Origin of the sequence: Amycolatopsis sp. NPDC049691 (assembly GCF_040675005.1) — a bacterium.
Classification (GTDB): domain Bacteria; phylum Actinomycetota; class Actinomycetes; order Mycobacteriales; family Pseudonocardiaceae; genus Amycolatopsis.
The window spans coordinates 278,446-336,116 of record NZ_JBFANX010000006.1 but is presented as its reverse complement, the minus strand read 5'-3'; the positions used below and the strand labels follow the sequence as shown (position 1 = coordinate 336,116).

Here is a 57,671-nt window from a genome sequence, read left to right as displayed (position 1 = left end):
GCCGCGGACGGCCCCACCGGGCTGCAGCTGGCGAGCACGGGCTCGTTCGACGTCATCCTGCTCGACATCATGCTGCCGGGCCTGTCCGGCTACCGCGTGCTGGAACGCCTGCGCAAGGACGGCGTCATGACGCCGGTGCTGCTCGTCTCGGCCAAGGACGGCGAGATCGACCAGGCCGACGGCCTCGACCTCGGTGCCGACGGTTACCTCGTGAAGCCGTTCTCCTTCGTCGTGCTGGTCGCGCAGGTCCGCGCGACCCTGCGCCGCGCCGGGCCGGAAGCGGGCCGCGGCACGCTGCGGCTGGGCGCGCTGGAGGTCGACCGCGGGCTGCGGCAGGTGCACTGGAACGGCGAAGAGGTCGGGCTCAGCCCGCGCGAGTTCGCGTTGCTGGAAGTGCTCGTCGGCCGCGCCGGCACGGTCGTCACGAAGGACGAACTGCTGCGCGCGGTCTGGGGCGAGGAGCAGGCGGTGACGCGCAACCTCGTCGAGGTCTACGTCGGGTACGTGCGACGCAAGCTGGACGCCGTCGGCGCCGGTGCGCTGCTGCGGACCGTGCGCGGGCACGGCTACCTGGCCTCCGACGCGCAGCTCGACGAGGTCATCACCCCGTGAACTCCTGGTGGCGGGGCCGGTCCCTGCAGGTCCGGATCACGCTGCTGGCCGGGACGATCACCCTGGCCTGCCTGCTCGGGCTGGCCGCGCTGGCCGCGTCGAACCTCTCCCCGCTGCTCATCGGCTCGGTCGACCGCGAGCTCTCGGCCGCGCTCGGCCCGGCCGGTGCCGACGTGAGCGCCGGGCGCCCGCTGTCCGGCGCGGCGCCGGTGACCCTGCGGGTGCTCGACATCGCGGGCACGCCGGTCGACGGCGGCACGCCCACCGGCCTCGCGTCGCCGGACGTCTCGACGCTGAAGGCCGGGCAACCGGTCCAGCGCGACGGCGCGCGCTATCTGGGCACGGTCGTCAGCGCGCCCGACGGGTCGCAGCGGCTGGTCGTGGCCGGGGCCGGGCTGGTCGGGTTCTCCGCGGCGGTGCACTACGGCGGGGTGTGGCTGGTGGTCGTCGCGTCGGTCGGGGCGCTGGTCGCCGGGTTCGCGACGTGGCTGGTCGTGCGGCTGGCACTGCGCCCGGTCGCGCGCATGCGGGGTTCGGTGCGCGCGCTGCCGCCGGGGGCGAGGCTGGCGCTGCCGGACTCGCACGACGAGCTGCGCGCGCTGGCCGAGGAGTTCAACGCCCTGCTGGAGCGCCAAGAGCAGGCGAGCGACCGGCTCCGGCGCTTCACCGGCGACGCGGCGCACGAGCTGCGGTCGCCGGTCGCGTCGATCCGGGTGCAGGCCGAGGTCGCGGTGACCAACCCGGATCCCGAGCTGGCCCAGGAGACGCTGTCGGACATCCTGACCGAGGCCGAACGGCTGTCTTCGCTGCTGGACGGGCTGTTGTCGCTGGCCCGGTCGGACGCGGGGGAGGTGCCTGCCGCTTCGCCGGTGGAGCTGGTGAGCGAAGTGCGAGCGGCGGTGGCGCGGCTGCCGGCGGGGGCGCCGCAGACGCGGGTGAGCAACGCGGTCGCGCAGGCGTGGGCGTCGGCCGCGCACGGCGAAGTCGAGCTGGTGCTGGACAACCTGCTGCGCAACGCGTGCCGCTACGCGCGCGGGGAGATCGTGGTGTCGGTGCTGGCGTCGCGCTCGTCGGTGCGGGTGGTGGTGGACGACGACGGGCCGGGCATCGCGCCGGAGCACCGCGAGAAGGTGTTCGACCGGTTCTACCGGATCGCCGACGACCGGGCGCGCTCGTCGGGCGGGACGGGATTGGGGCTGGCGATGGTGGCGGAGACGGTCCGCCGCCGAGGCGGCCGCGTCCAGGTGGGCGAGTCCCCGGACGGCGGCGCGCGGTTCGTGGTCGTCTGGCGAGTGGCTGCGGGGGAGCCCGGCTGAGGGCCCTGCGGTCTGTCCACAGCCCGGCCGTGATGTGGACAGCCGGATGCGGGTGGCGAACTTCGGGCGGGTTTCGTCGGACCGCCTCGATACGCTGGAGCGGGGCGGGCCCCCAGGGCGGGCGGGCTGTGCTCGGTGGGTGGGGCTGTGCCCGGTGGGTGGGGCTGTGCCCGGTGGGTGGGGCTGTGCCCGGTGGGTGGGGCTGTGCCCGGTGGGTGGGGCTGTGCCCGGTGGCCGCGGCGCCGGGAGCCATCGCCGAAACGGCCGGCGGCGGGGCTTCCGGGTAGATTCCGGGGCTGTGAACGGTGTGATCGTGGGTGCCGCCCTGGTGCGGGACGGCAAGCTGCTCGCCCAGCAGCGGGCCTGGCCGCCGAAGCACACCGGGCAGTGGGAACTGCCCGGTGGCCGGGTCGAAGAGGGCGAGTCCGAAGCTTTCGCACTGGCCCGCGAGTGCAGCGAGGAGCTCGACGTCGTCATCGAGGTCGGCGAGCGTGTCGGGGAAGACGTCCCGCTGCCCGGCGAAAAGGTCCTCCGCATCTACGCCGCGAAGCTCGTTTCGCCCGGCGAGGAGCCGCGGGCCGTCGAGCACACCGCCGTGCGGTGGCTCGGGCCCGACGACCTCGACGACGTCGACTGGCTGCCCGCCGACCGGATCCTGCTCCCGGCCCTGCGCGCGCTCCTCAGTTAGCCCCGATCATCCGCAGCGCCGCGTCGAGCCGGTGGGCGCCGCGCTCCCGGGCCCGCTCCGCGCCCGCCTTGCGGACCCGGTCCAGCTCCGCGACGTCGTCGAGCAGCTCCGACGCCCGTGAGCGCAGCGGCCGCAGTTCCTCGATCACGGCGTCGGCGACGGCGTCCTTCACCGCCCCATAGGACGAGAACTCCGCAGCCAGGTCGGCCGGCGCACCACCGCGGCACGCGGCCAGGATCTCCAGCAGGTTCGCCATTCCCGGCCGGGTCTCCGGCTCGTGGACCGGCACCGAACCGCCGTCGGTGACCGCGCGGCGGATCTTGCGGCGGATCTGGTCGGGCTCGTCGAGCGCGAACACCACGCCCACCGCGTCCCGCGCCGACTTCGACATCTTGCGCGTCGGGTCGGCGAGGTCCTTCACTCGCGCGCCCGCCGGCGGGAGCACCGCGCGGGGGATCGTGAACACGTCGCCGTACGTGCCGTTGAAGCGCTTGGCCAGCGTGCGCGTCAGCTCGACGTGCTGCCGCTGGTCCTCGCCGACCGGCACCTCGGCCGCGCCCTGCAGCAGGATGTCGGCGGCCATCAGCGCCGGGTACGTCAGCAGCGACAGCCGGACGCCGGCCTGTCCCTTGGACTTCTCCTTGAACTGGATCATCCGCGCGGCCTCGCCGTAGTTGCAGGTGCACTCCAGGACCCAGGTCAGCGCGCCGAGCTCGCGGGCCAGGTCGGACTGGACGAACACCCGCTCGGGATCGATGCCGGCGGCGATCAGCACCGCCAGCTGCTCGCGGGCCAGTGATCGGAGTTTCGCCGGGTTGTGCGGTGTCGTCATGCCGTGCAGGTCGGCGACGAAGTACAGGTCGTCCGCGCCGCCCTCGAGGGCCCAGCGGCGGACCGCGCCGAGGTAGTTGCCGAGGTGGACGTGGCCGGAGGGCGTGATGCCGGACAGCTTGCTCATCGGGGAACCTTTCCGAGGTGGGGCCGCCCCGGAGAAGGCACGAAAAAGGCCGCCCGTCCGGGGCGGCCGCTGGTGATCAGCGCAGGACTGGATCGGCCGCCGAGGGCGGCCACCAGCTGGACGTCTGCGCGTGCATGTCGCCGACTATAGCCGGGTGCGTCACCACTTCGCATCGTCCGGACGCGCGAGCGCGCGAGCGGAGTTACGGTCATAGGCATGTATGTCGTCCTGCTGAACTACACGGCACCGATCGAGGAAATCGACTACGCGCTCCCGGACCACGCCGAGTGGCTGAACAAGCAGTACGAGCACGGCCACTTCCTGGCGTCCGGGCGGCGGAACCCGCGCACCGGCGGCGTGATCATCACGCGGCCGATGTCCCGCGGGAAGCTGGACGCGATCCTGGCGTCCGACCCGTTCTGCGTGAAGCACCTCGCGCAGTACGAGGTCATCGAGTTCTCACCGACGAAGACCGCACCCGAACTGCGGCAGATCAACGAGGCCGTGCCGCACTGAGCTAAGCGGCGGCCAGGTCCTCTTTCGCCTTCTTCAGAGCCAATACCGGGCACTTCTTGCAGCGCGGCTTGGACCGGCAGCACTTCTTCTTGACCTTGCCGGCCTTCATGAGCTTGCGCACGACCTTCCGCGGGTCCTTCGGCTTCTTGCCCACGCGCACGCACCTTCCGGATCGGCGTCGTTCACCGGGTATCCACGTTAGGTCAGCCTAACCGCCAGGGGGGCGTGGGGCCGCTCACAGAGGGGTGGCAGGTATCCTGGGTGAGGTCCGCGTGTGACCAGAGCCGGTCACGTGGTGCTTTTCGGGTGAAACACAGCCTGAACGGCTTGCGCGGCCATCCAACCTTTGAAGTTCAGGAGTTCTCGCGTGCCCGCAGCCAGCGCTACCGTCGAAACCGGCCGGCCGACCGGTAAGACCCGGCCCGACCTGCGCAACGTCGCGATCGTCGCCCACGTCGACCACGGCAAGACCACCCTCGTGGACGCGATGCTGCGCCAGTCCGGCGCCTTCGCCGAGCGCGCCGAGGTCGTCGACCGCGTGATGGACTCGGGGGAGCTGGAGCGCGAAAAGGGCATCACGATCCTCGCGAAGAACACCTCGATCCACCGCCAGACGCCCGAGGGCCAGGTGACGATCAACGTCATCGACACCCCCGGCCACGCCGACTTCGGCGGCGAGGTCGAGCGCGGCCTGGCCATGGTCGACGGCGTCGTCCTGCTGGTCGACGCGTCCGAGGGCCCGCTCCCGCAGACCCGCTTCGTGCTGCGCAAGACTCTCGAAGCCGGCTTGCCGGTGATCCTGCTGGTCAACAAGACCGACCGCCCGGACGCCCGGATCGCCGAGGTCGTCGAGGAGACCCACGACCTGCTGCTCGAGCTGGCCAGCGACATCGAGGACGCCGACCACGACGCGATCCTCGACCTCCCGGTCGTCTACGCCTCCGCGCGCGCCGGCAAGGCGAGCCTGGAGCAGCCCGCCGACGGCGAGATCCCCGAGAGCGAGAACCTCGACCCGCTGTTCGACACGCTGCTGCGGCACGTGCCGCCGCCGGCCGCCGACCTCGACGCGCCGCTGCAGGCGCTGGTCACCAACCTCGACGCGTCCAACTTCCTCGGCCGCATCGCGCTGATCCGCATCCACGCCGGCAAGCTGCGCAAGGGCCAGACCGTGGCCTGGATGCGCGAAGACGGCACGACGCAGAACGTCCGCATCTCCGAGCTGCTGGTCACCGAGGCGCTCACCCGCGTCCCGGCGACCGAGGCCAGCGCGGGCGAGCTCGTCGCCATCGCCGGCATCCCGGACATCACGATCGGCGACACCCTCGCCGACGTCGACAACCCGGTCGCGCTGCCCCGGATCACCGTCGACGAGCCCGCGATCTCGATGACCATCGGCGTCAACACCTCGCCGCTGGCGGGGCGCAACGGCGGCGACAAGGTCACCGCGCGGCTGGTCAAGGCCCGGCTCGACCAGGAGCTGATCGGTAACGTCAGCATCCGCGTCCTGCCGACCGAGCGCCCCGACACCTGGGAGGTCCAGGGCCGCGGCGAGCTGGCGCTGGCCATCCTCGTCGAGCAGATGCGCCGCGAGGGCTTCGAGCTGACCGTCGGCAAGCCGCAGGTCGTCCTGCGCACGATCGACGGCAAGCTGCACGAGCCGTTCGAGCGCCTCTACATCGACTCGCCGGAGGAGCACCTCGGCGCGATCACCCAGCTCCTGGCCGCCCGCAAGGGCCGCATGGAGGACATGAGCGGCAACGGCACCGGCCGGATCAAGCTGGAGTACGTGCTCCCGTCGCGCGGCCTGATCAGCTTCCGCACCGACTTCCTCACCGAGACCCGCGGCACCGGCATCGCGAACCACGTGTTCGAGGGCTACTTCCCGTGGGCGGGCGAGATCCGCACCCGCCACAGCGGCTCCCTGGTCGCCGACCGGACCGGCCCGGTCACCGCGTACGCGATGATCCAGCTGGCCGACCGCGGCACGTTCTTCGTCGAGCCGGGCGCCGAGGTGTACGAGGGCATGGTCGTCGGCGAGAACCCGCGCTTCGAGGACCTCGACATCAACATCACCAAGGAGAAGAAGCTGACCAACATGCGTCAGTCCTCCGCCGACGTGATGGAGACCCTGGCCCGCCCGCGCAAGATGGGGCTCGAAGAGGCGCTGGAGTTCTGCTCGGTCGACGAGTGCGTCGAGGTCGCGCCCGACGTGGTCCGCGTCCGGAAGGTGACTTTGGACGTCAATACCCGCGCGAAGGAGCGTTCGCGCGCGAAGAGCCGCGACAACGCCTGACCGTCGAATAGCGCAAAAACCTCCCGGTGTTCCCCACCGGGAGGTTTTTTCGTTGCCCATCCGTCACCCTGGGTGGAGAATAGACCGACGGGACGTCACGAATTCCGCCGTTCTTCTCCTTATATCTTTATAGGGGTCGATCGCTGGTGTGCACCACCGCGTGAATCCCGCACCGTGTCCGGCGCGTGTTCGTTCCGCCGTTCCGGAACGGTCCGGGAACCCGGACGGTGCTCCGCGCGTCCTTTCCCATAGCGGCACCCAGGGGTGCCGGACCCGGCCGATCCGGGTGTGGGAATCTCGGTTCCGGCCGCGGACGCGGTCGTGGGAGCATGGCTGACCCGATCGGCGGAATCTGGGGAGGAACGGGGCGTGCGGGTGAATCGCAAGGCGGTGCCGGTGCTGGCGCTCGCGACCGTGCTGGTCACCGCCTGCTCGAATACCCCGCCGCCACCGGTGGTGTCGTCGTCGGTGCCGCCCGCCTCGACCACCGGGAAGACGCCGTCGCAGATCGTCGTCGGGGTCGACGACGTGCTGGGCGGGTACAACCCGCACAACCTCGCCGACTCCTCGCAGGTCACCTCGGCGCTGTCGCAGCTGCTCCTGCCGTCGGTGTTCCGCCAGAAGGACGACGGCAGCACCCAGCTCGACAAGAACCTGATGAAGTCCGCCGAGGTCGTCTCGCAGCAGCCGTTCGTGGTCGCCTACGAGATCCGGCCGGACGCGTCCTGGTCCGACGGCGCGCCCATCGCCGCCGAGGACTTCGACTACCTGCGCACCCAGATGCGCGACCAGCCCGGCGTGATCGAGCCCGCCGGCTACCGGCAGATCACCGACCTGCAGTCACGCGAAGGCGGCAAGCGCGTCGAGGTCACCTTCACCAAGCCGTACCCCGGCTGGCAGACGCTCTTCTCCGACCTGCTGCCCGCCCACCTGCTGAAGGACGCGCCCGACGGCTGGCGCGGGGCGCTGGCCTCGAACTTCCCGGCCGTCGCCGGCCCGTTCTCGATCAAGAGCCTCGACACCGCCCGCGGCGAAGTCATCCTCGAGCGCAACGAGCGCTACTGGGAAAAGCCCGCCGCGATCGACCGGATCGTGCTGCGCCGCTCGGACCAGAACACGCTGCTCGCCGCGCTGCGCAGCGGCAACGACCAGTTCGCGCTGGCCAGGACGACCGGCGACGAGCTCAAGCTGCTCGGCGAGCTCGGCCCGGCCGTGCAGCTGCACACCGTGGCCCGGCCGCTGGTGGCCGACGTGCTGCTGCGCCCGGTCAGCGCCACCCTGCAGGACGCCCAGTTACGGGCCGGGATCGCCGCGCTGATCGACCGGGCCAAGCTGATCACCGAAGGCGTCAACGGCGGCCCGTCGTCGCAGCTGCACGCCGACGCGCAGGTGACCGCGCCGTCGGTGAAGGGCTACGCGGCGACCATCCCGCCCGGCCCGCCCACCGCGCCCGACGTCGCGAAGGCCGAGCAGTCGCTGAAGGCGGCCGGCTACACCAAGACCGCGGGCACCTGGCGCAAGAACGGCAAGGCGCTCTCGCTGGTCATCGCCTCGCCGGGCACCCAGGAGCCGTACGCGACGATCGCCAAGGAGCTGACCAGCCAGCTGGCCGCGCAGGGTGTCGAGGTCAACGCGATCACGCCCCAGCCGCGCGACCTGTTCAGCGGCCTGCTCGCGATGCCGGTCGTCTCCGGGGTCCAGCAGCCGACCGGCGACTCGGCGGGCAACGTCGGGGTCGACATCGCGGTCGTGCCGCAGGCGGTCGGCGGCGACACGGCGTCGGTGCTCGCGTCGACCTTCGGCTGCCGTCCCGAGCAGACCGCCGCCGGCGCCGACCGGACGAAACCCGTCGTTCCGGGCAACTCGGCGGGGTTCTGCGATCCGGCGCTGCAGCCCTCGATCGACGCGGCGCTGTCCGGATCGACGCCGATCGCCGAAGCGCTCACCACCCTTGAGCCTGAACTTTGGCGGCAGAACGTGGTGATTCCGCTGTTCCAATCGGCTGACACCCTGGCGATCGGTTCGGGCATCTCCGGCGTAACGCCGGGTCCACCGATGGTGGGCCCGTTCGGGTCCGCCGTGAACTGGACTCGCGGCCCGAAGTAATCGCTCGGCTACGCATTCAGTACTACCGGGTGATCTTGACGCACGCCTTCGAGTGGGACCCCGTGAATCCGTGAGGTAACCGTCGTATTTCTGGATGTCGGCTGGAAGTCACCCTTTGGTCACGATCGACCCTGAACTGGTGACTGTCGGTGCTTTTCCTTTCTAGCGTGCTCCCGCAGTGCGCCAGTTGAGTGTCGCTTGGCGTGTCGTAGGCTCCGGCACCAAACCGGAGCGGTGTGGGTCCTTGTCACAATTCAAGGACTCAGTGCTAGGAGGGCACACTTCATGAGGAGAACCAAAGCAGTCTCCGCCTTGTCGCTCGTCGCAGGCGCCTCGCTGCTGCTGAGCGCCTGCAGCGGCGGCGACTCGGGCTCGGGCAGCACCGACCAGAACGGGTCGTCGACCGACGTCAAGGCGATGGCGGTCGGCAAGGCCGAGCAGGGTGACACGTTCAAGCTCGCGGACGTCAAGGGCTGGGACGGCACGGTCACGGTCGGGATCGACGACGGGTACTCCGGGTACAACAACAACACCCCGGACACCAACAGCTCGTACAACACCTACATCTTGACCGCCGTCCTCGAAGACTCCTTCGTCCTCGACGGCAACAACAAGATCCTGCTCAACAAGGACATGTTCGACTCGGTCGACGTGACCTCCAAGGACCCGCAGGTCGTCACCTACAAGATCCGGCCGAACCTCAAGTGGTCGGACAACGAGGCCTTCGACTGCAAGGACCTGTACCTGAACTGGCTGTCGCAGAGCGGCCAGGCGAAGGGCACGGACGGCAAGAACCCGTTCAACGCCGCTTCGACCACGGGTTACGACAAGATCAAGACCGCCACCTGCAAGGACAACCTGACCTTCGAGACGGACTACAGCGAGCCGTACCTCGACTACAAGGGCCTGTTCTCCGGCGTCTCGATCCTCCCGGCGCACATCCTCGAGAAGCAGACCGGCATCCCGGACATCACCAAGCTGGCGCCGACCGGCGACCCGGCCCTGCTGTCCAAGGCCGGCGACTTCTGGACGAACAAGTGGAAGGGCTTCGACAAGGCCCTCATGCCGGCTTCCGGGCCGTACATGATCGACGCGTTCGACGCCAACCAGAAGTCCGTCACGCTCGTGAAGAACCCGAACTGGGCGGGCGGCAAGGGCGGCCCGGCCAAGATCGTGGTCCGCGCCATGGAAGACACCAAGGCCATGGCGACCGCGCTGCAGAACGGTGAGATCGACGTCGCGGCGTCGACCCAGCCGGACGCCACCGCGGCCAACACGATGAAGGGCCTCGCGGCCCAGGGCGTCATCTACGGTTCGGCCCCGCAGCTGACCTACGAGCACCTTGACCTGCAGTTCAACCGCATGTTCAAGGACGACGCGCTCCGCAAGGCGTTCTTCGAGGTCGTCGACCGCAAGGCGATCACCGACAAGCTGCTGAAGGAAGTCCAGGCCGACGCGGCCCCGCTGAACTCGATCGTGTTCTTCCAGGGTGAAGAGGGCTACACCGACCTGTACGGCAGCAAAGCCGGCCTGGGTGCCGAGGCGGCGGCGAAGACGCTGACCGACGCGGGCTGGACGAAGGGTGCCGACGGCATCTTCGCCAAGGGCGGCCAGCGGGCTTCGTTCAAGATCACGCACAACCAGAACGCCCGCCGCAGCCAGACCGTCGAGATCATCATCTCGCAGGCCAAGGCGGCCGGTATCGAGGTCAAGGACGAGACCGACGCCAACTTCCTCAAGGGTGGCCGCGTCTCGACCGGTGACTACGACATCGCGCTGTTCGGCTGGTCGTCGGCTCCGTTCAAGTCGCAGTCGCGGTCGATCTACGTCTGCCCGGACAAGGGTGGCGACCAGAACTACCAGAACCTGTGCGACCCGAAGATCGACGACGCGTTCAACGCCGCGGTGAAGGCGACGGACGAGCAGGTCAAGCTGCAGAGCTACCAGGCGGCCGACAAGGCCATCGCGGACAAGTACGCGACGCTCCCGCTGTTCCAGACGCCGAGCATGTGGGCGTTCAAGGGCATCGACCGCGTGTACATGCAGTCCTACAACGGTGTCCTGTGGAACGCCGGCGAGTGGGAGCAGAAGAAGTAGGGCTCGTCCCGCCTCTTCTTTCCCCTCGCTCCAGATGACCTGGGAGGTACCGGGGTCCGGCCACGAGCCGGGCCCCGGTACCCACCGGAAGTAGCTGTTGACCGTAGGGTTACCCCCACTACGGTAGACAACCGGGTAGCGGTCCAGCGCACTTCTGACGACCAGGCCCGGATGAGGAGCAGTTCGTTGAACCTGGTGATCTACATCCTTCGCCGTCTGGCGATATCGATTCCCGTCCTGCTGGTCGGGACCTTTTTGTCGTTCGTGATGGTCGCCGCCACCGGTGACCCGCTGGGCGAGCTCCGCAACAACCCGCAGCTGAGCAAGGACGCGATCGACGCGCTCTCCCACCGGCTGGGCCTGGACCAGGGTGTCGTGCCGCGCTACTTCAGCTGGCTCGGTGACTTCCTGTCGGGTGACTGGGGCACGTCCATCGCGCAGGGCAACGCGCTGCAGCCGGTCGCGCCGAAGGTGATGGCGGCGTTCGGCGTCACGTTCAAGCTGGTCGTCGGAGCCGAGATCCTCGCGCTGATCATCGGCATCATCGTCGGCGTGCTCGCCGCGGTGAAGCAGTACTCGATCATCGACTACCTGGCCACCACGCTGGCCTTCCTGCTGTTCTCCATGCCGATCTTCTGCGTGGCGATCGTCCTGAAGAACTACGCCATCGAGATCAACGGCTGGGTCCGCGACCTCGGCCTGCAGGACGTCCTCGGCAACCCGTGGCTACGCACGACCAGCCCGGAACAGCTGAAAACGGACGGCGTCGGGGACTTCATAACCAGCACCATCGGCGCCTACCTGCTCCCGACGCTGTCGATCATGGCGATCAGCTTCGCCGCGTACAGCCGGTTCCAGCGGGCCTCGATGCTCGAGGTGATGGGCTCGGACTACGTCCGCACCGCGCGCGCCAAGGGCCTCGGCAACGGCCGGGTCATCTTCCGGCACGCGTTCCGCAACGCCCTGATCCCCGTCACGACGCTGTTCTCGGTGAACTTCGGGTCGGTGCTCGCCGGCGCGATCATCACCGAAACGGTGTTCAACTGGCACGGTATGGGCACATTGCTGGTGGAAGCCGTCTCGAAGAACGACACTCAGGTGATGATGGGCTGGCTCGTGGTCATCGCCACCAGCGTGATCGTCGCCAACCTGATCGCCGACCTGGTGTACGGCATCCTGGACCCGAGGATTCGCGTTGGCTGACTTGAACTCCCTCCTCGCGAGCGAAACCGCCACCAAGGACGGCACGCTCCCGCCGGAAGCCCTGCCCGAACCCCGGAGCCAGGGCAAACTGGTGCTCCGGAAGTTCCTGCACCACAAGCTGGCCATGGCGTCGACCGGGGTGCTGGTGCTGATCGTGCTGCTCAGCATCATCATGCCGATCTTCTGGAAGCACAGCTACGAGGACAGCTCCTTCCCGTCCTTCGCCAAGCCGAGCGGCGACTTCCCGCTGGGCACCACGCAGGTCGGCAAGGACATGGTGTCGCAGATCCTGCGCGGCACCCAGTTCTCGCTGCTCATCGCGCTCACGGTGTCGATCCTGTCGACCGTGGTCGGCGTCGTGCTCGGCGCGCTGGCCGGGTACCTGCGCCGGTTCACCGACTCGGCGGTCTCGCGGGTGACGGACCTGTTCCTGATCATCCCGCAGATCGCCGCGGCGGCCATCCTGGCGAAGGTGTTCGGGAGCGGCTCCTGGTACATCGTCGCGCTGGTGCTGGCGGCGTTCGGCTGGATGCAGATCGCCCGGATCACCCGCGCCGAAGCGATGTCGCTGTCCCAGCGCGAGTTCGTCGACGCGGCTCGCGCTTCGGGTGCCGGCACGTTCCGGATCATCTTCAAGCACCTGGTGCCGAACATGGTCGGCAGCATCACGGTCAACGCGACCCTCGCGGTCGCGCAGGCCGTGCTGGCGGAAGCCGCGCTGTCGTTCATCGGCCTCGGTGTCCAGCTGCCGGACACCTCGCTCGGCCGCGTCATCCTGGAGAACTACGCCCAGCTGCAGACGCGGCCGGCGCTGTTCTTCGGGCCGTTCATCGTGCTCGTGCTGATTTCACTGACGATCAACTTCATCGGTGACGGTCTTCGCGACGCCTTCGACCCGCGGCAGCGGAGAATGAAGGCCTGAACGCCGACGCGGGGGTGACCGGTTCCGGTCGCCCCCGCGTCCGTTTTCGCGCGACGATCGCCGGAACTTGGGGGTTTCGGATGAATCTCGTGCTCTACGTGCTCCGCCGGCTGGCCATCTCGATCCCGGTCCTGCTGGTCGGCACGTTCCTCTGCTTCGTCATGGTGGCCAACACCGGGGACCCGCTCGGGGAGCTGCGCAACAAGCCCGGCATCAACCCCGCGGCCATCGCCGCCACCGAACACCAGCTCGGGCTCGACCAGAGCATCGTCGCGCGGTACTTCACCTGGCTGGGCCACTTCCTCAGCGGCGACTGGGGCATCTCGATCGCGCAGGGCAACGCCTTCCAGCCGGTGGCGCCGAAGGTCATGGCGGCGTTCAAGGTGACGCTCGAACTGGTGCTGGCCGCGTCGATCCTGGCCTTGGTCTTCGGCGTGCTGGTCGGGGTGCTCGCGGCCGTCAAGCAGTACTCGATCTGGGACTACCTGGCGACGACGCTGGCGTTCCTGATGTTCTCGATGCCGATCTTCTGCATCGCCATCGTCCTCAAGGGCTACGCGATCCGCCTGAACGGCTGGGTGCGGCAGCTGGGCCTGTCCGACGTCCTCGGCGACCCGTGGCTGCGCACGACGAGCCCGGAGAGCCTCTCGGCGACCGGAGTGGGCGACGCGCTCGCGAAGTACGTCGGCGCGTTCCTGCTGCCGACGCTGTCGATCATGGCCATCACGTTCGCCGCGTACAGCCGCTTCCAGCGGGCGTCGATGCTGGAGGTCCTGGGCGCCGACTACGTCCGCACCGCGCGGGCGAAGGGCGTCTCGAACAGCCGCGTGATCTGGCGCCACGCGTTCCGCAACGCGCTGATCCCGGTGATGACGCTGTTCTCGGTCAACTTCGGCGCCACGGTGACGGGCGCGATCATCACGGAGACGGTGTTCAACTGGCACGGCATGGGCACGCTGCTGGTGGAGGCGGTCAACAAGAACGACCCGCAGGTGCTGATGGGCTGGCTGGTGGTGATCGCGGCGAGCGTGGTGATCGCGAACCTGGTCGCGGACCTGATGTACGGCATCCTCGACCCCCGCATCCGCGTCGGCTGACAGGGAACGGCGAAGGGCCCGCACCCAGGCGAGTGCGGGCCCTTCAGCGGGTCTACGTCAGTCGGCCACGGGGGCCAGCTTGCCGGCCTCCCAGGCCGCGCGGCGCTCGGCCTGCAGCACCGGGTCGGCCACCGGCGCCGCCGACAGGAGCCGGCGCGTGTAGTCCTGCTGGGGCGAGTGCAGCACCTGGTCGCGGGTGCCGACCTCGACGAGCTTGCCGTACTGCATCACCGCGACGCGGTCGGCGAGCAGGTCGACCACCGCCAGGTCGTGGCTGATGAACAGGCAGGCGAACTGCAGCGACTGCTGCAGGTCGAGGAACAGGTCCAGCACGCGGGCCTGCACCGACACGTCCAGCGCCGACGTCGGCTCGTCCGCGATGAGCAGCGCCGGGTCGAGCGACAGCGCGCGGGCGATCGCCACGCGCTGTCGCTGGCCGCCCGACAGCTCGTGCGGGTAGCGGTTCATGTAGTGCCCGCCCAGCTCGACCTTGTCGAGCAGCGAGCGCACGCGCGCCGACAGCTCCTTGCCGGACAGCACCTTGTGCAGCACCATCGGCTCGGCGATCGACTCGCCGATCGTCATCTTCGGGTCCAGCGTCGACGCCGGGTCCTGGAACACGATCGAGAAGTACCGGCGAAGCGGGCGAAGCTCCTTCGCCGACATCTGCGTGATGTCCTTGCCGGCGATCGAGATCGTGCCCTGCGTCGCCCGGAGCAGGCCGACCGCGCAGCGTCCGACGGTCGTCTTGCCCGAGCCCGACTCGCCCACCAGGCCGACGATCTCGCCCTTGGCGATGGTCAGCGAGACGTCGTCGACCGCGCGGTTCTTGCCCTGGCCGCGGCGGCCCGGGTACTCGAGCACCAGGTTCTTGATCTCGAGGGCGGGCGCGGTCTCCTCGATGACGGCCTCGAGCTCCTCGTCGGCCAGCCGGATCTCCTCGGCGATCTTGGCCGCCTCGGTGCTGTCGGTGGCGATCCCGGTGTCGTCGAGCAGCCGGCGCCCCTCCGGACGCTGGCCGAGCACCGGCACCGCGGCGAGCAGCCGCCGGGTGTAGTCCTCCTTCGGCGACGCGAACAGCTCGCGCACCGGCGCCTCTTCGACGATCTCGCCCTGGTACATCACGATGACGCGGTCGGCCATGTCGGCGACGACGCCCATGTCGTGCGTGATCAGCACGATCGCGGTGTCGAGGGTGTCGCGCAGCTTGCGCAGCAGACCCAGGATCTCCGCCTGGACGGTGACGTCGAGCGCCGTGGTCGGCTCGTCGGCGATGATGACCTTCGGGTCGCAGGCGATCGCCATCGCGATGACGACGCGCTGGCGCAGACCGCCCGACAGCTGGTGCGGGTACTGCTTGAACCGCAGCGGCGGGTTCGGGATGCCGACCATGTCCAGCAGCTCGACCGCCCTCTTGTCGGCGGCGGCCTTCGAGATGTCGAGGTGCGAGCGCAGGGCCTCGCGCAGCTGCCAGCCGACCGTGTAGACCGGGTTCAGCGCGGTCATCGGCTCCTGGAAGATCATCGCGACCTGGTTGCCGCGGATCTTCTGCATGTCCTTCTCTTTGAGATCCGCCAGGTTGCGCTCGCCGAGGCGCAGCTCGCCGGCGATCTTGCTGGTCTTGGGCAGCAGGCCCAGCACCGACATCGACGTGACGGACTTGCCCGATCCCGACTCCCCGACCACGGCGACGATCTCGCCGGGCTTGACGTCGAAGCCGATGCCCTTGACGGCGTTCACGACGCCGTCCTCGGTCCGGAACGACACGTTGAGGTCGGAGATCGACAGAACGGATCCGGACACGCCGGCGACGTCCGCCGAAGTTGCTTCAGTGCTCACCAAGATGCCCTTCGTGGGGGTACAGACGATCGCGACGCGGCGGTCGCGACTCGCGCGAGGATAACCGAGGGTGTCCCCGACTAAGGTCGGAGCACGGGAATTACGCTCAACCCGTGATCTCCCCGGTACCGCGCAGGCTGCTGCTCGTTCACGCCCATCCCGACGACGAGAGCATCACCACCGGCGCCACGATCGCACGATACGCCGCCGAAGGCGCCGAGGTGACCGTGGTGACCTGCACGCTCGGTGAGGAAGGCGAGGTCATGGCCGGCCTCGGCGAGCTGGCCGGGCTGGGCGCGTGGGCCGCCGACCAGCTGGGCGGCTACCGCGTCGCGGAGCTGCAGCGCGCGTGCGCCGCGCTGGGGGTGTCACGACATCGTTATCTGGGCGGCATCGGCCGGTGGCGCGATTCGGGCATGGCGGGCACGCCGTCGGCGTCGCACCCGCGGGCCTTCACCGGCGGCAGCGCCGAGGAGCAGGCCGCGCAGCTGGCGGAGATCCTCGACGAGGTCCGGCCGCAGGTCGTCGTCACCTACGACGCCTTCGGCGGCTACGGCCACCCCGACCACATCCGCGCCCACGAGATCACGATGGCCGCGGCGCCGCGCGCGGAGTCGGTGGCGCGCGTGTTCCACACCGTCACCTCGCGTGACGCCGTCCGCGCCGGTCTCGCCGCGCTGCGGTCCCGCGGCGACACGGTGTTCACGGTGCCGCCGGACGACGAGCTGCCCGCGACGCCGGACGAGGAGATCACGACGACGCTCGACGTCGCCGCGTACCTCCCGGCCAAGCTGGCGGCGCTGCGGGCGCATGCGACACAGCTGGCGGTGGTCGACGGCGACGTCCCGTACTTCGCGCTGACGAACGAGGTCGCCCAGCCGATCCCGGCGCGCGACTCGTTCGTGCTGGCGCACGGGCCGGCCGAGGGCGCGGCGGACGACCTGTTCGGCGGGCTGTGACCGTGCCGGAGCCCCTGACGTGGGACCGGCGGCTGCTCCTGGTGCTGCTGGTCTTCGACACCGTGCTGCTGGCCGTGCTGGAGCTGTTCTTCCTGCCGCTGCGGATCGGCGTCGTGCCGCTGCCGGTGACCGTCGTGGTCGGCGCCGTCACCACCCCGTGGCTGGTCTCGACGACGGCGAAGCTGGTGCGGCCCGGGCTTTCGTGGGTACCCCTGGCGGTGTGGGTGGTCGTCGTGTTCGGGCTCGGCCTGCTGGGCCCGGGCGGCGACCTGGTGCTGATCCAGGACTGGCGGGCCCTGGTGCTGCTCGGCGCGAGCGCGCTGCCGGGAGCGCTGGTGCTCGGCGGCGGGCTGGGAAGGGGAACCGGACGTGGCTGAGGCGATCTCCGACAAACAGGTCGTGGCCGTGCTGCGGCCGTTCGTGCGGGCGTGCGGGCCGATGCTCGACGCGCTGCGCGAGTCCGACCCGTTCGGGCTGCAGGCCCGGGCGAAGGACGACCTGGCCGAAGTCGAGTCCGGCCTGAAGGCGAAGCTGATCCACGGCGTGACGTCGGTGAAGGTGCCGGGCACGGCGGCGTGGGCCCGGATGACGGGCTACGACCGGTCCAGCTGGTGGATGAACCGCGTCGGCCGCTTCACGGCGCTGCTGACGTCGATCCCGGGCCTGGGCGGCGCACTGGCCGACCGGCTCCCGGTGCAGGACGCGCTGGGGGCGGCGTCCCAGGGGCTGCTGCTGTGCGCGATCGCGGGCGAGTACGGCGTGACGGACGTCGGCACCCGGGTGCGGCTGATCGCGTGGGTCCTGTTCGAGCGCGACATCGACGCGGACCTCGCGGCGGGCAGGCACCCGGAGCACGACGAGGCGGCGGAGGCCGACGAAGCGGCTCGCCTGACGGAGGATTTGACGGCGTCGGAGAAGAAGCACGGCAAGGCGACGATCAAGGCGGCCGGCCGGACGCTGTGGCGGCTCGGCCGGGGGCTGCTCGGGATCACCGGGGAGCTGGAGAAGCGGCCGCGCGGCAACTTCCTGCACCGCGCGCTCGGCATGTTGCCGGTCGTCGGCGCGGCGGGGGACTACCTCGGGGAGCGGTCGGGGTTGCGGGAGGTCTGGAAACGGGCGCACGTCTGGCTGACCGAGCACCGCACGTGAGCTTCCCGCGCGGTGCCCGGCCCAAACCTCAATCCCAGAACCGGAAGAGGCTCGCTCCGGCGCTGGCGCCGAACCTGTTGCCGCCGAGAGCGTCGAAGATCGAGTAGGCGCCGTCCCACAGCGCGGCGTTGGCCGGCTTGAAGAACCACAAGATCGCGAACAAGATGATCGGGGCCCAGGGGCGGATCTGCGCGCCGAAGGCTCGCGCCTGCGGAGGCAGGTACGGCTCGATCGCGCCCCAACCGTCGAGGCCGGGGATCGGCAGGATGTTGAGGATGAACGTCACCACCTGCAGCAGCGCGAGGTAGGACATCGCGGCGACCAGGCCACCCGACATCGGGACCAGCGCGACGACCAGAGCCAGCGCCGCCCCGACCGCGAGGTTGCTCAGCGGTCCGGCCAGCGACACCCACGAGGACGTCCCGCGCGAACGCAGGGCACCGCGGTTGATCCACACCGCCCCGCCCGGCAGCGGGATGCCGCCGATGATGAGGAAGACGAGCGGGAGCACGATCGACAGCACCGGGTCGGTGTACTTCCGCACGTCGAGCGTGAGGTAACCCTTGTGGGCGACGCTGTAATCACCGCCGCGGTAGGCGACCATCGCGTGGCCGAACTCGTGGAGCGACAACGACGCCACCCAGCCGGCGGCGACGAAGATCACCACGCCGGCGATCAAGAGCGGGTCGCGATCGCGGAGCAGGATGCTGCTCACATCACCGAACGCGGCCATCACGCCGCCGGCGACGGTGAGCGCGAGGATGCCGAGGAAGACCGGGCTGGGGCGCACTGCTGACTTCTGCACGCTTCCAGTCTTCCGTATGCCCGGTGTGAAGTTACCGGCGTGTCCCCTTGCGCGATCGGGCCCGAACGTCCCCCGAACTCGCTACTCCGCTTGACCTGACCGCACTACACGGGTGTAATCACAGTGATGTCATTCGCCGCCTAGAGGGGACGGCGGGTGTCGTTTCACCACCGCCAGCCTGGGGAGTGCTAGGGAGCGAGGAGGCGGACGTGCGGTTGGAAGCCGATGGGAAGGAATGGGGGCACGTCATGAGTTGGGGCGAGATCCCGGAGCAGGCTCTGGGAGATCTCACCGAGCTCATCGATGCCACCGAGGAAGAGCAGGATTGGCAGGAACGCGCCCTGTGCGCGCAGACGGACCCGGAGGCGTTCTTCCCCGAGAAGGGCGGCTCCACCCGCGAAGCCAAGCGGATCTGCCTGGGCTGCGAGGTCAAGGACGAGTGCCTTGAGTACGCGCTGGCCCACGACGAGCGCTTCGGCATCTGGGGCGGTCTGTCCGAGCGGGAGCGCCGCAAGCTGAAGAAACGCGCGATCTAGAGGGGGAATCACCGGTGATGCGTGGTGTCACCGGTGATTCCACGAGGTGAACACGGCGTGGGTTCACCACCGGGTGACGAACCGGGGCCGTAGGGTGGCCGCACCGATCCGCCGCCTGATCCGGAGTGTTCGTTGCCCCGCACCGCCGCGCCGCCCGTCCTGCGCACCGCGCCCGTTCTGGCCATTGTGGTCTGTCACAACGGCGAAAACTGGCTACCGCTGGCGCTTTCTTCGTTGCGCCGCAGCACCGTCCGGCCTCGGCACGTGCTCGCCGTCGACACCGGATCCACCGACGCCACCGCGCGGCTGCTCGCCGAAGCGGCCGTCGATCCCGGCCCGGATTCCGCGCCCGTGCTCTCCGGCGTCGTCACACTTTCGAGCGATACGGGCTTCGCCGCCGCGGTCGCCGAAGCTGTCGCGCACGCCACCGAGCGCTGGGGCGACCCCGGATCGTGGCTGTGGCTCCTCCACGACGACTGCGCCCCCGAGCCCGACTGCCTCGACGAACTCCTGCGCGTCGCCACCAAAACCCCGTCGGCGACCGTGCTCGGCGCGCTCGGTCTCGACTGGACCGACCCGCGGCTGATCGTCGAAGCGGGCCTGTCCACCGACGCCTCCGGCCACCGCCAGCAGATCGCCGCCCTCGGCGAGGAACCCGCCGAGGTGCTCGCCGTGCCCAGCGCCGGCTCGCTCGTGCGTCGCGACGCCTGGGACGACCTCGGTGGCTTCGACCCCGATTTCCCGTTGCTGCGCGAGGATCTCGACTTCGGCTGGCGCGCGAACGCGGCCGGCGGGCTCGTCCTCTCGGTGCCGACCGCGCGGGTGCGGCACGCGCGAGCCGTCACGACCGGGCAGCGTGCGGCCGACGCCGTCACCACCCCGCTCGCGACCGCGAACCGCGCCCACGGGCTGCGCGTGTTCCTCGTGAACTGCTCGCCGTTTTCCTTCTGGCTGGGCATGATCCGGCTCCCGCTGCTCTCCCTGCTGCGCGCGCTCGCCTTCGTCCTGCTGCGCCGCACCGGCGAAGCCCGCGCCGAATTCTCCGCGGCGACGTACCTCCTCAGTGGACGCGGCGGATTGCGCGCCGCCCGGGCGCGCCGACGGCGGAATCCGCGGCCGGGCACGGTTCGCGGGCTCTTCACCGGACGCGGGACGCGACTGCGCAACGCCGTCCGCGCCGGCGTCGTCGGGCTGGTCCGCCGGGGCGTCGAGGAAGACGTCGCGCTCGGGCGCGTGCCGGAGACCGTCGAGACCGAGTCCGCGTGGGTGACGCCGGAGGCGCTCGACGCCCGCGAAACCCGCCCGGTCGGGCCGGACGCGCTGCCGGCAGGCGCGCTGCGCGGGCTCAGCTCGCGCGGGTCCGGGCTGCGCAAGCCCGGCACGCTCGTCGCCGTCGCGTTGCCGGAAGCCCCGGCGCCCGAAGCGGCGGCCGAAACCGAGGAACCCGCCGAAGAGACCGAGCCCGAGCTCGTCTTCGTCGAGGTGAACCGCCGGCGCGTGCTCGCGGCGACGATCTTCGCGCCACCGGTCGTGCTGCTCGTCGTGATGACCGCGCTGGGCCTGGTCGTCAACCGCGCCCGGCTCGGCCTCGACCTCTTCGGCGGCAAGCTGCTCCCGGTCGGCGGGCTGGGCGAGCTCTGGTCGTCGTACCTGGCGTCGTGGCACGCCGTCGCGGGCGGCACCGGCGCGCCCGCGTCGGCGACGCTGCCGGTGCTCGGCACGCTCGGCGCGGTGTTCGCCCCGATCGGCGGTCCGGCCGCGCTCGTGGCGATCCTGCTACTCGGCGACATCCCGCTGGCGGCGCTCAGCGCGTACGCGGCGACTCGGCGCCTGCGCGTGCGCCGCTGGGTCCGAGCGGTCGTCGCCGCGACGTACGCGCTGCTGCCCGCCGCGACCGCCGGCGTGGCGCAGGGCCGGCTCGACGTCGTCGTGGTGCACCTCGCGCTGCCGCTGGTGGCCGCGGGCATCGCCGGGCTGCTGGTCCGCGCGGACACGCGCTGGCTGCACGTCTCCGCGCTGTCGGCGATCGGCGTCGCGGTGCTCGGCGCGTTCTCCCCGCTCGCGCACGGGCTCGCGCTCGCCGGGCTGCTGATCGGGTTCGTCGTGCTGCCGGCGCCGACCGGGCTGGCGCGGCGCATCGCGTCGGTCGGCATCGTCGTGCTGCTGCCGCTGGCGCTGCTGCTGCCGTGGCCGACGGTGTTGCTGCGTCACCCGGAGCTGCTGGTGCAGGGACTCGGCGGCGCGGCGGCGACGGTGTCCGGCACCGACCTGGCCGGCCTCGACCCCGGCGGCCCCGGCGCGTGGCCGATCGGGGTCGCGGTGATCGCGGCGGCGCTGATCGCGATCGTCGTCCGCCCGACGAAGCTCGCCGCGGGCGGGCTGGCGCTGGCCGCGCTGGGCGCGGGCGGGCTGGTCCTGGTGCGGCTGGTGACGGCGACGCCGATGCAGGGTGGCACACCGGCGCACGGTTACGCGGGCGTGCCGCTGCTGATCGTCGGCGCCGGGCTGCTGTGGGTGGTGCTCGGCTCGTGGCAGCGCGGCGGCTCGGCCGGGGTGCCGTCGCCGTGGCTGCCGAAGGTGTTCGCGGTCGCCGGGGTCGTGGTGTTCCTCGCGCTGGCGGCGGGCGCGGTCGTCGTCGGCGGCCAGGGCCCGCTTCGCGCCGGCGAACGGCCCGCGCTCGCGCCGGAGGTCGCGGCCGAGCTGGGTGTGTCCGGCCGGTCGGTGCTGGACCTGGCGACCGACGCGACCCGCCAGATCGGCGGCCGCCTGCCCCACTACGGCGACGACGAACTGGCCCCGACCCCCGGCACCCCGGCGCGGCTGGCGGCGTGGCGCCGCGACCTCGGCCAGGGCGACGCGGCGGCGGTCCAGCGGACGTTCGCCGCGGCGGCGGCCGCGGGGGTGCAGTTCGTGGTCCTCCCGGCGGGCGTCGACCCGCAAGCGTACCCGCCGCTGGCGAAGGACCTGGTCTCGGTGGCCGCGCCGACGTCCGACGGCCGCGGCGTGCTGCGCCTGCTGCCTCCGGCGGGGCAGGTGATCTTGATCTCGCCGGAGCAGGCCAAGGCGGCGGTGACGGGCGGCGGCGCGCCCGGCAACGCACCGGGCGTGGCACCGGTCCAGGCGGGCCTGCCGGACGTGCGGGTCCGGGTGTCCGACGGCCCGACCGGGCGGCTGCTGGTCCTGGCGGCCGAGCAGGAAGCGGGCTGGAAGGCATCGGTGGCGGGCAAGAGCGTGCCGATCGTCCCGGCGTGGGGGCACCAGGTGGCGGTGTCGGTGCCGCCGACGTCGTCGGAGGTGACGCTGGAGTTCCCGGGCACGGAACGGAACCTGTTGTTGCTGGCACAGCTGGCGGCGGTGCTGTTCACGCTGCTGACGGCGGTCCCAGCCCGGCGGCGCTTGCCCCAGTAAAGGAGCTGGGTGGTCATCCCGTCGCCTGAGGCCGGTAAATCACTTTGAGCCGGGCCCGCAACCGGGAGACCAACGCGAGGGAGCGTTGCCAGGCTTGCGGGCCCGGCTCAAAGTGATAGGCCTCGTTCAGGCGACGGGATGACCACCCAGCGGCCCACCTCGACAAGGTGAGAAGACAGCGAAACCCCGGCCATCCCGGAGCCTGCCCGTCCGGCGAGGACGATCTTTTTCTTTCTACCGCGGCAGAGGTCTACCGCGACTTGGCTGCCACTGCTCTACCGCGGCTTGGCGGGTCCGACCTCCCCCGCCCTCCGTTCGGATTGTCCGTCGCCGCCCGGGTTTGTCAAGGCGGGAAAGCGTGCCTTGACAAACCCGGTCGTCGACTGGAAAGCGGCTTGGGAGGAGGGCGGGGGAGGTCTGGTGACCTCGTGGTCGGCTTGCGTTGCCGGCTGCCGGTTCGCAGTGGGCCTCAACCCGCAGTGGGCGTCACTCGCCTTCGATGACGTCCGGTTCCACGCCCAGGTACCCCGCCACCTGCTCCACCAGCACGTCGTGCACCAAATCCGCCAGCTCCGACGGGTCCTTCGCCCTTGCCTCCAGCGGCCGCCGGTACAGCACGATCCGGGCCCGCGTGGGCATCCCTGTCCGGTCCACCCCCGCCGGGACCAGGCGTGACAGCGGTACCGCGCCGTCGTGCAGCACGCCGTCCGACGGCGCCCGGCCGTTCTCGCGGACCTCGGGTACGTCGTCGACCGCCACGTCCAGCTTCGTCAGCTCGTGGCGCCAGCGGGCTTCGATCGGCTCGAGCGCGTCGAGCACCAGCGCGTCGAACCGCTCCGCGCGGCTCGCGGCGGCGGGCAGGGTCGCCGGGTACAGCGTTCCGCGCAGGCCCCGGCCGTGCCGGTCCCGTCGCGAACGCCGCCGCTGTCGGTAGTCACGAGCCGTCGCCACCCCGGAAGTCTATGCGGTCGGCGCGTCCCAGCGCGTGTCGCTCCTCCTAGCTTGCGGCGACACGCTATCGTTTCGGATCGTGCGGAACGTACGGAAGTGTTCGCGTACCGGCTGTCTCGAGCCGGCTGTGGCCACGCTGACGTATGCCTACAGCGACTCCACCGCCGTCGTCGGCCCACTGGCCACCGCTTCCGAGCCGCACTCCTACGACCTCTGCGAAGCCCACGCGCTGCGGCTGACCGTCCCCAAGGGCTGGGAAGTCGTCCGGCACGAAGGCGCCTTCGCCGCGCCGGACCCGTCGGCCGACGAGCTGACGGCGCTGGCCGAGGCCGTGCGCGAGGCCGGCCGCCCCGGCAAACCGGCCCCCGCGCCCGAGCCGGAGGGCCCGTCCGGGCGCCGCGGCCACCTGCGGGTCCTCCCCGGTCGCGCCTGAACGCGTAACCCACCCACACCGCCGGTAGGCTTTCCGCGCGGCGCAGCGGGCGCCGGGACGACTATTCGCGGGGAGACGGCGTGCCAGACCTTTCGGGCATCGTGAAGGCCTACGACATTCGCGGCGTGGTCGGCGAGCAGCTCGACGCGGACCTCGTCCGCGACTTCGGCGCCGCGTTCGCCCTGCTCATCAAGCCGGAAGCACCGGCGGTGGTGATCGGGCACGACATGCGGGACTCGTCGCCTGGGCTGGCGGCGGCCTTCGCCGAGGGCGTCACCTCGCAGGGCCTCGACGTCGTGAGCATCGGGCTGGCCAGCACCGACCAGCTGTACTTCGCCTCGGGTTCGCTGAACCTGCCGGGCGCGATGTTCACCGCGAGCCACAACCCGGCCAAGTACAACGGCATCAAGATGTGCCGCGCGGGCGCGTCCCCGGTCGGCCAGGACACCGGCCTCGCCGAGATCCGCGACACCGTCGAGCAGGGCGTGCCGGAGTTCGAGGGCCAGCGCGGCACCGTGAGCGAGCGGGACGTCCTCGCCGACTACGCCGCCTACCTGCGCAACCTCGTCGACCTGTCGGGCAGCCGGCCGCTGAAGATCGTCGTCGACGCCGGCAACGGCATGGGCGGGCACACCGTGCCGACCGTCTTCGCGGGTCTGCCGATCGAGGTCGTGCCGATGTACTTCGAGCTCGACGGCAGCTTCCCGAACCACGAGGCCAACCCGCTCGACCCGGCCAACATCGTCGACCTGCAGGCGAAGGTGCGCGAGGTCGGCGCGGACGCCGGGGTCGCGTTCGACGGCGACGCCGACCGTTGCTTCATCGTCGACGAGCGCGGCGAGCCGGTTTCGCCGAGCGCGATCACCGCGCTGGTCGCCGTGCGCGAGCTGGCGAAGGACCCGGGCGGCACGATCATCCACAACCTGATCACGTCCAAGGGCGTGCCGGAGATCGTCGCCGAGCACGGCGGCAAGCCGGTCCGCACCCGCGTCGGCCACTCGTTCATCAAGGCCGAGATGGCCCGCACCGGCGCCATCTTCGGCGGCGAGCACTCCGCGCACTACTACTTCCGCGACTTCTGGCGCGCCGACACCGGCATGCTGGCGGCGCTGCACGTCCTCGCCGCGCTCGGCGAGCAGACCGGCCCGCTGAGCGAGCTGACCAGCGCGTACTCGCGCTACGCGGCTTCCGGTGAGATCAACTCCACGGTCGACGACCAGGTCGCCAAGATGATGGCCGTCAAGGACGCCTTCGGCACCCGCTCCGGCGTCGAGGTCGACGAGCTGGACGGCCTGACCGTGCAGCTGCCGGGCGGCGCCTGGTTCAACCTGCGCCCGTCGAACACCGAACCGCTGCTCCGGCTGAACGTCGAAGCCGCGAACGCCGAGGCCGTGCAGGGGCTGGTGGACGAGGTACTCGCGATCATCCGCAACTGACCGTCCCCGGTGAAGGGACCGCAACCGTGTCCGGAAGGTGCCCTTCACCACACCCCTCTGCGTGGTATGGAGGAACCATGGCCATCACGCTCGACGCCCAGCTCCTCGAGATCCTGGCGTGCCCGTCGCCCGATCACGCCCCGCTCCGGCCGGGCGCCCCGGACGACCCCGAGGCCGACGCGCTGACGTGCACCGAATGCGGTCGCGTGTACCCGGTCCGCGACGGCATCCCGGTGCTGCTCCTGGACGAGGCGACCCTGCCGGGGAACAACGGAAACTCCGATGCCGACAGTGCTTGACGACACCCTGCTGGACGACCCCGCGCGGCTGGCCGAGGCCGACAGCGCGGGGCTGCTCCGGGCCGCCGCCATGGCGGGCGCCCAGGTGCGCGCGACCGCCGAGCTGGCGGCCGAGCTGGAGCTGTCCGAGCGGCTCGACATGGGCCGGCCGCGCGCCCTGGTGCTGATCGACCGGCCGGGCGTGAGCCGCACGCTCACGCGGCTGCTGGCCGCCCTGCTGACGCCGTCGTGCCCGGTGCCGGTCGTCGTCGCCGAGGTGGTGCCGAGCTGGATCGGCGCGCTCGACGTCGTCTTCGCCCACACCGACGACCCCGGCGACCGCGAGCTCGCCGCGTCGCTGGAGCGCGCGGCGCGCTACGGCGCTTCCGTGGTGCTCTCGGCGCCGTCGGAAGGTCCGGTGGCGGCCGCCGTCGCGGGCAAGGGTGTGCTGCTCGCGCCGCGGATCCCGGTGCCGCCGGAGCTGGCGTTCCCGCGCGGCCTGGCCGCCGGGCTGCTCACCGCGAACGCGCTGGGCCTGCTGATCTCCGACGTCCAGGTGCTGGCCGACCAGCTCGACCTGGAGGCCGAGAAGGACTACCTGGCCCGGGAGTCGTTCGCGAACCCGGCCAAGGCGCTCGCGCTGCGGGTCGCCGACCGCGTGCCGCTGCTGTGGGGGCTGGACCCGGTCGCGGTCGCCGTCGGCGAGCACGCTGCGCACGCGTTCGCCGCCCATGCGGCTACTGTGTGCGACGTCGAGGACTATCGTCAGGCTCTTGCGCGTCCCGCATTGCGGCGAGCCGCGCAATCGAGTGGGGCGGAGCGTGACATCTTCGCCGATCCGGACGATCCATCAGGTGACATCCCGACCCGGGTGCTGCTCCTCTCGGTGCGAACCGGTCCGGCCACGGACGCGGCGCGCTACCAAGCCGAGGACCTGCTGCCCGGTGCGGACGTCATCGCACCGGCCGAGGAGATCGAGGCCGACGAAATCGTGCGGGCCGCGGTGCTGGCACTGCGGTTCGAACTGGCGGCGGTCTACCTCGGGCTGGCGGCGGGCAGCATCGGCGGCGCGGGCCGCTTCGCGCCCGCGACGGCGTGAGACCCGCCGAGCACCGGCCCCGGCCGGCGCCGAAGGAGTGGAGTTGAGGTGACAGTGGAGCTGCTGCGCAACGCGGTGCGGCCCTACGCCTGGGGATCGCGGACGGCGATCCCCGAGCTGCTGGGTCGTCCGGTCCCCGCGCCGCACCCCGAGGCCGAGCTGTGGATGGGTGCCCACCCGGGCGACCCGTCGCACGTCATCGGCCCCGACGGAACCGAGCGGAGCCTGCTCGAGCTGGTGGACGCCGACCCGGTGACGCAGCTCGGCGAGCGGTGCGCGAAGCGGTGGGGCGGGCGGCTGCCGTTCCTGCTGAAGATCCTCGCGGCCGAGGAGCCGCTGTCGATGCAGGCGCACCCGTCGGCGGCGCAGGCCGCGGAGGGGCACGCCCGCGAGGAGAAGCTCGGCATCCCGCGTGACGCGGCCAACCGCAACTACCCGGACCCGACGGCGAAGCCGGAGCTGGTCTGCGCGCTGACGGAGTTCCACGCGCTGGCCGGGTTCCGCGCGCCGGACCGCACGGTGAAGCTGCTGAAGGCGATCGAGACGCCCGGGCTCGCGAAGTACACGGGCCTGCTGGAGGCGCAGCCGGACCCGTCCGGGTTGCGGGCGCTGTTCACGACGTGGATCACGCTGCCGCAGCCGTCGCTCGACTCGCTGTTGCCCGAGGTGCTCGACGCGTGCGTTCGCCACGTCCAGGAGCACGGTGAGTTCGCGGTCGAGTGCCGCACGATCCTGGAACTCGGCGAGGCGCACCCGCGCGATGCGGGCGTGCTGGCGGCGTTGCTGCTGAACCGGCTGACGCTGCGCGCGGGCGAGGCGATCTACCTGCCGGCCGGCAACCTGCACCTCTACCTGCACGGCACGGCCGTGGAGATCCTGGCGAACTCGGACAACATCCTGCGGTGCGGGCTGACGCCGAAGCACGTGGACGTGCCGGAGCTGCTGCGCGTGGTCGACTTCGCGTGCGGCGAGATGCCGGTCCAGTGCGGCGACACGGGCGGCCGGCTTTCGGTGTACCGCACGGACGCGCCGGAGTTCGAGCTGTCGCGCGTCGAGTGGGCGGCGGGCCAGGACGACGAGATCTCGGTCGACAGCGCGGGCCCGCAGATCCTGCTGTGCACGGCGGGCGACCTGCTGGTGACGGCCGACGACGGCGAGAAGGTCGAGCTGCGGCGGGGTCAGTCGGTGTGGCTGCCGGCGGCGGACCCGCCGGTGCACGTCCGCCCGCTGGGCGGCGAACGGGCGCAGCTGTTCCGGGCGACCGCGGGAACCTGCGAGGACTGACTTCCGCGCGGTTCTGTGTGCGTTCCGTGTGGTGCTCTTCTCCACTATCGCTCGCAGGGGTGGTTGTTACACCCCAACGCGTCGATTTTCGAGGAGAACGAGCTTGTGACTTCCTATCCCGATGCCGCGACCGGGCTTCCCCAGCCCGCCCCGGTCGCGGCACCGTCCCGCCCCGGAGCGCTGCTGGCGCTGGTGGGGGTGGCCGTGCTGTCGGCACTGGCGGCGATCGTCGACGGGGTCCTGTACTTCACCGGCGGCCGGGACATGGCGCTCGACGTCGCGGCGGAGACGATCGCGTCGATCACGGGAGCGTCGGCGGACTCGGTCAAGGCCGACGGTGGTGCCTTGCTGCAGGCGGCCTCGGACGAGGTGCTGAGCACGCTCCAGGTCCGCGGCGGGCTGGCCGTCTTCTTCGGCGTGGTGCTCTTGGTGTGGGCGCTGCTGGCGCTGCGGGGAGCGGTGTGGGTGCGCGTGCTGCTGACGCTGGCGGCCCTGGCGAACGCGGGCCTGGCCCTGCGCCTGGCCACGGACGTCGAAGGCGGAACGGCGGCGATCCGCGGAGTGGCGTGGCTGGTGCTGGTGACGGGTCTGGTGGCCGTGGTGCTGTCGTGGCTGCCGCCGGTCAACCGGTACGCGAAGGCCCGCAAGGGTCAGTAGCCCCCTGGGGGTGACGCCGGTCGCGGGGCCCGGCGTCCGTGGGCTTGGGGTGGTGCCGTGAGGGGGCGGCACCACCCCGTTTCGGCAGGCTCTCGGTGAGAACGAGGGGCGCTCACCGGAGGCTGCGTGGTCCGGCGGTGGTTGTCAGGCGGGTTCGGTCAACGCGACCAAGGCCCGCCGCACCACCGCCGCGCTCGCGTCTCGGGGATCCGCCAAACTCTCCGCCTCCGCGGCCGCCTCGACCGCCGCTGCCGAGTCGCCGATCGCTTCGCATGCCCGGGCGAGGACCAGCCAAGTCAACCCCGTCGCCGACCGGCTGCCCATCGCGCGGAACTCCGCCAGGCACCCCCGCAACACGGGGATCGCCTCCTGCGCCCGCCCTTCGCCGATCCAGCTCGCCGCTATCGCGCGGGTGCACGACAACTCCCGGGGCCGCTCGTCGAGGTCGCGAGCCAGCTCCCGGGCCTCCGCGAACGCCGCCGTCGCGTGGGCCCTCGCTCCCGTTGCCGCCGAGATCGCTCCCAGCGTCCGCAACGACTTCGCCAGCGCCGAACGCGCCAACGTGCCGCGCAGCAGCGCCACCGACTCCGCGATCGCCGACGCCGCCTCGCCCTCCGACCCCGTCAGCAGCGACGACCACGCGAAGTCGTGCAACGCCATGCCGATCCGGCGCGGGTCGCCCGTCGACCGGGCCGCCGTCAGGGCCAGCTCGTCGACCTCGTGCGCGTCCGCCACTCGGCCCAGGCGCAGCAGTGCCGCCGATTCCGCCGCCCGGACCGGGTACGCCTCCCGCTGACCGTCCACAGTGAACAGTTCGCGGGCCGCCGCGGCCGTGCGCAACGCCTCTTCCGCGCGGCCCAGCCCGATCAGGCAGTGCGCCAGGTTCGCCGCGACCCACGCGTGGGTACGCCGGTCGCCGGCGGCTTCCAGCTCCTTCGCGCACGAGCGGTACGCGGACGCCGCCTCGAGGTACTGGCCGCGCGCGTGCCGCAGCAGGGCCAGGTGCGCCTCCGCGAGCACCGCCGTCGCGCGGTCGTCCGCGGCCGCCAGCACCGTTTCGTACGCCTCGCGCAGGTCCGCGTAGTGCCCGTGCAAGTACAGGTACACGCCCAGCTTGTCCAGCAGCAGCAACGCTTCCCGGGCGGGCAGCGAGCCGATCAGCCGCACCAGGTTCGCACGCTCGGCCGCGAACCAGTCCTCCGGACGCTCCAGCAGCCGCGACACCAGCGCGTCCGGCAACGGCTGCGGCAACGGCGAGTGCGCCACCGCCGGCATCGGCACCGTGCGCGGCAGCCGGGCCGCGGCCGCGTCGGCGAGCGCGAGCGTCGCCGCCAGCACCGTCGAAGAGCCACCTTCGGCAGCCGGCCCTTCCGCCGCGTACAGCCGGACGAGGTCGTGCATCCGGTACCGGCCCTCGCCGGTCGGGTCCGGTCCACGCGTCTCCAGCAGGCTCGCTTCGACGAGCTCTTCGACCGCTTCGTCGGCGTCCGGGGTGCCGATGAGCGTCGTGACCGCCCACGACGGCAGGTCGACCAGCCGGCACCGCCCCAGCAGCCGGAACGCGCGCCGCGCCGGGGGCCGCAGCCCTTCGTGGCTCAGCGCGATGCTGCTCCGGACGGCCAGGTCGCTGACGGTCAGCTCGTCGAGCCGGCGGACCTCGTCCTCCAGCCGGTCGGCCAGCTCGCCGAGCCGCAGGTGCGGGCGGATGGCCAGCCTGCTGCCCGCGATCCGCAGGGCCAGCGGCAGCCGCGCGCACGCCGCGATGATCCGCTCCGCCTCCGCGCGCTCGCGGGTCACGCGCGCCCCGGCGAGGCGGTTCAGCAGCTCGGCCGCTTCGGCGCCGGACAGCGGGCCGAGCGCCAGCCGGTGCGCGCCGGCCAGCCCGCTCAGCCGCTGCCTGCTGGTGACCAGCACCGCGCAGCCCGGCGTGCCCGGCAGCAGGGCGCGGACGTGCTCGGGGTCGACGGCGTCGTCGAGCACCACCAGCACCCGCCGGTCGGCCAACCTGCCGCGGAACACCGCCGCGCGGGCGCGGACGTCGTCCGGCACCGCCGGGCCGGGCACGCCGAGCGCGCGCAGCAGGTCGGCCAGCACCTCGCCGATGTCACGCCCCAGCGGCACGTACAGCTGACCGTCCGGGAACCGCGTCCGCAGCCGGTGCGCGGCGCGGACGGCCAGGGTGCTCTTGCCCGCGCCCGGTTCGCCGCTGAGCACGGCCACCGGGACGCCGGTGTCGCTGCCCAGCACGCCGGTCAGCTCGGCCAGTTCGGCTTCGCGGCCGGTGAAGTCCGCGATGTCCGGCGGCAGCTGGCACACCGGCCAGACCGGCGGCGGCATGCGCGGCACCGGGTCCTCGCCGCGCAGGACGGCGGCGTGCACGCGGCGGGCTTCGGCGCCCGGTTCGACGCCCAGCTCCTCGATCAGCGTCGTCCGCAGCCGCCGGTAGATCGCCAGCGAGTCGGCCTGCCGCCCGGCCCGGTGCAGCGCGATCATCAGCTGCGCGGCCAGCCGTTCACGCAGCGGGTGCTCGGTGATCATGGCCTGCAGCTCGCCGGTCAGCTCGCCGTGGCGGCCCGCGGTGAGCTCGGCGTCGACGCAGTCCTCGAACACGGCGAGGCGCTCGGACTCCAGCCGCGCGATGTCGGCGTCGAGCCGCGGGACGTGCAGCCCGGCCAGCACCGGCCCGCGCCACTGCGCGAGCGCCCGCCGGTAGTGCCGCGACGCGGTGACGGCGTCCCCGGCCCGCCTTCCGTCCTCGACTGCCGCCCGGAAGACGAGGAGGTCGAGCTCGGCGGGCTCGACGTACAGCCGGTAGCCGAGCGGGCCGTGGTCGACGCGCAGGCCGTCGATCCGCTCGCGCAGCCGCGAGAGGTAGGTGTGCAGGTTCGACGCGTAGGACTTCGGCGGCCGCTCCGGCCACAGCGCTTCGACCAGCACGTCGACGTGGACGTGCTGGTTCGCGTTGAGCAGCAGCACGGCCAGCAGCGTGCGCTGCCGGTCGCCGCGCAGCGTGATCCAGTGCCCCGGCGGCCCCTCGACGGCGAGCGGCCCGAGCACGCCGAAGTGAGCCATGTCCACCTTCCCCAGTGCCGGAGCGGCCACCGTAGCGAAGGGGGCCGACAGAAACCGGCGCTTCGCCGAAGGCGGGCGTCACCCCGAGCACGGCCGCGGCGGCGGCGCCCCATTAGGCTCCACCCGGACATACGGGACCAACCAGGGGAGCGGTCGTGTCAGCTGGAGGCGGAACCAAGGCGATCATCGCCGCACTCGGGGCGAACGCCGGGATCGCGGCCGCGAAGTTCGTCGGCTTCCTCGTCACCGGGTCGTCGTCGATGCTCGCGGAGTCCGTGCACTCGCTGGCCGACACCACGAACCAGGGCCTGCTGCTGCTCGGCCAGAAGACCTCGAAGCGGGCCGCCGACAAGGAACACCCCTTCGGTTACGGCCGCGACCGGTACTTCTACTCCTTCATCGTCGCGCTGATGCTCTTCACCCTCGGCTCGGCCTTCGCGATCTACGAGGGCATCCACAAGGTCGGCCACCCCGAGCCGCTCGACTCGCCGATCGTCGCCGTGATCATCCTCGTCGTCGCCGTCTGCCTGGAGGGCTACAGCTTCTACACCGCCATCGGCGAGTCGAAGAAGATCAAGGGCGACGCGAGCTGGTGGGGCTTCGTCCGCCAGGCCAAGGAGCCCGAGCTGCCGGTGGTCCTGCTGGAGGACGCCGGCGCGCTGATCGGCCTCGTCCTCGCGCTGCTGGGCGTCGGGCTGTCGGTCGTCACCGGAAACCCGGTCTGGGACGGCGTCGGCACCCTCGGGATCGGCGTGCTGCTCGGCGTCATCGCGATCATCCTCATCGTCGAGATGAAGAGCCTGCTCATCGGCGAAGGCGTCACCGAGCCGGTGCTCGCGACGATCGTCGACGAGCTCGCCGCGGGCAAGGTCGAGCGCGTCATCCACATCCGCACCCAGTACCTCGGCCCGGACGAGCTGCTCGTCGCGGCCAAGCTGGCGATGGTGCCCGGCCTCGACACCGCCGAGCTGGCGACGGCCATCGACGACGCCGAAGCCCGCGTCCGCGCCAAGGTGCCGGTCGCGAAGCTGATCTACCTCGAACCGGACCTCGACCGCAGCCTCGCGAAGTAGGGCCGGTCCTTCTCGGCGAGCCGTCACGCGGCTGACCCGATAGGGTGACCTACCGCGATACATGCAGGCCAGCCGCAGGAGGTCAACGGTGCCCGGAACGGGATTGTGGCGCACTAAATCGATCGAACAGTCCATTAAGGACACCGACGAGCCGGACACGAAGCTCCGGCGCAACCTGAGCGCGTGGGACCTCACGGTCTTCGGCGTCGCGGTCGTCATCGGCGCCGGCATCTTCACGCTCACCGCGCGCACCGCCGGTGACTACGCCGGCCCGTCGGTCTCGCTGGCCTTCGTCTTCGCCGCGATCGCCTGCGCGCTGGCGGCGCTGTGCTACGCGGAATTCGCCTCGACCGTGCCCGTCGCGGGCAGCGCGTACACGTTCTCCTACGCCACTTTCGGCGAGTTCATGGCGTGGATCATCGGCTGGGACCTGATCCTCGAGCTCGCCGTCGGCGCGGCCGCGGTGTCGAAGGGCTGGTCGGTCTACCTCGAAACGGTCCTCGGCTACCTCTTCGGCAAGGGCACGAAGACGACGTTCGACATCGGCAGCGTCACCGTCGACTGGGGCGCGCTGCTCGTCGTGGCGATCCTGACGACGCTGCTGGCCGTCGGCACGAAGCTCTCTTCGCGGGTCTCGATGGTGATCACCGGCATCAAGGTCGCCGTCGTGCTGTTCGTGATCATCCTCGGCCTCTTCTACATCAAGGACGCCAACTACTCGCCGTACATCCCGCCGGGCTCGACCGGCGGCTCGGGCGAGACCGGCGTCGACCAGTCGCTGTTCTCGCTCATCGCGGGCGGGGCGAGCAGCTCGTTCGGCGTCTACGGCCTGCTGGCCGGCGCCTCGCTGGTGTTCTTCGCGTTCATCGGCTTCGACATCGTCGCCACCACCGCCGAGGAGACGAAGAACCCGCAGAAGGCGGTCCCGCGCGGGATCATGGGCTCGCTGGCGATCGTGACCGTGCTGTACGTCGCGGTGTCGCTGGTGGTCGTCGGCATGACGTCGTACAAGGACCTGGCCACCTCGGCGGGCGACGGCAGCCACAAGACGCTGGCCACGGCGTTCGCCGCGAACGGTGTCGACTGGGCGGCCAACATCATCTCCTTCGGCGCGCTGGCCGGCCTGACCACCGTCGTCATGGTGCTGATGCTCGGCCAGGTCCGGATCATCTACGCGATGTCGCGCGACGGGCTGATGCCGCGCGGCCTGGCCAAGACCGGCGAGCACGGCACGCCGAAGCGCGCGACGCTGATCGTCGGCGGCCTGGTCGCGCTCGCGGCCGGCTTCTTCCCGGCGGACAAGCTCGAAGAGATGGTCAACGTCGGGACGCTGTTCGCTTTCGTCTTGGTCTCGGCGGGCGTGCTGATCCTGCGCCGGACCCGGCCCGACCTGCCCCGCGCGTTCAAGGTGCCGCTGGTGCCGCTGATCCCGATCCTGGCGATCCTGGCGTGCCTGTGGCTGATGCTGAACCTGACGGTGCTGACCTGGCTGCGGTTCGTCGCCTGGATGGTCGTCGGGGTGCTGATCTACTTCGCCTACAGCCGACGGCACTCGCTGCTCGGCAAGCGCCAGGCCGACGGTCTCGACGAGCCCGTCAAGGCACCCGAAGCCTGACCCGGACTCACTCTTCCGGGTAGCCCCGCCCTCCTGCGTTCGCGCAGGTGGGCGGGGCTTTTTTCGGCGGATCTCGCACCGGACGATCTTGCTGTTCGTGCCTAAAAGGGGACCCCGTGTAGCGGGGGGAGTGACGTGCGATACCTTTCGATCCTTCGCACACCTCTGACGGGTGAATTACAGCAGTGTGATTCACACCCTCGGTGGTATCGCGGACCCCGAATTTCGCAAGTGCTCTCTCCCCGCCGGTACAGGAGTTCTGAATGCGCAGACGTACCTTCCGCGGCGCCGTCGCGATCATGGCGCTGACCACCGCCGCCCTCATCGGCACCGCCGGCTCCGCGCTGGCGTGCGTCCCCGGTGACGACCGTGCCGAAGGCACCGTCGGCAACGCCACCAAGTGCGCCGACATCGGTCTGGGCAAGGCCATCGACGTGAGCGACCTCCTCGAGGTCGACGGTGGCACGAACAAGGACCAGTACCTGACCGTCAAGAGCGTCCCGAAGGGCGTCACGGTCGCCGCGATCGTGGTCAAGGGCGGCAACGAGTACAACACCTACCGGCCGGGCAAGAAGGGCCTCTCGGCGACGCCGCCGTGGGAGAAGCTGCACGCCCCGATGGTCGGCAAGAACTTCCAGAACGTGCCGGCGATCAGCCACTGGTTCGCCTGCGGCAGCAAGACGGAGACCCCGCCGGAGTCCACCGTCACGACGAAGCCGACCAAGCCGACCGAGACCACGAAGCCGAGCGCTCCGGCCTCCTCGGAGACCACGGTCGCGCCGACCAGCACCACGGGTGCGGCCGTCGTGCCGGCGGGCAACGAGTCCGGCACCGGCGGTGGCCTGGCCAACACCGGTTTCGACAACATGTGGCTCGTCTGGATCGCGGCCCTGCTGATCCTCGGCGGCGGCGGCCTGCTCGCGCTGCTGAAGTTCCGTCGCAAGGCTTCCGAGTGAAGCTGAGCTAGCTCGCGGTCGAAGGCCCCTCGCTCCGGCGAGGGGCCTTCACTGTTTCGCGGGGAAGTCCCCGAAGAGCAGGCCCTGCTCGCCGCCGGAGGGCTTGCCGAGCCCGGCCGCCATCGCGACGGCGTGGTCCCACTCCGCGTCGACCACGTAGTCCTGGTGCTTCAGGACGCCGGGCGCCCAGCGGTGCCGCCCGGTCGGGCCGCGCAACGGGTCCGGCAACCAGTGGTCGCCGCCGAGGATGAGGACGCCGTTCCCGTCGGCCCGCGCCTTCAGCGGCCCGGAGCCGCCCTCGGGCTGGAACCCGACGCCGAAGAGCTGCCGGTCGGAGACCTCGTGGCGCCACGTCGTCACGCCGCCGCCGAAGATGTCGGTGCCGCGGCACAGGGCCCGCCACCGGCCGTCGAGGTCGGCGAAGAGCGTCTCGAGCGCTTCCTGGGGGAGCAGGGCCGGGAAAGCGCGCTGGTAGCCCCACTGCAGCGGCGAACCCGCGGTGAGCACGCCGACGCGTTCGAGGTCGGCCGCGGGCAGCTCGGCCGCGAGCCGTGCGGCGGCCATGACCGTCAGCAGGCTGCCGAGGTTGTAGCCCGAGAGCACCACCCGCGTTCCGGGTTCGGCGAGGTGCTCGCGCGCCCGCGCGGCCAGTTCCGGGACGACCTTCAGCGCGTAGCAGGGCGGCACGGTGGGGTGCGCGGCCCGCGGCCAGAAGCAGACGAGGTCGGCCAGCGCCCCGAGGTGCCGGCTGCGCTGCGGCGTCCGCGCGGCCGTGTAGACGACGCGCAGCAGGCCCGCGGCCAGCGCGCCGAGCGCGACCACGCCGATCGCCGACAGCGGCCCGAACCAGCCGGGGACCAGCCCGAACCCGAACCGCAGCACCAGCAGCGCCGCGCCGCCCGCCGACATCGCGCTCGCGACCGTCAGCGCCAGGTGGTGCAGGTGCCGCCGTTCCCACGCCGAACGTGCCCACGCCGCCGCGGCCTGGGCCTCCTGGCGCTCGTCGTGCTCCATCAGCGTGACGATCTCCGGGACGCCCCGCCGCAGCCGGCGCAGCGGGACGGCGACCGCGAACCCCAGCACGCCGAGCACCGCGGCCAGCGCCAGCCCGGCGCCCCACAGCACGGTGACCAGCAGGTACGTGTCCGGCACCTGCAGGAGCCCGGCCCCGGAAAGCCGTCGCACGGCTTCGGCGAGGCCCGCGCCGAACCCGCCGCCGAGCAGCCCGGCCAGCGCGAGCACCGGCGCGGCCGCCCAGCCGCCCAGCCACGGCCGCAGCCGGCGCGGCTTGTGCGCCCAGCCGGGCCGGGCCAGCAGCGCGGCCGGGAGCAGGAACAGCGCGAATAGGACCGTGACGGCGACCAGGCCCGCGCCGAGCCCTTCGACCACGCCGTTGGTCCCCGGCAGCGGGCCGGCGCCGGGCCGCAGCCGGACCGCGGCCAGGACGACGAGCACCACGGCCAGCCCGATGACGGCGGGCCGGGCGAACCGCCCGGTGTCGACGCCGATCGCGGCGGCGACGATCGTCGCGACGACCAGCGCCAGCGTCACGATCCAGACGACGAGGTCGAAGCCGTTCCCCGGCACCCGGAACGGCCCGCCGAGCAGCAGCAGGGCGACCGAGGCCAGCGCGGCGACCGTGTGCAGGCAGCGCAGCGCCGGCGTCTCGGGGTCGGCACGCATCCGCAGCGGCCCCTCGGTGAGGTCGCCGTCGGCGTGCACCGCCCAGGTCGCGCTCGAGATCCGGTGCAGGACGAAGATCACCACCAGCAGGGGGAGCACGCCGACCGCGATCCGCGCGGGCACCGAGCGGAGGACGTCGGGGACCGCGGGCAGGCAGCCCGACCCCGGCGCGAGGCACTGCGCGGCGACCAGGTCGAGCGCGATCGTCGCGAGCTGGCCCATCAGCAGCATGGTCAGCAGCAGGGCGCCCACCCGCAGCAGGCCGCGGCACACGGCGCCGAGCCCGCGCGCGAGCCGGCGTCCCGGCGGGGCGGGCGGCAGCATCCAGAACGCGACGTTGGCCAGGGAGAACGGGAACAGCAGCGCCCAGGTGGCCTTCGCGGCGCCCCCGGACGTCATGCCGCTCCAGAGGTAGCCTTCGAGCGTCCGGGGGATCGACCGGCCCAGCGCCGGCAGCACGGGCCCGGGCGCCGGCCGCCGCAGCCGGTCCGCCGGGCGGATCACCCGGCCCAGCCCGTCGCCGGCGACGTCGACGGTCGAAACCGCGTCGAGCAGCGTCTCCCCGCTGGTGCCGACCAGGCCGGCGACGCGGATTTCGACGACGCGGGTGTCCGGGCCGGGCATGGGCACGGTGCAGGCCTCCTACGCGATCCTAGGGAAGGTCGAGCGGACAACGGTAGTGTTCGGACGTCATCGAGTCTTGGAGGAATCGCCACTATGACCCCCGAAAGCGTTGCCAAGCGGCACCAGACCCGCGGCGGCATCGAGTTCGCCGTCGCCGACCTCGACGCCGCCGAGTTCGGCCGCAAGGAGATCCGCCTCGCCGAGCACGAGATGCCGGGGCTGATGGCGCTGCGGCGCGAATACGCGGAGGTCTACCCGCTGCGCGGCGCGCGGGTCTCCGGCTCGCTGCACATGACGGTGCAGACGGCCGTCCTGATCGAGACGCTGGTCGCGCTGGGCGCCGAGGTGCGCTGGGCGTCCTGCAACATCTTCTCGACGCAGGACCACGCGGCGGCCGCGGTCGTCGTCGGCCCGCACGGCACGCCCGAGGAGCCCAAGGGCGTCCCGGTCTTCGCGTGGAAGGGCGAGTCGCTCGAGGAGTACTGGTGGTGCACCGAGCGGATGCTCACCTGGGACGACAGTGGTGAACTCGGCCCGAACATGATCCTCGACGACGGCGGCGACGCCACCATGCTGGTGCACAAGGGCACCGAGTTCGAGAAGGCCGGCGTCGTGCCGACCCCGGACGAGAACACCTCGGACGAGTTCAAGGTGTTCCTCGAGCTGCTGCGCGAGTCGGTGGCGGCCGACAAGAGCAAGTGGACCAAGATCGGCGAGGGCATCCGCGGCGTCACCGAGGAGACGACCACCGGCGTCCTGCGGCTCTACCAGCTGGCCGCGGCCGGTGAGCTGCTGTTCCCGGCGATCAACGTCAACGACGCGGTGACGAAGTCGAAGTTCGACAACCGCTACGGCATCCGCCACTCCCTGATCGACGGCATCAACCGCGGCACCGACGTCCTGATCGGCGGCAAGGTCGCGGTGGTCTGCGGCTACGGCGACGTGGGCAAGGGCGCGGCGGAGTCCCTCCGCGGCCAGGGCGCCCGCGTGATCGTCACGGAGATCGACCCGATCTGCGCGCTGCAGGCGGCGATGGACGGCTACCAGGTCCGCACACTGGAGAACGCGCTGCCCGAGGCCGACATCGTCATCACGACGACCGGCAACAAGGACGTCGTGCTGGTCGAGCACATGGCGAAGATGAAGCACCAGGCGATCCTGGGCAACATCGGCCACTTCGACAACGAGCTCGACATGGCGGGCCTCGCGCGTTACCCGGGCATCCGCAAGATCAACATCAAGCCGCAGGTCGACGAGTGGGTGTTCCCGAACGGCAACACGATCATCGTGCTGTCCGAGGGCCGGCTGCTCAACCTGGGCAACGCGACCGGGCACCCGTCGTTCGTGATGTCGAACAGCTTCTCCAACCAGGTGATCGCGCAGATCGAGCTGTTCACCAAGTACGAGGAGTACGACAAGGAGGTCTTCCGGCTGCCCAAGAAGCTGGACGAGAAGGTCGCGAAGATCCACCTCCAGGCTCTTGGCGGTGAGCTGACGAAGCTGACCAAGGAGCAGGCCGAGTACATCGATGTGGATGTCGAGGGGCCGTTCAAGCCGGAGCACTACCGGTACTGAGGTTCTTGCTGGTCAGGGGCCGCCTCGAAAGTGTTCGGGGCGGCCCCTCTGTTCCACACTTGGGACAGCCGAACAAGCAGGTATGGACGATGAGGCTGTCGAACGACGAAACCGGCTGGTCGCGGAAGGCAAGCTGCTCACCTACGAACCGGAGGGCCGGGTGCTGAGTCTCGACGAACTCGAAGAGCTGTCCCGCGGCTGGGGCACCGCGGTCAGTGAGGCGCTGGACTGGACCCGGGGCGAACGGTGAGCGTCGACCTCTTCGCCGGCATCGCCGTCCGCGACTACTCCGGCGCGCTCGCCTGGTACGAACGCCTCTTCGGCACCCCGCCGACCTACGTCGTCAGCGATACCGAAGCCCTCTGGGAAGTCACCCCGCACGGCTCCGTCGTCGTCGAGCTGCGGCCGGACCGCGCCGGGCGCGCCTTCCACACCCTCTTCGTCGACGATCTCGACGAGCGCGTCGAGGCCATCTCCGCGCGGGGCATCGAACCCGTCGACCGCGAAACCTACGGCAACGGTGTGCGCAAGATCATCTACCACGATCCCGAGGGAAACGAACTCGGCATCGGCGGCGGACCCGCGTAACCTCGAGCACGTTCTTGGCTTCACGAACCTCACGGCCCGGTAGGTAGTCCGGGCGGCCCCGCGAAAGGGCTCGTTGTCCCGAGCAAGGGAAACCGGTGGCGCCAGGCTGATCCGTCACGCCTGGAGGTTCCCGATGCGCGGGGTGTTTACGCTGTTCCACGACGGCCGGTTCTGGGTCGGCGTCTACGAAATCCACGAAGACGGCCTGGTCCGGGCCGCGCGGCACATCTTCGGTGCCGAGCCGAACAACGCCGAGCTGGCCGCCTTCGCCGCCGGGCGTGACTTCGTCCGCCTCGCCGACGAAGCGCGCAAGGCCCCGCCGGTGCCGGCCGAGCAACGGCCGACCGCGCGGGCGCGGCTCAACGCCAAGCGCCTCGCGAAGCTGGCGAAGAAAGCTCAGGACGACGCCGGTATCGGCACGGCAGCCCAGCGCGCGCTGAAGGAAGCCGTCGCCGAACAAACCGGCGTCAACAAGGCCGCTCGCAAACGCCGGGCCGCGGCCGAGGCGGCGCGGCGCCGGACCCTCGTCAAGGCCAAGTCGCGGGCCAAGCACCGCGGGCGCTGACTCAGTTCCACTCCACCGCGACGCCGGCCAAACCCGGGCCGGCGTCGCTGAAGAACGCGCTGCTCACGCCGCCCATGTCGCACGCCAGCTCCTCCGCCACCACCGGCAGGGCGTCGTCGCGCGCCCGGACCTGGCGCGTGCACCGCGCCGGCAGCGCGTTGCGGTCGAAGCGCAGCTGGACCAGGTAGCTCGCGCACCGGTCGCGCAGCATCCGGTAGTACCCCGGCGACGCCGATCCCGAATCGTCGCGGACCTCGAAGCAGAACACGTGGATGTCGCCCTCGGCGAGCTTGCGGTCGAACAGCAGCTCCGTCGCCATCGTGTCCGCGTCCGGGTTGCGGCGCATCCGGCCCACCCGGCAGCCCTCGTCGGTGATCAGCTCGACGTCGTCGATCCGGCAGCCCGGATCGCCGTTGTACACCGTCAGGTACCGGTCGGGGCCGTGCCGGCGCGCCCGCGTCACCAGCCGCGTGCGCAGGCTGACCTGGCGGTGCTCGGCGTCGAACGTGATCGTGTCGTGCACCGACAGCAGCTCGAGGTCGGCGTTGTAGTGGTTCGACGACGGGTACGCGCCGAGCTCGGCCAGCAGGTCCTCGACGATCGACCCCATGTCACCGGAACGCAGGTCGTGGAACGACGCCGCCGGCTGGTGGCCGCGGCGGACCAGGCGCGGCCCGATCAGCACCACCAGCGCGTCCGCGGGCAGCTGGAGGACCGATTCCAGGGCCCGGACCGCCGGCAGCGCCTTCGGCACCTCGGGCTGGCGCAGCCCGCGCTGCCAGTAACTCAGCGTGGACTGTCCGATTTGGACCCCGCGGAGCGCGAGGTGCGCGCGCAACCGGGCGAGCGAGAGGCCGCGGTAGGCGATCGCCAGCCGCAGGGCGTGGTGGAACTCGCCGGTGCGGAGCGCCTCGGTCAGCTCTTTGGGCAGTTCGGCGACCGATGCCCGGGTCGTGCGGGCGCCATCGATGATCAGTGGGAGGTTCCCGTCTTGTGCCACCGCTCGTCCCTTCACCCGACCAGTGTGTGCGCTGGGCGTGAACACCGCGGAACGTTCACGTTAGCAGCGTAGAGTGCCCACGCCGACCCCCGTTCAGGGTGGTTGGCCTCGTTGTGGTGACTGTTCCGCGTTCCGGCTATGACCCGGAACGGTCCGTTCCGCCGGATGGCGTTCTTGCTCCTTGTGACCGCGTTGTTCACCGTTGTGACCACCGCTGGTTCGCCCCACGTTCGAGCAGGAGGCCGTCCGTGCTGGTGAAGTCGAGTCGGGTCCACGCCGTTCTGGCCGTGAGCCTGATGTTGTGCCTGGTCGCGCCGGTCACCGCCGGAGCCGCGCCCGGAGTGCCGTCGACCTACCGGACCCAGCTCACCATCCAGGCCCAGCAGCGGACCCAGTGGTGCTGGGCCGCCGCCGGCGCCGCCATCGCGGCCGCCCACGGCGTCGCCGTCGACCAGGCGAAGTTCTGTCAGCTCGCGCACGGTGAGACCGGCGGGGACTGCGCGAACCTGCCCGGCACCCTCGCCGGCCCGCAGCGCGCCTTCGCCCGGCTCGGGTTCGCCTCGCCCGGCCGCTACCTCGACCGGCGCATCTCCTACGCCGACGTCCGGACGCAGACCGCGGCGAACCGGCCGGTCGAAACCCGCGTCGGCTACCGCTCGGGTGGCGGCCACGCGCACGTCCTCTACGGCTACGACACCCGCGGGAACTGGGTGTTCTGGGGTGATCCGGGGCCGGCCAAGCGCTACAACTGGTCGACCTACGGCTACTACACCCACAACTCGTCGTTCACCTGGACGCACACGCTCACCGGGATCGCCCGATGAGCAGGCGGGTGCTGGTTCTCGCCGTGCTGACCGGCGCGGCGCTGCTGATGACGGCTCCGGTGTCAGGCGCGGCCCAGGCCGCCGGCATCAGCAGCGCCGACGCCGTGGCCGCGCACACCGCGGCCGCCGCGCCCGGTCTCCAGGACACGTTGGTGCGGTTCTTCGCGCAGGCTCCGGACGCGCACGGCCCCGTCTCGGTCGAGGTCACGCCGGACGCCTACCCGGTCTACGAGCTGTCGCCGGACTTCGTCGCGGGCAAGCCGGGTGCCGCGCCGGGTGACTTCGCCTACTTCGCCGTTCCCGTCCGCGCGTCCGACGGCCGGACCGCGACGCTCTGGTCGGTCCGCGGCGACGACGGCGCCTGGCAGGTCGGCAACATCGCCTCCGGTGACGTCGAAGGCCGCTACGCCCGCGCGTTGCCCGCCGGTGCCCAGCTGCTGCACGAACCGCAGGTCGACGCGTGGTTCGCGGTGCAGGACGGCCGGCTGACGTCGCTCTCGGAGCGCAAGACCGTCACCGTCGCCGACTACCAGCACACGGTCTCGCTGCGGTACGCCGACAAGCTCCTCGGTTCGGACTACGCCCGCGAAGGCGAGGCCGGCGGCTACGACTCGACGTCGCAGGTGATGCCCCGCGGCGACGGCGGCCCGGCCCCGTCCGGCCACGACACCGGCTGGGTGCCGCTGCTGATCCTGGCCGGCGTCCTGGCCGTCAGCGGTCTCGGCTACGTGTTGCACCTGCGGCGGATCTCCGCCTGAAGACGAACCGGCGGGCTCGGCGTCGATCCCCTTCCACCGAGCCCGCCGGTCCACCAACGGCACCGTTACTGTGACCTCCGTGGGTCGACTGGTGGTCATCGAAGGGCTCGACGGCGCGGGCAAGCGCACGCTCGCCGACGGGCTGACGGCGCAGCTGCGCGCGAAGGGCGCGAGCGTCGCGTCGCTGGCGTTCCCGCGCTACGGCAAGAGCGTGCACGCGGACCTCGTCAAGGAAGCGCTGCACCGCGGGCACGGCGACCTCGCCGACTCGGTCTACGGCATGGCCGTGCTCTACGCGCTCGACCGCAGCGGCGCGGCGGACGACATCCGCGCGCTGCGGGACACCCACGACGTCGTCCTGCTCGACCGCTATGTCGCGTCGAACGCGGCGTACGCGGCCGCGCGGCTGCGGCAGGACGCGAGCGGCGAAGTCGTGAAATGGGTGTGGGAGCTGGAGGTCGACCGCTTCGGCCTGCCACGGCCGGACGCGCACCTGCTGCTGCGGGTCGCGCCCGCCGTGGCGGCCGAGCGGGCCGAGCGCCGCGCGGAAGCGGAGACCGACCGCGAGCGCGACGCCTTCGAGACCGACGACGGCCTGCAGCGGCGGTGCGCGGCGGTGTACGACGAGCTGGCGGCGTCCGGCTGGCTGGCGCCGTGGCACGTCCTGGACGGTGTCGCGGGCGTCGATCTCGAAGCCCTGGCGACGACGCTGCTGGGGCAGTAGCCCGGGAGGTCAGCCGCGGGCGAACTCCATGACCCAGTTGGCTTCCCAGGTCCGGCCGCCGTCGGCGGAGAACTCCTGTTCCCAGCGGGGCGTGGCCGTCTCGGTGCCGGTCCACGCGTAGTGCACCTTGATCGGCGCGCCTTCGTGGGTGTCGTCGCCGTAGAAGTCGCCGCGGCCGCCGGCGAAGGCGCCGACGACCGGCGGCTGGAGCACCCCGGTGCGGCTGTTGGCCCAGTACAGCGACCACTCCGCGCGCTCGACGTCGAAGAGCCGGAAGGTGCAGCCGCGGCTGCCGAGGGTCGGGAAGACGATCTCGTCCACGTTGCCGCCGCCCTCGAACAGCGACCAGCAGGTCGAGGTGCCGGGGAAGACGTCCCAGTCGTCGCTGCCGGAGAGCGGCTTGGCGAGCCGCCGGTTGGTCACGGTCCAGGAGCCGATGAAGAAGTCGAAGTCGTTCATGCCGGTGATCCTCGGGCGCCACCACTGACACCTTTTGTCAGTGGTGGCCGGCAGACTTCACCGGGTGCGCGCGAGCCTGCCGGTCTACGCCGAAACCGGTCCGGACGGCGGGTACCAGCTGATGGACGGCTACCGGACGCGGCTGACCGGGCTGACCGCGGGGGAGGCCGGGTCGCTGTTCCTCACCGGCCTCCCGCAGCCGGCCGCGGAGCTGGGCTTGGGCGCGCAGGTGGCCGCGGCCGAGCTGAAGCTGATGGCGGCGCTGCCGACGCCGTACCGGGAGGCGTCGGTACGCATCCGGCAGCGCTTCCACCTCGACGCACCGGGCTGGTACCGCGAAGCCGACCCGGTGCCGCAGCTGCTCGCGGCCGCCGAAGCGCTGTGGCGGGACCAGGTCGTCGAAATCTCCTACCGCCGCTGGTCGCCGGCGCCCGGCGTGGTGACGCGGCGGCTGCACCCGCTCGGCCTGGTGCTCAAGGCGGGTGTCTGGTACCTCGTCGCCGGACCGCGCGTGCGCACCTACCGCGTCGGGAACATCGAGCGGCTGCGGGCGCTCGACGAGCACTTCACCCGGCCCGACGGGTTCGACCTGGCGGAGTTCTGGCGCGCGAACGTCGAAAGCTACGAAGGGGGCGAAGCCGGGGAAACGGCTCTCGTGCGGCTGTCGCCGGCGGGAATCGAGGCCCTGCCGGACATCCTGGGCCCACGAGCGGCCCGGCTCGTCACCCGCACGCTCGAACCGCCGGACACCGAAGGCTGGCGGCGCGCGAAGATCCCGCTGGAGAGCGTGCCCCACGCGGCCGCCGGGTTGCTGCGGCTCGGCGCGGACGCGCAGGTGCTCGAGCCGGCGGAACTGGTGGCACACATGGGAAAGACGATCCAGGCGATGGCGCGGCTGTACCCCTAGTCCCGGAAGTAGCCCAGCTGCGCGGAAAGCTCCTCCGCCGCCTCGGTCATCGGCCGCACGATCTGCTTCACCCGCTGCTTCGAAAGCCGGTACGACGGACCGGACGCGCTCATCGCCGCGACGACGTCGCCGCCGGGGCCGTGGATCGGCACCGCGACCGCGTGCATGCCGAGCTCGAGTTCTTCGTAGCAGGCGGCGAAACCGTCTTCGAGCACCCGGTCCAGCTCGGTCTGCAGCTCTTCCGGCTCGACCGTCGTGCGCGGCGTGTACTGCTCGAGCTTCCGCTTCAGCACCCGCTTGCGCTCGGTTTCGCCCATGTAGGCCAGCAGGACCTTGCCGCTGGAGGTCGCGTGCAGCGGCGTGCGCTGGCCGGTCCAGTTCTGCGTCGTGATCGCCGCCGAGCCGCGGGCCTGGCTGATGTTGATCGCGACCCCGTCGTCGGCGATGGCGATGTTCACCGTCTCGCCCAGCTCCTCGGCGAGCGCCTGGCAGCTGGCGCGGCCCAGCTTGGCGAGGTCCATCCGGCCGGTCGCGGCGCCGGCCAGCCGCACGATGCCGAACCCGATCGCGTACTTCCCGCGTTCGCCGAGCTGCTCGACCAGGCCTCTCGCCTCCAGGACGCTGAGCAGCCGCGACGCCGTCGACTTGTGGACGCCCAGCTCGCCCGCGATCTCGGTGATGCCGGTTTCGCCGTTGCGGGCGAGCAGCTCCAGCACGCTGATCGCCCGGTCGACCGACTGCACCTGGCTCTGAGTTGCGTTGCCCGAGTCCTGGTTCCGCATAGCGCAACAGTATCCGTTTCGCGCGGTTCGCATCGGCTGAGCGGGCGAATCCGCGGCCCGTCCGGTGCGCCGCGGGGGCCGGTACCGGCACCCGGATGGAGCAGGCGCCGGTGCCGATCTTGATCTTTCTGGTGGTCAAACACGCGGGTCGTGCGTGCGGGCGTCGGAACTAGTGCGAATATGTGGACATGAAGGCACGTGTTCTCGTGGTCGACGACGACCCCGCACTCGCGGAGATGCTCACCATCGTGCTCCGCGGGGAGGGGTTCGACACGGCCGTGGTCGCCGACGGTTCCCGCGCGCTGCCCGCGCTGCGCGAGCTGAAGCCCGACCTCGTCCTGCTCGACCTGATGCTGCCCGGGATGAACGGGATCGACGTCTGCAAGGCGATCCGCGCCGAGTCCGGGGTGCCGATCGTCATGCTGACCGCCAAGAGCGACACCGTCGACATCGTGCTCGGCCTGGAGTCCGGCGCGGACGACTACGTCGTGAAGCCGTTCAAGCCGAAGGAGCTGGTCGCCCGGGTCCGCGCCCGGATGCGCCGCACCGAGGCCGAGCCCGCGGAGTCGCTCACCATCGGCGACCTGGCGATCGACGTGCCGGGCCACGAGGTCACGCGCGAGGGCAAGGCCATCCCGCTGACCCCGCTGGAGTTCGACCTGCTGGTGGCGCTGGCCCGCAAGCCGCGCCAGGTGTTCACCCGCGAGGTGCTGCTCGAGCAGGTGTGGGGCTACCGGCACGCGGCCGACACCCGGCTGGTGAACGTGCACGTCCAGCGCCTGCGTTCCAAGGTGGAGAAGGACCCGGAACACCCCGAGGTGGTGTTGACCGTTCGCGGTGTCGGGTACAAGGCCGGCCCGCCGTGATGAGTCGATGACCAGGGAGACCGGCAGAAAGCTCCCCGCGTTCGCGCGTTCGACGGCACGCCTGGTGCGGCGTGTCGTCGTTTTCGCGCGTCGTCGCGCGGTCGCGTTCAACGAGCTGTGGAAGCACTCGCTGCAGTTCCGCGTCACCGTGTCGACGCTCGCGCTGTCCTCGGCCGTCGTGTTCGTGCTGGGCATGGTCCTGCAGAACCAGATCACCGAGCGGCTGCTCGACACCAAGCGCGACGCCGCCATCGCGCAGACCCGCGCGGCCGCCGACACCGCCGCCGGCGAGCTGGTCGGCCTCGGCGGCGAGACGCCGGAGGCGCTGCGCAACCGGCTGCAGAACGCGCTGAAGAAGATCGCCATCACGCCGACCAGCCAGGACGCGGCGGGCTCGGCGGCGGGCACGTTCGTCCCGGTGCTCGCCAGCGGCGGCCGCGACCAGTCCGGCGAGGACCCCGCGTCCGCCGGGCCGTTCGACAGCGTGCCGCCGCGGCTGCGCCAGTTCGTCGAAGCCAACGAGATGAGCTGGCTCGAGCACACGGTCACCGACCCCGACGGCGGCCGCACGACGTACCTGATCGTCGGCACGCCGCTCAACACCGTCGCCAGCCCGCTGCAGCTCTACCTGCTGTTCCCGCTGACGACCGAGCAGAACACCGTCGCGACCGTGCAGAACACGCTGCTCGTCGGCGGGCTCGTGCTGCTGCTCCTGCTGGCCGGCATCACGAACCTGGTGACGCGGCAGGTGGTCCGGCCGGTCCGGCAGGCCGCCGCGGCGGCCGAGCAGTTCGCCGGCGGCGACCTCGACCAGCGCCTCACCGTGCTCGGCGAGGACGACCTGGCGAAGCTCGCGGTGTCCTACAACGGGATGGCCGCGAGCATCCAGCGCCAGATCCGCCAGCTCGAGGACTTCGGCGGGCTGCAGCGCCGGTTCACCTCCGACGTCTCGCACGAGCTGCGCACGCCGCTGACCACCGTCCGGATGGCCGCGGACGTGCTGCACGCCTCGCGCGAGCAGTTCCCGGCCGGGCTCGCCCGCTCGACCGAGCTGCTGGTGGACGAGCTCGACCGGTTCGAGGCACTGCTCGGCGACCTGCTGGAGATCAGCAGGCTCGACGCCGGTGTCGAAGACCTGTCCGCGGAGTTCATCGACGTCCGCCCGATCGCCACCCGCGCGGTCGAGCAGGTGCGGGTGATCGCCGGCAACGCGGGCAGCTCGGTGGAGCTGGTGCTGCCCGACGAGGAGGTCATCGCCGAGGTCGACGCGCGGCGCGTCGAGCGGATCCTGCGCAACCTCCTCGGCAACGCCGTCGACCACAGCGAGGGCAAGCCGGTGGTGCTCACCGTCGCGGCCAACGAGACGGCGGTCGCGGTGACCGTCCGCGACCACGGCGTCGGCCTGCGGCCCGGCGAAGCCGACCTGGTGTTCAACCGGTTCTGGCGCGCCGACCCGTCGCGCAACCGGCGCACCGGCGGCACCGGGCTCGGCCTGGCGATCAGCCAGGAGGACGCGCGCCTGCACGGCGGCGGGCTCGACGCGTGGGGCGAGCCGGGGCAGGGCGCCTGCTTCCGGCTCGTGCTGCCGCGCCGCCAGGACGTGCCGGCCGGCGACCCGCCGCTCGTGCTGCCGCCGCCCGACCGCGTCGCCGCCGAAGTGCCGCTCGGGCTGGTCGAGATCACGCCGGCGCCGGAGGCGATCTTCGCCGAACGTGAGGAAATCGGGCAGTGACACGAGACGCTTTTCGGGGGTCCGGGTGGCGGAGCCCCCGGCTCGGGGCGAAGCCCCGGATGAAACCCGTTTTGTTGGCTTTGCTGTGCCTGGTTCTGGTGGCCGGCTGCGCGAACGTCCCCTTGGAGTCCCAGCCCGTCGTCGTCTCCGGGGAACGCCAGGGCCAAGGCTCGGGCGACGTCGTCCCCGAGCCGGAGAAGGACATCGACCCGCTGACGCTGGTCCGCGGCTTCATCGGCGCGACGCTCAAGCCGGGCCAGAACAACGCGGCGGCCCGCGCGTACCTGGACGACCAGAGCCGGGCGGCCTGGCGGCCGAACCGCAGCCTGACGATCATCCAGAACACCTTCGGCACGGTTTACGACCCGGCTCCGCAGCCCGACCCGAACACGCTGGTCGTCAACGTGCGCGGCTTCGACGTCGGCACCCTCGACCAGAGCAGCGCGTTCATCCCGGACTACAACCCGGCGACGCTGCGGATCAAGGTGCGCAAGCAGGCCAACGGCCAGTGGCGGATCACCGACCCGCCGCCCGACCTGTACGCGACCGAGTCCGACTTCAGCGAGAACTACACCGCGGTGCCGGTGAACTTCTATTCGGAGCAGTCGGCCACCTTCGTCCCCGACCGGCGCTACGTCGTCGCGAAGCCGCAGTCGGGGCTGCCGAGCCGCGTGGTGAACCTGCTGGTCAGCGGGCCGTCGACGAGCCTGGCCGGGTCGGTGAAGAACCTGCTCGCCGAGCCGATCGAGATCGACACCAACGTCAAGAGCCTCGACGACGGCACGCTGGTGGTGCCGCTGACCGGCCTGTCCGGGGCCGCCGACGACATCCGGAACCTGATCGCCGCGCAGATCGTCCTGACGCTGCAGTACGTGACGTCCGCGCGGATCCGGATCCTCGCCGACGGCGCCCCGCTGGTCGCCAACCACCCGGACTGGCGGGCGAACGAGCTGCCGGCGTACGACGCTGCGCTGTCGCCGCGCCGGGAACTGCCGGGCCTGATGACGGTCGGCGGCCGGGTCCGGTCGCTGGAGGACGGCGCGCCGGTCGGCGGCCCGGCGGGCAACGGCGGCTACGACGTCGTGAGCGCGGCCCAGTCGATCGACGGCAAGCGACTGGCGGTGGTGGAGCGCGACGGCGCCAAGGTCCGCCTGCGGATCGGCGACCTGGGGCACGACCTGGCGCTGGTCGGCCTGGGCGGGACGACGCTGAGCCGCCCGACGTGGCGGCCGGGCACCGGCGAGGTGTGGACGGTGGTCGACCAGGCGTCGATCGGCCGGATGGTGGTCAACCAGAACAACCAGTGGACGGCGCTGTCGGTCAACGCGGCGGACCTGGTCCAGCAGGGCGCCATCACCGAGCTGCGGTTCTCCCGTGACGGCGCCCGCGTGGCGGCGGTGGTGAACGGCCAGCTGTGGGTGGCGTCGGTGACCGGCAGCGGCGATTCGGTGGCCCTGCGCGAACCGCGGCTGCTGCAACCCCACGACCTCAAGGAGGTCGTCGACGTGGACTGGCTGGCCCAGGACACCCTGGTGGCGGCGACGAAGTCGACGTCACAACCGGTGGTCCGCGTGACGGTGGACGGCCAGCGGATGGACGCGTTCAACAGCTCCAACCTGACCCCTCAGGTCCACGGCGTGACGGCGGCGCCGAGCCGCCCGATCGTGGTGGCGGACGCGAGCGGCCTGTGGACGGCGTCGGTGCTGGGTGAGGTGTGGCGGCCGCAGAGCCACTCGATGAAGGACGCGGATCCCTTCTACCCGGGCTAGGTTTCGGAAACTGTCGGTGGTGCCGGGGACACTGTCCGTGTGGTGCTGCTCGATCTGCTGATCCCCGCCCGGTGCGCCGGCTGCGGGGCCCGCGGGGTGCCGTGTTGCGCCCGGTGCGCGGGGGTGTGGGGTTCGGTGTCCGAGGTCGTCCGGGCGCCGGTGGCGGGGTTGGCGCGGGTGTTCGCGCTGTCCCGGTACCGCGGGGTGGGGCGCCGGCTGCTGATCGCGTTCAAGGAACGCGGGCGGCGGGACCTGGCCGCGTCGCTGGGATTGGCGCTGGCTCGGGCGCTGGTGGTGCTGCCGGTTCCCGGGTCGGCGGTTTGCCTGGTTCCGGCACCGAGCCGCCGGTCCGCGGCGCGGCTGCGCGGCGGTCCCCACGTGGAGCTGCTGGCTGCCGAGGCCGCGCGGGTGCTGGCCGGGTGGGGTTGGGAAGTCGCGGTGGCCCCGGCACTGGAGCTGGCGGCCGGGGCGCGGGACGCGGTGGGGTTGGACCGCGCGGCCCGGGCGGCGAACTTGGCGGGCCGGCTGCGGTTCCGCGAGGCGGGCCGGCCGCCGCCGGGGATGCCGGTGGTGGTGCTGGACGACGTGATCACGACAGGCGCCACCGCCGCGGCTTGCGTGCGGGCCTTGGCGGCGGAGGGGATCGAGGTGGCGGCGGTTTTGACGCTGCTCGCGGCCGGGTGAAGCCGGGCCGGGCGGCGGTTTCGCCGGATTCCGCGGTGCCGGCTCGGGCGGGCCGGGGTGGTCGCCTGCGGCGGCGTGCTGTCCCACTACGGCTACCGGGATGTCGACCACCGGTGGGCAAAGATGGCGACCGAGCGGCGGGCGCGGTCGCGCTTCGCCTGCCCGCGCAGCCGCAAGCGGGCGTTCGCGCTTGCCGCGGCCTGCGCCTGTCCGGGTGGCTTGGGTTGCCGTAGTTCGGCGACCGCGGGCGAGTCCGCCGCATCCGAGCCTTCCCGGGGCTCGCGCTGCCCCAGGGGACCGTCGTGGGCGAGTCCATCGCGGAACCACTGCGTCCGAGCCCCGGCGGCCCCCGCTGACACAGGCCGACACCCGCGGCCCACTCCGCCGCACCCACCCGCCCCTCCGGAACCGGCCATGATCACCGCATACCCCGCCCACCCTCACTTCACCCGCACCCGGGTGAACCCGCACGTCACCTACACGAGTGACATCCGCGGGGAACGCAGCCGGCCTCCCGGCCGTTGTCCCGGCATGAGGGTGTCGATCAAGACCACCTGGCCGCCACACCACTCCACCGGAGTGGCGGCTGCCGGGAACCTGGCCGTCACCCTCGGCGTCCACCGGCGGCCGGCGCTGCGCCGTCCGTGTGAAAGCGCGAAAACCGCGGTGCCTCCGACCAGCGGGTGTTTTCTGGTGTTCACCCTCCGCTCACTGCGCGGGGTGACGGAGTCTCATTCCTCGACATCCCCCGGCTCGGGGGCTGTTGTAACGGGCGTGAGGAAGCTAACGTGCTCCGCAATCAGCAATCCCCGCAGGCAGGGAGGTGACGAGCCCATGTCCCTGGCGCCGGAGGTGCGCTGAGTCCGCGCTCGGGCTCCCGGCACGAGACGTCGTGAACCGCTCCCGAGTTCCTTCTCAGCCCGCGATCCGGGCTTACGTCCCCGCAATACCGGCGCCGTGTGTGAACTCAACAGCTCGCAGTCATCGAAGCGAGGGAGGTCGTGTATGGATATCGTCGTCAAGGGCCGCAACGTGGAGGTGCCCGACCACTATCGGGCGCTTGTCAGTGAAAAGCTGGCCCGGCTCGAGCGCTACGACAGGAAAGTCATCCGGTACGACGTGGAGCTGTTCCACGAACCCAACCGGCGCCAGGCCAAGAGCTGCCAGCGCGTCGAAATCACCGGAAAGGGGCGGGGCCCGGCCGTACGCGCTGAAGCGTGTGCCGCCGACTTCTACGCAGCGCTCGATTCCGCAGTCACCAAGCTCGAAAACCGGCTGCGGAGGACACACGACCGGAGGCGCGTGCACTACGGCCGCAGCCGCCCGGAATCGGTCGCCGAAGCGACCTCGGCACTGCCGGGTGGCGGATCCCCGGCCGCAGCCAGTCCTGTCGCGGGAACCGCGGTGCTCGAAGCACCGGAACCGCAGGCGAACGGCTTCGCGAGTGCCGAAGAGATCCACCTGCCCCAGCAGCAGAGCTGGGCCGACGACGACCTGGGTCACCAGCCCGGTCGCGTCGTTCGCGAAAAGCAGCACACCGCGGAACCGATGACGGTGGACCAGGCTCTCTACGAGATGGAGCTGGTCGGCCACGACTTCTACCTCTTCAACGACTCCGAAGCGGGCCGGCCCAGCGTGGTCTACCGGCGGAAAGGCTTCGACTACGGCGTGATCCGGCTCGGCTGAGCCGGTCCTAAGGAGGCCCGCCGGATGGCCCGCACGCGGCTCGCGTGCGGGCCATCCGCATGTCGGAACCTTGTTCTGGTTAGGTCGGAGCTACGGACCGCAGGCCGCCCGCCGCGGTGACATTCGCGCCGGCCGACGGCTGAACAAGGTTCTCAGGACGTACGGCGTGTGCACACGAGCGCCACCGTTCCCTACGATGGGGGTGGGAAGGTGGCGCCGAACACGGCCGCCACCGCGGGAGAACCTGCCCGGGACCGGCCTGGGCGTGCTCATATTCAGCTAGTGAGGTCGACCGGATGGTGCTGAACCGCCTGCTCCGCGCGGGTGAGGGCAAGATGGTGAAGCGGCTGCGCAACATCGCCGATCACATCAACACCCTCGAAGACGACGTCAAGGACCTGACCGACGCCGAGCTGCGGGCCAAGACAGACGAGTTCCGCAAGCGGAACGGCGACGGCGAATCCCTCGACGACCTGCTGCCGGAGGCCTTCGCGGTCGTCCGGGAAGCGGCCAAGCGGGTGCTCGGGCAGCGCCACTTCGACGTCCAGCTGATGGGCGGCGCCGCGCTGCACCTCGGCCAGGTCGCCGAGATGAAGACCGGTGAGGGCAAGACGCTCACCTGCGTCCTCCCGGCCTACCTCAACGCCATCCCCGGCAAGGGCGTCCACGTCGTCACGACGAACGACTACCTGGCCAAGCGCGACTCGGAGTGGATGGGCCGCATCCACCGCTTCCTCGGCCTCGAGGTCGGCGTGATCCTGTCGGAGCAGCAGCCGGACGTGCGGCGCTCCCAGTACAACGCCGACATCACCTACGGCACGAACAACGAGTTCGGCTTCGACTACCTGCGCGACAACATGGCGTGGAGCCTCGACGACTGCGTGCAGCGCGGGCACAACTTCGCCATCGTCGACGAGGTCGACTCGATCCTCATCGACGAGGCCCGCACGCCGCTGATCATCTCGGGCCCGGCGGACCAGTCCTCGCGCTGGTACGTCGAGTTCGCCCGCCTCGCCCCCCTGATGCAGGGCATCGACACCACCACGATGGGGTCGCGGGAGCGCACCGAGAAGGCGAACCTGATCAACTCGAAGTACCACTACGAGGTCGACCAGCGGAAGCGCACCGTCGCCGTCACCGAGAAGGGCGTCCGGTTCGTCGAGGACCAGCTCGGCATCGACAACCTGTACGAGGCCGCGAACACGCCGCTGGTCGGGTACCTGAACAACGCGCTGAAGGTCCAGGAGCTCTTCCACCGCGACAAGGACTACATCGTCCGCAACGGCGAAGTCATGATCGTCGACGAGTTCACCGGCCGCATCCTGGTCGGCCGCCGCTACAACGAGGGCATGCACCAGGCGATCGAGGCCAAGGAAAAGGTCGAGATCAAGGCCGAGAACCAGACGCTGGCGACGATCACGCTGCAGAACTACTTCCGCCTCTACGAGAAGCTGGCCGGCATGACCGGTACGGCCGAGACCGAGGCCGCGGAGTTCCACCAGACCTACAAGCTGGGTGTGGTGCCGATCCCGACGAACCGGCCGATGATCCGCCAGGACCAGCCGGACCTGATCTACAAGACCGAGCAGGCCAAGTTCGAGGCCGTCGCCGAGGACATCGCCGAGCGGCACGAGAAGGGCCAGCCGGTCCTCGTCGGCACCACGAGCGTCGAGAAGTCCGAGCACCTGTCGAAGCTGCTGGTGAAGCTGAGCGTCCCGCACGAGGTGCTGAACGCGAAGCACCACGACCGCGAGGCGCTGATCGTCGCGCGCGCCGGCCAGAAGGGCGCCGTCACGGTCGCCACGAACATGGCGGGCCGCGGTACCGACATCGTGCTCGGCGGCAACCCCGACCTGATCGCCGACCAGGTGCTGCGCGAGCGCGGCCTGGACCCGGTCGAGCACTCCGAGGAGTACGAGGCCGCGTGGCCCGAGGTCCTGGAGCAGGTCAAGGCGGAGTCGAAGGCCGAGGCCGAAGAGGTCCGCGAGGCCGGTGGGCTCTACGTGCTGGGCACCGAGCGCCACGAGTCGCGCCGCATCGACAACCAGCTCCGCGGCCGGTCGGGCCGTCAGGGCGACCCCGGCGAGTCCCGCTTCTACCTGTCGCTCGGCGACGAGCTCATGCGCCGCTTCAACGCGACCATGGTCGAGCGCGTCATGACGACCATGCGCCTGCCCGACGACGTGCCGATCGAGCACAAGATGGTCTCCAAGGCCATCAAGAGCGCGCAGACCCAGGTCGAGCAGATCAACATGGAGCAGCGCAAGGACGTCCTCAAGTACGACGAGGTCATGAACGAGCAGCGCAAGGTGATCTACGCCGAGCGCCACCGCGTCCTCGCCGGCGAGAACCTGCGCGACCAGATCGAGGGCATGCTCGAGGACGTCGTCAACGCCTATGTGGACGGTGCGACCGCCAACGGCTACGCCGAGGACTGGGACCACGAGAAGCTGTGGTCGGCGCTGAAGCAGCTCTACCCGGTCAGCATCGAGTGGGACGACCTGATGGAGGACGGCGACCTCGACGCGCAGGGCCTGCGCGAGGCGCTGCTGCAGGACGCCCGCGACGCCTACGACAAGCGCGAAGCGGAAATCAACGCGCTCGTCGGCCCGGACGGCATGCGGACCCTGGAGCACCAGGTGATGCTGACGGTCCTCGACCGCAAGTGGCGCGAGCACCTCTACGAGATGGACTACCTCAAGCAGGGCATCGGCATGCGGGCGCTGGCGCAGCGCGACCCGCTGATCGAGTACCAGCGCGAGGGCTTCGACATGTTCCGCGCGATGCTCGACTCGCTGAAGGAGGAGGCCGTCGGCTTCCTGTTCAACCTGCAGGTCGAGCGGGCCGAGGCACCCCCGGCCGAAGCGGCGGCCGCGGTGCCGACGGGCGTCGCTTCGGGCAACGGCCAGGCAGTGCCTCCCTCGGAGGGCCGGCACGCGCGGCCGGCGCCGCCGCAGCCGCCGACGACCGACACCGAGTCCGTCCCGGCCGCCCTGCGCGGCAAGGGCCTCGGCGGCGGTGGCCAGCCGTCGGGCATGACGCTGTCCGGTCCGGGCGAGGACGGCGAGGTCGAGTCCCACGCCGAAGGTGGGGCGCAGGCCGCGGGCGGTGGCGCCGGCGGTACCCGCCGCGACCGTCGCGCCGCCCAGCGTGACGCCGCGAAGAAGGGCAAGAAGGGCCCGCGTCGCTGACGTGGTTTCCGGGGCCGGGGTGCACGCGCACCCCGGCCCCTTTCGCGTGAGGGGGAGCAAGTTGGTGGATCCGCGGGAGTTCTTCGCGTTGTTCGCCGCCGAGCGGCGGCCGGACCCGTACCCGGCGTACCGGCGGTGGCGCGAGCGGTGGCCGGTCGCGGCCCTGAACGAGCGGATGTTCGCGGTCAGCGGCTTCGCCGAGGCGACGCAGGTGCTGCGCGACCCGGCGTTCGGCCACCCCGAACCGGAGTACCTGGATCCGGCGGACCGGCTTCCGGACCAGCCGGTCGACGAGTCGGGACGCGTGGTCCGGGCGTTCCTGTCGCTGAACCCGCCCGACCACACGCGGCTGCGGCGGCTGGTGGCGAAGGCGTTCACGCCGCGGATGGTCGAGCGGCTGACCCCGCGGATCGAGGAACTCACCGCGTCGCTCATCGACGCCGCGGGCGAGGAGTTCGACCTGCTGACGTCGCTGGCGAAGCCGCTGCCGGTCGAGGTGATCGCGGAGCTGCTGGGCGTCCCGCTGGACGACCGTGAGCGCTTCGCGGCGTGGTCGCACGCGATGGCGCGGGCGCTGGACCCGCCGTTCCTGCAGCACCCCGACACGATCGAGCCGGCGGTGAAGGCGCGGCAGTCGTTCGTCGCGTACTTCCGTGAACTGGCGGAGCAGCGCCGTCGCTCGCCCGGGGAAGACCTGCTGTCGGCGCTGGTGGCGGTGTCCGACGCGGGTGACGTGCTCACCGAGGGCGAGCTGCTGGTGACGTTGACGCTGCTGCTGATCGCCGGCCACGAGACGACGACGAACCTGATCGGCAACGGAGTCCTGGCGCTGCTGCGCAACGGCGGCGTGGGCGCGGCGGATCCTTCGCGGGTGGTGGAGGAAGTGCTGCGCTACGACTGCCCGGTCCAGCTGACGGCCCGGACGGCATTGCGGGACACGGCGTTGGGGTCGGTCGCGGTACCGGCGGGCAGCCAGGTGATCGTCCTGATCGGAGCGGCCAACCGCGACCCGGCGACGGGCCCGGCCCCGGAGTCGTTCGATCCGTCCCGGGTGCCGGGGCGGCATTTGGCGTTCGGCCAGGGAATCCACTTCTGCTTGGGCGCACCGCTGGCGCGGCTGGAGGGCCGCACAGTGTTCCGCGAGCTGGCGCGCCGGTTGCCGGGGTTGCGCTTGGCGGGCGACCCGAGCTGGAACGCGACAACGACGTTGCGCGGCTTGGCAACGCTGCCGGTCGTGAGTGTCTAGGCGGGTTCCAACCCTCCTGAACACTCACGACCTCGGCCCGGTTCAGCGCCCCAATGTGGCCTTGGTTGCGTGAGACGCACCGAAGGCCACATTGGGTGCGTCTCACGCACCGAAGGCCACATTGGGGCGGGGCGCGGGCTGAGCGGGCGCGTCTCACGCCGCCGCCTGCCGCTGGGCCGGCCGGCTCGGCTTCAACAGCGCGAACCGCACGCACAGCCACCCCGCCGGGGTGCGCGTGAAGCGGGCCGCCAGCGCGAACGACCGGCCGTCCGCCTCCACGCGGGTGCACGCCTCGATCACCTCCGGTGCCGGGGTGCACGTGTGGACCCGGCACAACCGGTGCCGGGGCCGCGTCCACCGCGGCCCGCTCAGGCTCGCGTACACCTCCGGTGCCACCAGCCCGCGGATCTGCGGCACCGGGCGGCGCCCGTCGTACGCCTCCAGCAGCATGGCCAGCAGCCGGCCGACCTCGCTCGCCTCGAGCTGCCTCGGCGTCGGCCACCGGACGTCACCCCCGCGGGTTCCTTGCCGGGGCACCGACGGCGGCCGCTCGGCGCGGCGCGGCACTTCGGCGTGGATCAGTGTTCTCACGCGGTGTTCCTCGGACATTTCCTCCCCTCCCGGGCACGGCATTTCGCCGTCGCCACCGC

General features: G+C 71.3%; 50 protein-coding genes (1 of these 50 running past the window's edge). 39 read left to right on the top strand and 11 right to left on the bottom strand.

Annotated features, from left to right (window positions below):
- From AB0J40_RS16695 to AB0J40_RS16685, 3 genes are all read left to right on the top strand, one after another.
- Window positions 1-612 carry the 3' portion of a response regulator transcription factor gene (locus tag AB0J40_RS16695; RefSeq protein ID WP_285476454.1) on the top strand. It extends 105 nt beyond the left edge of the window, so only the last 612 of its 717 coding nucleotides appear in the window; its start codon lies off the left edge, out of view; it ends in the stop codon at window positions 610-612.
- Complete coding sequence (locus AB0J40_RS16690; RefSeq protein ID WP_364453311.1) at window positions 609-1,928, top strand: HAMP domain-containing sensor histidine kinase; 1,320 nt, start codon at window positions 609-611, stop codon at window positions 1,926-1,928. The genes AB0J40_RS16695 and AB0J40_RS16690 overlap by 4 nt, the downstream gene beginning before the upstream one ends.
- A gap of 298 nt (window positions 1,929-2,226) precedes the next feature.
- Window positions 2,227-2,616, top strand: coding sequence for an NUDIX domain-containing protein (locus AB0J40_RS16685; protein WP_364453308.1), 390 nt, complete (start codon window positions 2,227-2,229; stop codon window positions 2,614-2,616).
- On the opposite strand, the gene trpS is transcribed toward AB0J40_RS16685, so the two are convergent.
- Window positions 2,609-3,574, bottom strand: a complete 966-nt coding sequence (trpS, locus tag AB0J40_RS16680; protein WP_364453306.1) for a tryptophan--tRNA ligase — start codon at window positions 3,572-3,574, stop codon at window positions 2,609-2,611. The genes AB0J40_RS16685 and trpS overlap by 8 nt on opposite strands.
- A 216-nt stretch (window positions 3,575-3,790) precedes the next feature.
- Here trpS and AB0J40_RS16675 point away from each other — a divergent pair, with 216 nt between their 5' ends.
- Window positions 3,791-4,090, top strand: a complete 300-nt coding sequence (locus AB0J40_RS16675; protein ID WP_361096019.1) for a YciI family protein — start codon at window positions 3,791-3,793, stop codon at window positions 4,088-4,090.
- 1 nt (window position 4,091) lies between these two features.
- Here the strand turns inward: AB0J40_RS16675 and AB0J40_RS16670 are convergent, their stop codons facing one another.
- The gene (locus AB0J40_RS16670) at window positions 4,092-4,244 is read right to left on the bottom strand and encodes a hypothetical protein (RefSeq protein ID WP_199198933.1); all 153 of its coding nucleotides are present in this window, start codon (window positions 4,242-4,244) and stop codon (window positions 4,092-4,094) included.
- A 213-nt stretch (window positions 4,245-4,457) separates the two neighbouring features.
- Here AB0J40_RS16670 and typA point away from each other — a divergent pair, with 213 nt between their 5' ends.
- The 6 genes from typA to AB0J40_RS16640 all read left to right on the top strand — a co-directional run bounded on the left by typA (window position 4,458) and on the right by AB0J40_RS16640 (window position 13,808).
- The gene (typA, locus tag AB0J40_RS16665) at window positions 4,458-6,383 is read left to right on the top strand and encodes a translational GTPase TypA (protein ID WP_364453303.1); all 1,926 of its coding nucleotides are present in this window, start codon (window positions 4,458-4,460) and stop codon (window positions 6,381-6,383) included.
- Window positions 6,384-6,752: 369 nt separating this feature from the next.
- The gene (locus AB0J40_RS16660) at window positions 6,753-8,489 is read left to right on the top strand and encodes an ABC transporter family substrate-binding protein (RefSeq protein ID WP_364453300.1); all 1,737 of its coding nucleotides are present in this window, start codon (window positions 6,753-6,755) and stop codon (window positions 8,487-8,489) included.
- A gap of 285 nt (window positions 8,490-8,774) precedes the next feature.
- On the top strand, window positions 8,775-10,586 hold the full coding sequence (locus AB0J40_RS16655; RefSeq protein ID WP_364453298.1) for an ABC transporter family substrate-binding protein: 1,812 nt from the start codon (window positions 8,775-8,777) through the stop codon (window positions 10,584-10,586).
- Between the two features lie 186 nt (window positions 10,587-10,772).
- The gene (locus AB0J40_RS16650) at window positions 10,773-11,789 is read left to right on the top strand and encodes an ABC transporter permease (RefSeq protein WP_364453295.1); all 1,017 of its coding nucleotides are present in this window, start codon (window positions 10,773-10,775) and stop codon (window positions 11,787-11,789) included.
- Between the two features lies 1 nt (window position 11,790).
- The gene (locus AB0J40_RS16645; RefSeq protein ID WP_364453695.1) at window positions 11,791-12,711 is read left to right on the top strand and encodes an ABC transporter permease; all 921 of its coding nucleotides are present in this window, start codon (window positions 11,791-11,793) and stop codon (window positions 12,709-12,711) included.
- Window positions 12,712-12,791: 80 nt separating this feature from the next.
- Complete coding sequence (locus AB0J40_RS16640) at window positions 12,792-13,808, top strand: ABC transporter permease (protein ID WP_364453292.1); 1,017 nt, start codon at window positions 12,792-12,794, stop codon at window positions 13,806-13,808.
- A gap of 57 nt (window positions 13,809-13,865) precedes the next feature.
- Here the strand turns inward: AB0J40_RS16640 and AB0J40_RS16635 are convergent, their stop codons facing one another.
- Window positions 13,866-15,647 (bottom strand): ABC transporter ATP-binding protein, encoded by a 1,782-nt coding sequence (locus AB0J40_RS16635; protein ID WP_364453289.1) that lies wholly within the window; start codon window positions 15,645-15,647, stop codon window positions 13,866-13,868.
- Between the two features lie 113 nt (window positions 15,648-15,760).
- Here AB0J40_RS16635 and mshB point away from each other — a divergent pair, with 113 nt between their 5' ends.
- From mshB to AB0J40_RS16620, 3 genes are read left to right on the top strand one after another with little or no spacing between them, the layout of a single operon-like run.
- Window positions 15,761-16,606: an N-acetyl-1-D-myo-inositol-2-amino-2-deoxy-alpha-D-glucopyranoside deacetylase gene (gene mshB, locus AB0J40_RS16630; RefSeq protein WP_364453286.1), complete on the top strand. Its 846-nt coding sequence runs from the start codon at window positions 15,761-15,763 to the stop codon at window positions 16,604-16,606.
- Window positions 16,603-16,983: a hypothetical protein gene (locus AB0J40_RS16625; RefSeq protein ID WP_364453283.1), complete on the top strand. Its 381-nt coding sequence runs from the start codon at window positions 16,603-16,605 to the stop codon at window positions 16,981-16,983. Before mshB ends, AB0J40_RS16625 begins: the two co-directional genes overlap by 4 nt.
- A complete protein-coding gene (locus tag AB0J40_RS16620; RefSeq protein WP_364453281.1) occupies window positions 16,976-17,755 on the top strand; it encodes a hypothetical protein in 780 nt (259 codons plus the stop codon). The genes AB0J40_RS16625 and AB0J40_RS16620 overlap by 8 nt, the downstream gene beginning before the upstream one ends.
- A 28-nt stretch (window positions 17,756-17,783) precedes the next feature.
- Here the strand turns inward: AB0J40_RS16620 and AB0J40_RS16615 are convergent, their stop codons facing one another.
- Window positions 17,784-18,545 (bottom strand): site-2 protease family protein, encoded by a 762-nt coding sequence (locus AB0J40_RS16615; protein WP_364453692.1) that lies wholly within the window; start codon window positions 18,543-18,545, stop codon window positions 17,784-17,786.
- A 263-nt stretch (window positions 18,546-18,808) separates the two neighbouring features.
- Here AB0J40_RS16615 and AB0J40_RS16610 point away from each other — a divergent pair, with 263 nt between their 5' ends.
- Complete coding sequence (locus tag AB0J40_RS16610) at window positions 18,809-19,096, top strand: WhiB family transcriptional regulator (protein ID WP_167379630.1); 288 nt, start codon at window positions 18,809-18,811, stop codon at window positions 19,094-19,096.
- A 132-nt stretch (window positions 19,097-19,228) separates the two neighbouring features.
- Window positions 19,229-22,504: a glycosyltransferase family 2 protein gene (locus tag AB0J40_RS16605; RefSeq protein ID WP_364453278.1), complete on the top strand. Its 3,276-nt coding sequence runs from the start codon at window positions 19,229-19,231 to the stop codon at window positions 22,502-22,504.
- Window positions 22,505-22,990: 486 nt separating this feature from the next.
- Here the strand turns inward: AB0J40_RS16605 and AB0J40_RS16600 are convergent, their stop codons facing one another.
- Entirely contained in the window at window positions 22,991-23,455 is a 465-nt protein-coding gene (locus AB0J40_RS16600) for a metallopeptidase family protein (protein WP_167379605.1), read from the bottom strand.
- 79 nt (window positions 23,456-23,534) lie between these two features.
- Here AB0J40_RS16600 and AB0J40_RS16595 point away from each other — a divergent pair, with 79 nt between their 5' ends.
- From AB0J40_RS16595 to AB0J40_RS16570, 6 genes are all read left to right on the top strand, one after another.
- Window positions 23,535-23,888 carry a DUF3499 domain-containing protein gene (locus AB0J40_RS16595; protein ID WP_086677666.1) on the top strand — a complete coding sequence of 118 codons (354 nt, stop codon included), beginning with the start codon at window positions 23,535-23,537 and terminating at the stop codon, window positions 23,886-23,888.
- An 80-nt stretch (window positions 23,889-23,968) separates the two neighbouring features.
- Window positions 23,969-25,324, top strand: a complete 1,356-nt coding sequence (locus AB0J40_RS16590) for a phosphomannomutase/phosphoglucomutase (RefSeq protein WP_364453275.1) — start codon at window positions 23,969-23,971, stop codon at window positions 25,322-25,324.
- A gap of 77 nt (window positions 25,325-25,401) precedes the next feature.
- Window positions 25,402-25,623 carry a Trm112 family protein gene (locus tag AB0J40_RS16585; RefSeq protein ID WP_364453273.1) on the top strand — a complete coding sequence of 74 codons (222 nt, stop codon included), beginning with the start codon at window positions 25,402-25,404 and terminating at the stop codon, window positions 25,621-25,623.
- Window positions 25,607-26,701: a hypothetical protein gene (locus tag AB0J40_RS16580; protein WP_364453270.1), complete on the top strand. Its 1,095-nt coding sequence runs from the start codon at window positions 25,607-25,609 to the stop codon at window positions 26,699-26,701. The genes AB0J40_RS16585 and AB0J40_RS16580 overlap by 17 nt, the downstream gene beginning before the upstream one ends.
- A gap of 54 nt (window positions 26,702-26,755) precedes the next feature.
- Window positions 26,756-27,985: a mannose-6-phosphate isomerase, class I gene (gene manA / locus AB0J40_RS16575; RefSeq protein ID WP_364453689.1), complete on the top strand. Its 1,230-nt coding sequence runs from the start codon at window positions 26,756-26,758 to the stop codon at window positions 27,983-27,985.
- A 105-nt stretch (window positions 27,986-28,090) separates the two neighbouring features.
- Window positions 28,091-28,642, top strand: a complete 552-nt coding sequence (locus tag AB0J40_RS16570; protein WP_364453267.1) for a hypothetical protein — start codon at window positions 28,091-28,093, stop codon at window positions 28,640-28,642.
- 144 nt (window positions 28,643-28,786) lie between these two features.
- Here the strand turns inward: AB0J40_RS16570 and AB0J40_RS16565 are convergent, their stop codons facing one another.
- Window positions 28,787-31,714 (bottom strand): BTAD domain-containing putative transcriptional regulator, encoded by a 2,928-nt coding sequence (locus AB0J40_RS16565; protein ID WP_364453264.1) that lies wholly within the window; start codon window positions 31,712-31,714, stop codon window positions 28,787-28,789.
- Window positions 31,715-31,869: 155 nt separating this feature from the next.
- On the opposite strand from AB0J40_RS16565, the gene AB0J40_RS16560 reads away from it, so the two are divergent.
- The 3 genes from AB0J40_RS16560 to AB0J40_RS16550 all read left to right on the top strand — a co-directional run bounded on the left by AB0J40_RS16560 (window position 31,870) and on the right by AB0J40_RS16550 (window position 35,358).
- On the top strand, window positions 31,870-32,787 hold the full coding sequence (locus AB0J40_RS16560; protein ID WP_364453261.1) for a cation diffusion facilitator family transporter: 918 nt from the start codon (window positions 31,870-31,872) through the stop codon (window positions 32,785-32,787).
- Window positions 32,788-32,875: 88 nt separating this feature from the next.
- Window positions 32,876-34,402 (top strand): amino acid permease, encoded by a 1,527-nt coding sequence (locus AB0J40_RS16555; protein ID WP_364453258.1) that lies wholly within the window; start codon window positions 32,876-32,878, stop codon window positions 34,400-34,402.
- A 263-nt stretch (window positions 34,403-34,665) separates the two neighbouring features.
- Complete coding sequence (locus tag AB0J40_RS16550; RefSeq protein WP_364453255.1) at window positions 34,666-35,358, top strand: LPXTG cell wall anchor domain-containing protein; 693 nt, start codon at window positions 34,666-34,668, stop codon at window positions 35,356-35,358.
- A 48-nt stretch (window positions 35,359-35,406) separates the two neighbouring features.
- Here the strand turns inward: AB0J40_RS16550 and AB0J40_RS16545 are convergent, their stop codons facing one another.
- Window positions 35,407-37,665, bottom strand: coding sequence for a hypothetical protein (locus tag AB0J40_RS16545; protein WP_364453686.1), 2,259 nt, complete (start codon window positions 37,663-37,665; stop codon window positions 35,407-35,409).
- Window positions 37,666-37,758: 93 nt separating this feature from the next.
- On the opposite strand from AB0J40_RS16545, the gene ahcY reads away from it, so the two are divergent.
- From ahcY to AB0J40_RS16525, 4 genes are all read left to right on the top strand, one after another.
- On the top strand, window positions 37,759-39,240 hold the full coding sequence (gene ahcY, locus AB0J40_RS16540; protein WP_364453253.1) for an adenosylhomocysteinase: 1,482 nt from the start codon (window positions 37,759-37,761) through the stop codon (window positions 39,238-39,240).
- A gap of 82 nt (window positions 39,241-39,322) precedes the next feature.
- Complete coding sequence (locus tag AB0J40_RS16535; protein WP_364453250.1) at window positions 39,323-39,490, top strand: hypothetical protein; 168 nt, start codon at window positions 39,323-39,325, stop codon at window positions 39,488-39,490.
- On the top strand, window positions 39,487-39,828 hold the full coding sequence (locus tag AB0J40_RS16530) for a VOC family protein (RefSeq protein WP_364453247.1): 342 nt from the start codon (window positions 39,487-39,489) through the stop codon (window positions 39,826-39,828). Before AB0J40_RS16535 ends, AB0J40_RS16530 begins: the two co-directional genes overlap by 4 nt.
- Before the next feature lie 133 nt (window positions 39,829-39,961).
- Window positions 39,962-40,393 (top strand): YjdF family protein, encoded by a 432-nt coding sequence (locus tag AB0J40_RS16525; protein ID WP_364453244.1) that lies wholly within the window; start codon window positions 39,962-39,964, stop codon window positions 40,391-40,393.
- A gap of 1 nt (window position 40,394) precedes the next feature.
- Here the strand turns inward: AB0J40_RS16525 and AB0J40_RS16520 are convergent, their stop codons facing one another.
- Window positions 40,395-41,393: a hypothetical protein gene (locus tag AB0J40_RS16520; RefSeq protein WP_003085563.1), complete on the bottom strand. Its 999-nt coding sequence runs from the start codon at window positions 41,391-41,393 to the stop codon at window positions 40,395-40,397.
- Between the two features lie 248 nt (window positions 41,394-41,641).
- Between AB0J40_RS16520 and AB0J40_RS16515 the strand changes: the two genes are divergently transcribed.
- From AB0J40_RS16515 to AB0J40_RS16505, 3 genes are all read left to right on the top strand, one after another.
- On the top strand, window positions 41,642-42,217 hold the full coding sequence (locus tag AB0J40_RS16515) for a papain-like cysteine protease family protein (RefSeq protein WP_364453241.1): 576 nt from the start codon (window positions 41,642-41,644) through the stop codon (window positions 42,215-42,217).
- A complete protein-coding gene (locus tag AB0J40_RS16510; RefSeq protein ID WP_364453238.1) occupies window positions 42,214-42,975 on the top strand; it encodes a hypothetical protein in 762 nt (253 codons plus the stop codon). Before AB0J40_RS16515 ends, AB0J40_RS16510 begins: the two co-directional genes overlap by 4 nt.
- 70 nt (window positions 42,976-43,045) lie before the next feature.
- Entirely contained in the window at window positions 43,046-43,699 is a 654-nt protein-coding gene (locus AB0J40_RS16505; protein ID WP_364453235.1) for a dTMP kinase, read from the top strand.
- Window positions 43,700-43,708: 9 nt separating this feature from the next.
- On the opposite strand, the gene AB0J40_RS16500 is transcribed toward AB0J40_RS16505, so the two are convergent.
- The gene (locus AB0J40_RS16500) at window positions 43,709-44,158 is read right to left on the bottom strand and encodes a hypothetical protein (RefSeq protein WP_364453234.1); all 450 of its coding nucleotides are present in this window, start codon (window positions 44,156-44,158) and stop codon (window positions 43,709-43,711) included.
- Between the two features lie 64 nt (window positions 44,159-44,222).
- Here AB0J40_RS16500 and AB0J40_RS16495 point away from each other — a divergent pair, with 64 nt between their 5' ends.
- Window positions 44,223-45,065 carry a WYL domain-containing protein gene (locus tag AB0J40_RS16495; RefSeq protein ID WP_364453232.1) on the top strand — a complete coding sequence of 281 codons (843 nt, stop codon included), beginning with the start codon at window positions 44,223-44,225 and terminating at the stop codon, window positions 45,063-45,065.
- On the opposite strand, the gene AB0J40_RS16490 is transcribed toward AB0J40_RS16495, so the two are convergent.
- Window positions 45,062-45,847, bottom strand: coding sequence for an IclR family transcriptional regulator (locus AB0J40_RS16490; protein WP_364453230.1), 786 nt, complete (start codon window positions 45,845-45,847; stop codon window positions 45,062-45,064). The genes AB0J40_RS16495 and AB0J40_RS16490 overlap by 4 nt on opposite strands.
- Window positions 45,848-46,035: 188 nt before the next feature.
- On the opposite strand from AB0J40_RS16490, the gene mtrA reads away from it, so the two are divergent.
- From mtrA to AB0J40_RS16455, 7 genes are all read left to right on the top strand, one after another.
- Complete coding sequence (gene mtrA / locus AB0J40_RS16485) at window positions 46,036-46,713, top strand: MtrAB system response regulator MtrA (protein WP_005150760.1); 678 nt, start codon at window positions 46,036-46,038, stop codon at window positions 46,711-46,713.
- Between the two features lie 7 nt (window positions 46,714-46,720).
- Window positions 46,721-48,445: an MtrAB system histidine kinase MtrB gene (gene mtrB / locus AB0J40_RS16480; RefSeq protein WP_364453228.1), complete on the top strand. Its 1,725-nt coding sequence runs from the start codon at window positions 46,721-46,723 to the stop codon at window positions 48,443-48,445.
- A gap of 59 nt (window positions 48,446-48,504) precedes the next feature.
- Window positions 48,505-50,214 (top strand): LpqB family beta-propeller domain-containing protein, encoded by a 1,710-nt coding sequence (locus AB0J40_RS16475; RefSeq protein WP_364453226.1) that lies wholly within the window; start codon window positions 48,505-48,507, stop codon window positions 50,212-50,214.
- Window positions 50,215-50,253: 39 nt separating this feature from the next.
- Entirely contained in the window at window positions 50,254-50,898 is a 645-nt protein-coding gene (locus AB0J40_RS16470) for a ComF family protein (protein WP_364453225.1), read from the top strand.
- Window positions 50,899-51,903: 1,005 nt separating this feature from the next.
- A complete protein-coding gene (gene raiA / locus AB0J40_RS16465) occupies window positions 51,904-52,584 on the top strand; it encodes a ribosome-associated translation inhibitor RaiA (protein WP_364453223.1) in 681 nt (226 codons plus the stop codon).
- A 296-nt stretch (window positions 52,585-52,880) separates the two neighbouring features.
- Window positions 52,881-55,775: a preprotein translocase subunit SecA gene (secA, locus tag AB0J40_RS16460; protein WP_364453222.1), complete on the top strand. Its 2,895-nt coding sequence runs from the start codon at window positions 52,881-52,883 to the stop codon at window positions 55,773-55,775.
- 64 nt (window positions 55,776-55,839) lie between these two features.
- Entirely contained in the window at window positions 55,840-57,021 is a 1,182-nt protein-coding gene (locus AB0J40_RS16455; RefSeq protein ID WP_364453220.1) for a cytochrome P450, read from the top strand.
- A gap of 153 nt (window positions 57,022-57,174) precedes the next feature.
- On the opposite strand, the gene AB0J40_RS16450 is transcribed toward AB0J40_RS16455, so the two are convergent.
- Window positions 57,175-57,612: an Rv3235 family protein gene (locus tag AB0J40_RS16450; protein ID WP_364453218.1), complete on the bottom strand. Its 438-nt coding sequence runs from the start codon at window positions 57,610-57,612 to the stop codon at window positions 57,175-57,177.
- Window positions 57,613-57,671: the final 59 nt, after the last annotated feature.

Coding starts and splice junctions, on each gene's coding strand:
- trpS (WP_364453306.1), bottom strand. CDS start 3,574: ATGAGCAAGCTGTCCGGCATCACGCCCTCCGGCCACGTCCACCTCGGC.
- AB0J40_RS16675 (WP_361096019.1), top strand. CDS start 3,791: ATGTATGTCGTCCTGCTGAACTACACGGCACCGATCGAGGAAATCGAC.
- AB0J40_RS16655 (WP_364453298.1), top strand. CDS start 8,775: ATGAGGAGAACCAAAGCAGTCTCCGCCTTGTCGCTCGTCGCAGGCGCC.
- AB0J40_RS16640 (WP_364453292.1), top strand. CDS start 12,792: ATGAATCTCGTGCTCTACGTGCTCCGCCGGCTGGCCATCTCGATCCCG.
- AB0J40_RS16610 (WP_167379630.1), top strand. CDS start 18,809: ATGAGTTGGGGCGAGATCCCGGAGCAGGCTCTGGGAGATCTCACCGAG.
- AB0J40_RS16585 (WP_364453273.1), top strand. CDS start 25,402: ATGGCCATCACGCTCGACGCCCAGCTCCTCGAGATCCTGGCGTGCCCG.
- AB0J40_RS16580 (WP_364453270.1), top strand. CDS start 25,607: ATGCCGACAGTGCTTGACGACACCCTGCTGGACGACCCCGCGCGGCTG.
- AB0J40_RS16565 (WP_364453264.1), bottom strand. CDS start 31,714: ATGGCTCACTTCGGCGTGCTCGGGCCGCTCGCCGTCGAGGGGCCGCCG.
- AB0J40_RS16550 (WP_364453255.1), top strand. CDS start 34,666: ATGCGCAGACGTACCTTCCGCGGCGCCGTCGCGATCATGGCGCTGACC.
- AB0J40_RS16545 (WP_364453686.1), bottom strand. CDS start 37,665: ATGCCCGGCCCGGACACCCGCGTCGTCGAAATCCGCGTCGCCGGCCTG.
- ahcY (WP_364453253.1), top strand. CDS start 37,759: ATGACCCCCGAAAGCGTTGCCAAGCGGCACCAGACCCGCGGCGGCATC.
- AB0J40_RS16535 (WP_364453250.1), top strand. CDS start 39,323: ATGGACGATGAGGCTGTCGAACGACGAAACCGGCTGGTCGCGGAAGGC.
- AB0J40_RS16525 (WP_364453244.1), top strand. CDS start 39,962: ATGCGCGGGGTGTTTACGCTGTTCCACGACGGCCGGTTCTGGGTCGGC.
- AB0J40_RS16510 (WP_364453238.1), top strand. CDS start 42,214: ATGAGCAGGCGGGTGCTGGTTCTCGCCGTGCTGACCGGCGCGGCGCTG.
- AB0J40_RS16500 (WP_364453234.1), bottom strand. CDS start 44,158: ATGAACGACTTCGACTTCTTCATCGGCTCCTGGACCGTGACCAACCGG.
- AB0J40_RS16490 (WP_364453230.1), bottom strand. CDS start 45,847: ATGCGGAACCAGGACTCGGGCAACGCAACTCAGAGCCAGGTGCAGTCG.
- mtrA (WP_005150760.1), top strand. CDS start 46,036: ATGAAGGCACGTGTTCTCGTGGTCGACGACGACCCCGCACTCGCGGAG.
- mtrB (WP_364453228.1), top strand. CDS start 46,721: ATGACCAGGGAGACCGGCAGAAAGCTCCCCGCGTTCGCGCGTTCGACG.
- AB0J40_RS16475 (WP_364453226.1), top strand. CDS start 48,505: ATGAAACCCGTTTTGTTGGCTTTGCTGTGCCTGGTTCTGGTGGCCGGC.
- raiA (WP_364453223.1), top strand. CDS start 51,904: ATGGATATCGTCGTCAAGGGCCGCAACGTGGAGGTGCCCGACCACTAT.
- secA (WP_364453222.1), top strand. CDS start 52,881: ATGGTGCTGAACCGCCTGCTCCGCGCGGGTGAGGGCAAGATGGTGAAG.